47 protein-coding genes (1 of these 47 running past the window's edge) are annotated in these 57671 nt (G+C 33.8%); 20 read left to right on the top strand and 27 right to left on the bottom strand.

Annotated elements, in window-relative coordinates; all coding sequences use genetic code 11:
- On the top strand, positions 1-408 hold the end of the coding sequence (locus tag ACJJV4_RS10755; protein ID WP_405294263.1) for a discoidin domain-containing protein. Its footprint begins 1632 nt before the window's first position; the window shows 408 of its 2040 coding nt (coding positions 1633-2040); its start codon lies off the left edge, out of view; it ends in the stop codon at positions 406-408.
- Between the two features lie 74 nt (positions 409-482).
- On the opposite strand, the gene ACJJV4_RS10750 is transcribed toward ACJJV4_RS10755, so the two are convergent.
- The 5 genes from ACJJV4_RS10750 to ACJJV4_RS10730 all read right to left on the bottom strand — a co-directional run bounded on the left by ACJJV4_RS10750 (position 483) and on the right by ACJJV4_RS10730 (position 9981).
- Positions 483-1202 carry an NrtR DNA-binding winged helix domain-containing protein gene (locus ACJJV4_RS10750; protein WP_405294261.1) on the bottom strand — a complete coding sequence of 240 codons (720 nt, stop codon included), beginning with the start codon at positions 1200-1202 and terminating at the stop codon, positions 483-485.
- Positions 1203-1294: 92 nt separating this feature from the next.
- The gene (locus ACJJV4_RS10745; protein ID WP_405294259.1) at positions 1295-2140 is read right to left on the bottom strand and encodes an alpha/beta hydrolase family protein; all 846 of its coding nucleotides are present in this window, start codon (positions 2138-2140) and stop codon (positions 1295-1297) included.
- 3 nt (positions 2141-2143) lie between these two features.
- Positions 2144-4906: a PD-(D/E)XK nuclease family protein gene (locus ACJJV4_RS10740; RefSeq protein WP_405294257.1), complete on the bottom strand. Its 2763-nt coding sequence runs from the start codon at positions 4904-4906 to the stop codon at positions 2144-2146.
- Between the two features lie 78 nt (positions 4907-4984).
- Complete coding sequence (locus ACJJV4_RS10735) at positions 4985-6379, bottom strand: OmpA family protein (RefSeq protein WP_405294255.1); 1395 nt, start codon at positions 6377-6379, stop codon at positions 4985-4987.
- Positions 6380-6840: 461 nt separating this feature from the next.
- A complete protein-coding gene (locus ACJJV4_RS10730) occupies positions 6841-9981 on the bottom strand; it encodes a UvrD-helicase domain-containing protein (RefSeq protein WP_405294253.1) in 3141 nt (1046 codons plus the stop codon).
- 119 nt (positions 9982-10100) lie between these two features.
- On the opposite strand from ACJJV4_RS10730, the gene ACJJV4_RS10725 reads away from it, so the two are divergent.
- Positions 10101-10709: a superoxide dismutase gene (locus tag ACJJV4_RS10725; RefSeq protein ID WP_159018881.1), complete on the top strand. Its 609-nt coding sequence runs from the start codon at positions 10101-10103 to the stop codon at positions 10707-10709.
- A gap of 594 nt (positions 10710-11303) precedes the next feature.
- On the opposite strand, the gene ACJJV4_RS10720 is transcribed toward ACJJV4_RS10725, so the two are convergent.
- From ACJJV4_RS10720 to ACJJV4_RS10705, 4 genes are all read right to left on the bottom strand, one after another.
- Entirely contained in the window at positions 11304-13202 is a 1899-nt protein-coding gene (locus ACJJV4_RS10720; protein WP_405294250.1) for an amidophosphoribosyltransferase, read from the bottom strand.
- Positions 13203-13347: 145 nt separating this feature from the next.
- Positions 13348-14274 (bottom strand): PfkB family carbohydrate kinase, encoded by a 927-nt coding sequence (locus ACJJV4_RS10715; protein ID WP_405294248.1) that lies wholly within the window; start codon positions 14272-14274, stop codon positions 13348-13350.
- Positions 14275-14396: 122 nt separating this feature from the next.
- Positions 14397-15035 carry a viroplasmin family protein gene (locus ACJJV4_RS10710; RefSeq protein WP_405294246.1) on the bottom strand — a complete coding sequence of 213 codons (639 nt, stop codon included), beginning with the start codon at positions 15033-15035 and terminating at the stop codon, positions 14397-14399.
- A 51-nt stretch (positions 15036-15086) separates the two neighbouring features.
- On the bottom strand, positions 15087-15653 hold the full coding sequence (locus ACJJV4_RS10705; RefSeq protein ID WP_405294244.1) for a phosphoribosylglycinamide formyltransferase: 567 nt from the start codon (positions 15651-15653) through the stop codon (positions 15087-15089).
- A gap of 184 nt (positions 15654-15837) precedes the next feature.
- On the opposite strand from ACJJV4_RS10705, the gene ACJJV4_RS10700 reads away from it, so the two are divergent.
- The 5 genes from ACJJV4_RS10700 (at position 15838) to pyk (ending at position 20150) form a co-directional block, all read left to right on the top strand.
- Positions 15838-16071, top strand: coding sequence for an acyl carrier protein (locus ACJJV4_RS10700; protein WP_007647141.1), 234 nt, complete (start codon positions 15838-15840; stop codon positions 16069-16071).
- 23 nt (positions 16072-16094) lie between these two features.
- Positions 16095-17345, top strand: coding sequence for a beta-ketoacyl-ACP synthase II (fabF, locus tag ACJJV4_RS10695; RefSeq protein WP_405294241.1), 1251 nt, complete (start codon positions 16095-16097; stop codon positions 17343-17345).
- A 7-nt stretch (positions 17346-17352) separates the two neighbouring features.
- Positions 17353-18093: a ribonuclease III gene (gene rnc, locus ACJJV4_RS10690; protein ID WP_405294239.1), complete on the top strand. Its 741-nt coding sequence runs from the start codon at positions 17353-17355 to the stop codon at positions 18091-18093.
- Between the two features lie 129 nt (positions 18094-18222).
- Positions 18223-18708, top strand: coding sequence for an IPExxxVDY family protein (locus ACJJV4_RS10685; protein WP_405294237.1), 486 nt, complete (start codon positions 18223-18225; stop codon positions 18706-18708).
- Positions 18708-20150, top strand: coding sequence for a pyruvate kinase (gene pyk / locus ACJJV4_RS10680; protein ID WP_405294235.1), 1443 nt, complete (start codon positions 18708-18710; stop codon positions 20148-20150). Before ACJJV4_RS10685 ends, pyk begins: the two co-directional genes overlap by 1 nt.
- A gap of 84 nt (positions 20151-20234) precedes the next feature.
- Here pyk and ACJJV4_RS10675 read toward each other — a convergent pair whose 3' ends face one another.
- The 3 genes from ACJJV4_RS10675 to dinB form a co-directional block, all read right to left on the bottom strand.
- On the bottom strand, positions 20235-21575 hold the full coding sequence (locus ACJJV4_RS10675; RefSeq protein WP_405294233.1) for a hypothetical protein: 1341 nt from the start codon (positions 21573-21575) through the stop codon (positions 20235-20237).
- A gap of 15 nt (positions 21576-21590) precedes the next feature.
- Positions 21591-24017: a TonB-dependent receptor domain-containing protein gene (locus ACJJV4_RS10670; protein ID WP_405294231.1), complete on the bottom strand. Its 2427-nt coding sequence runs from the start codon at positions 24015-24017 to the stop codon at positions 21591-21593.
- A 277-nt stretch (positions 24018-24294) separates the two neighbouring features.
- Positions 24295-25392 carry a DNA polymerase IV gene (dinB, locus tag ACJJV4_RS10665; RefSeq protein WP_405294228.1) on the bottom strand — a complete coding sequence of 366 codons (1098 nt, stop codon included), beginning with the start codon at positions 25390-25392 and terminating at the stop codon, positions 24295-24297.
- Positions 25393-25474: 82 nt separating this feature from the next.
- Here dinB and ACJJV4_RS10660 point away from each other — a divergent pair, with 82 nt between their 5' ends.
- The 3 genes from ACJJV4_RS10660 (at position 25475) to ACJJV4_RS10650 (ending at position 27373) form a co-directional block, all read left to right on the top strand.
- Positions 25475-25948: a CYTH domain-containing protein gene (locus ACJJV4_RS10660; RefSeq protein WP_405294226.1), complete on the top strand. Its 474-nt coding sequence runs from the start codon at positions 25475-25477 to the stop codon at positions 25946-25948.
- A 16-nt stretch (positions 25949-25964) separates the two neighbouring features.
- Positions 25965-26501, top strand: coding sequence for a YciI family protein (locus ACJJV4_RS10655; protein ID WP_405294224.1), 537 nt, complete (start codon positions 25965-25967; stop codon positions 26499-26501).
- 242 nt (positions 26502-26743) lie between these two features.
- A complete protein-coding gene (locus tag ACJJV4_RS10650) occupies positions 26744-27373 on the top strand; it encodes an endonuclease/exonuclease/phosphatase family protein (RefSeq protein ID WP_405294222.1) in 630 nt (209 codons plus the stop codon).
- A gap of 18 nt (positions 27374-27391) precedes the next feature.
- Here ACJJV4_RS10650 and ACJJV4_RS10645 read toward each other — a convergent pair whose 3' ends face one another.
- Positions 27392-27739 carry an arsenate reductase family protein gene (locus tag ACJJV4_RS10645; RefSeq protein ID WP_405294220.1) on the bottom strand — a complete coding sequence of 116 codons (348 nt, stop codon included), beginning with the start codon at positions 27737-27739 and terminating at the stop codon, positions 27392-27394.
- Between the two features lie 133 nt (positions 27740-27872).
- On the opposite strand from ACJJV4_RS10645, the gene ACJJV4_RS10640 reads away from it, so the two are divergent.
- Entirely contained in the window at positions 27873-28337 is a 465-nt protein-coding gene (locus ACJJV4_RS10640; protein ID WP_405294218.1) for a DinB family protein, read from the top strand.
- Here ACJJV4_RS10640 and ACJJV4_RS10635 read toward each other — a convergent pair.
- A complete protein-coding gene (locus ACJJV4_RS10635; protein WP_405294216.1) occupies positions 28314-29039 on the bottom strand; it encodes a DUF3298 domain-containing protein in 726 nt (241 codons plus the stop codon). The genes ACJJV4_RS10640 and ACJJV4_RS10635 overlap by 24 nt on opposite strands.
- 188 nt (positions 29040-29227) lie before the next feature.
- On the bottom strand, positions 29228-30031 hold the full coding sequence (locus tag ACJJV4_RS10630) for a THC0290_0291 family protein (RefSeq protein ID WP_405294214.1): 804 nt from the start codon (positions 30029-30031) through the stop codon (positions 29228-29230).
- Between the two features lie 201 nt (positions 30032-30232).
- Here ACJJV4_RS10630 and gdhA point away from each other — a divergent pair, with 201 nt between their 5' ends.
- The 4 genes from gdhA to ACJJV4_RS10610 all read left to right on the top strand — a co-directional run bounded on the left by gdhA (position 30233) and on the right by ACJJV4_RS10610 (position 37281).
- Complete coding sequence (gene gdhA, locus ACJJV4_RS10625; RefSeq protein ID WP_405294212.1) at positions 30233-31576, top strand: NADP-specific glutamate dehydrogenase; 1344 nt, start codon at positions 30233-30235, stop codon at positions 31574-31576.
- 229 nt (positions 31577-31805) lie between these two features.
- Positions 31806-34151, top strand: coding sequence for a two-component regulator propeller domain-containing protein (locus ACJJV4_RS10620; RefSeq protein ID WP_405294210.1), 2346 nt, complete (start codon positions 31806-31808; stop codon positions 34149-34151).
- Positions 34151-34870, top strand: coding sequence for a DNA repair protein RecO (gene recO, locus ACJJV4_RS10615; protein ID WP_405294208.1), 720 nt, complete (start codon positions 34151-34153; stop codon positions 34868-34870). The genes ACJJV4_RS10620 and recO overlap by 1 nt, the downstream gene beginning before the upstream one ends.
- A 2-nt stretch (positions 34871-34872) precedes the next feature.
- On the top strand, positions 34873-37281 hold the full coding sequence (locus ACJJV4_RS10610; RefSeq protein WP_405294206.1) for a TonB-dependent receptor plug domain-containing protein: 2409 nt from the start codon (positions 34873-34875) through the stop codon (positions 37279-37281).
- A gap of 17 nt (positions 37282-37298) precedes the next feature.
- Here ACJJV4_RS10610 and ACJJV4_RS10605 read toward each other — a convergent pair whose 3' ends face one another.
- Complete coding sequence (locus ACJJV4_RS10605; RefSeq protein ID WP_405294204.1) at positions 37299-39770, bottom strand: T9SS type A sorting domain-containing protein; 2472 nt, start codon at positions 39768-39770, stop codon at positions 37299-37301.
- Positions 39771-40105: 335 nt separating this feature from the next.
- On the opposite strand from ACJJV4_RS10605, the gene ACJJV4_RS10600 reads away from it, so the two are divergent.
- Complete coding sequence (locus tag ACJJV4_RS10600; protein WP_405294202.1) at positions 40106-40534, top strand: regulatory protein RecX; 429 nt, start codon at positions 40106-40108, stop codon at positions 40532-40534.
- Positions 40535-40619: 85 nt separating this feature from the next.
- On the opposite strand, the gene ACJJV4_RS10595 is transcribed toward ACJJV4_RS10600, so the two are convergent.
- The 7 genes from ACJJV4_RS10595 to uvrC form a co-directional block, all read right to left on the bottom strand.
- Entirely contained in the window at positions 40620-41120 is a 501-nt protein-coding gene (locus tag ACJJV4_RS10595; RefSeq protein ID WP_405294200.1) for a DUF6646 family protein, read from the bottom strand.
- 61 nt (positions 41121-41181) lie between these two features.
- Positions 41182-42042 (bottom strand): cupin-like domain-containing protein, encoded by an 861-nt coding sequence (locus ACJJV4_RS10590; RefSeq protein ID WP_405294198.1) that lies wholly within the window; start codon positions 42040-42042, stop codon positions 41182-41184.
- Between the two features lie 228 nt (positions 42043-42270).
- A complete protein-coding gene (gene hppD / locus ACJJV4_RS10585) occupies positions 42271-43431 on the bottom strand; it encodes a 4-hydroxyphenylpyruvate dioxygenase (protein WP_405294196.1) in 1161 nt (386 codons plus the stop codon).
- A gap of 32 nt (positions 43432-43463) precedes the next feature.
- Positions 43464-43940 (bottom strand): CCC motif membrane protein, encoded by a 477-nt coding sequence (locus ACJJV4_RS10580; protein WP_405294194.1) that lies wholly within the window; start codon positions 43938-43940, stop codon positions 43464-43466.
- A 233-nt stretch (positions 43941-44173) separates the two neighbouring features.
- The gene (locus ACJJV4_RS10575; protein WP_405294192.1) at positions 44174-45343 is read right to left on the bottom strand and encodes a homogentisate 1,2-dioxygenase; all 1170 of its coding nucleotides are present in this window, start codon (positions 45341-45343) and stop codon (positions 44174-44176) included.
- A 233-nt stretch (positions 45344-45576) separates the two neighbouring features.
- Positions 45577-47805, bottom strand: coding sequence for a patatin-like phospholipase family protein (locus tag ACJJV4_RS10570; RefSeq protein ID WP_405295399.1), 2229 nt, complete (start codon positions 47803-47805; stop codon positions 45577-45579).
- Between the two features lie 36 nt (positions 47806-47841).
- Complete coding sequence (gene uvrC, locus ACJJV4_RS10565; protein WP_405294190.1) at positions 47842-49641, bottom strand: excinuclease ABC subunit UvrC; 1800 nt, start codon at positions 49639-49641, stop codon at positions 47842-47844.
- Between the two features lie 340 nt (positions 49642-49981).
- Between uvrC and ACJJV4_RS10560 the strand changes: the two genes are divergently transcribed.
- From ACJJV4_RS10560 to ACJJV4_RS10545, 4 genes are read left to right on the top strand one after another with little or no spacing between them, the layout of a single operon-like run.
- Positions 49982-50407, top strand: coding sequence for an ATP-dependent zinc protease (locus ACJJV4_RS10560; RefSeq protein ID WP_405294188.1), 426 nt, complete (start codon positions 49982-49984; stop codon positions 50405-50407).
- Positions 50404-51279, top strand: a complete 876-nt coding sequence (gene rimK, locus ACJJV4_RS10555; protein ID WP_405294186.1) for a 30S ribosomal protein S6--L-glutamate ligase — start codon at positions 50404-50406, stop codon at positions 51277-51279. Before ACJJV4_RS10560 ends, rimK begins: the two co-directional genes overlap by 4 nt.
- Complete coding sequence (locus tag ACJJV4_RS10550; RefSeq protein WP_405294184.1) at positions 51280-52254, top strand: succinylglutamate desuccinylase/aspartoacylase family protein; 975 nt, start codon at positions 51280-51282, stop codon at positions 52252-52254.
- Positions 52255-52282: 28 nt separating this feature from the next.
- Complete coding sequence (locus tag ACJJV4_RS10545; RefSeq protein ID WP_405294181.1) at positions 52283-52846, top strand: 5-formyltetrahydrofolate cyclo-ligase; 564 nt, start codon at positions 52283-52285, stop codon at positions 52844-52846.
- Between the two features lie 13 nt (positions 52847-52859).
- Here ACJJV4_RS10545 and ACJJV4_RS10540 read toward each other — a convergent pair whose 3' ends face one another.
- The 4 genes from ACJJV4_RS10540 to ACJJV4_RS10525 form a co-directional block, all read right to left on the bottom strand.
- Positions 52860-53480, bottom strand: coding sequence for a lipoprotein signal peptidase (locus tag ACJJV4_RS10540; RefSeq protein WP_405294179.1), 621 nt, complete (start codon positions 53478-53480; stop codon positions 52860-52862).
- Positions 53481-53589: 109 nt separating this feature from the next.
- Positions 53590-53967, bottom strand: coding sequence for a TraR/DksA family transcriptional regulator (locus ACJJV4_RS10535; RefSeq protein WP_405294177.1), 378 nt, complete (start codon positions 53965-53967; stop codon positions 53590-53592).
- A 4-nt stretch (positions 53968-53971) separates the two neighbouring features.
- A complete protein-coding gene (gene ileS / locus ACJJV4_RS10530; RefSeq protein WP_405294175.1) occupies positions 53972-57376 on the bottom strand; it encodes an isoleucine--tRNA ligase in 3405 nt (1134 codons plus the stop codon).
- A gap of 120 nt (positions 57377-57496) precedes the next feature.
- On the bottom strand, positions 57497-57658 hold the full coding sequence (locus ACJJV4_RS10525) for a T9SS type A sorting domain-containing protein (protein WP_405295397.1): 162 nt from the start codon (positions 57656-57658) through the stop codon (positions 57497-57499).
- Positions 57659-57671 lie beyond the last annotated feature (13 nt).

Genomic DNA, 57671 nt, shown 5'->3' with positions numbered 1-57671 from the left:
ACTGCTATGACAGTTGTAGAAACCGAGGCTACCATAGACTTAACTGGCTATTCAACAGGTGAAGATATTAGTTATGCTGTTAAATTTGCTTGGGCAGATGGAGGGTTTGGCGTAACTAAATATTTTAATTATACCGTTGGTGACGCTTGTACCTTAGGTATAGAGAATTTGGATGTGACTGCTTATAATATTTATCCTAATCCTACTCAAAATAGTTGGACTATTAAAGCTAAATCAGAAAACATGACAACTATTAAAGTCTTCGATGTTTTAGGGAAAAATGTAATATCAATTGCTCCAAATACAGCAGAAGCAACTATAAATGCCTCAAGTTTAAAAACGGGTTTATATTTTGCAATTATAAAAACAGCAAAAGGAACAAGTAGTTTGAAGCTAATAAAAAAATAGAGAAAAAGTAATTTAATTTTTGTTAGTTAAGTTTATAACAGGCTGAGTAATTATTTCTCAGCCTTTTTTTGTGTTCAATTTTTGAATAATGAGAAATTAAACCCTTTTTGTTCTAGTCGTTTATATTTTCTGTAATCAAATTTATATAAGAAAGCGCCTTTTTTGGAGCCTGATTTATCCTTTTCATTTAAAGGAATAAGCAATTTTAAAGACATTAATTTTTTTCTAAAATTTCGAGTATCTAGAGTTTTCTGAAATATAGCTTCGTATAAGTTTTGAAACTGTGGAATGGTAAATTTTTTAGGTAATAACTCAAATCCAATAGGATAAAACCTTGCTTTGCGGCGTAACCTATTTAGTGCATCTTCAATCATTAAATCATGATCTAAAACTAAATTAGGGAGTTTGTCAACCTCATACCAAATGGCATCATGTTTAGCAACCAGTTCCTTGTCGTAATCTTCAATACGCATTAATGCATAATGCGCTATAGAGATACAGCGAGCGCCTGGATCACGATCAATATTAGAGTAGGTTTTCAACTCTTCCATAAAGATGTTCTCTAAGCCTGTAATTTCTTTTAAAACGCGTCTAGCGGCTTCATTTGCTGCCTCGTTAGGTTTTACAAAACTTCCAATTAAAGATAAGGTACCTTTAAATGGTTCTACACGTCTTTCAAAAACCAATAATTTTAAAATACCTGCGTCAAAACCAAAAATAATACAATCCGTAGCCACGTATATACGGCGTTCAGGTGCATAGAAATCATTTAATGGTAAGTTATTGTTATCCATAAAAACAAATTTAAAAAATACGGTTAACTAAATACAACTTAAGAGCATATTTAAATCTTTTGGATGAGGTTAATTTTAATGGAGTTATAGTTCTATTTATTTTTTATAAATGAAACAGAGAAATCTATAGCTTCTTGAAGTTCTTTCGGTATAGTATTAACTTCCCAAGGGTGTCTGGCATTAAAAACGTGATCTGCATTTGTTATAATCTTGAGTTCACTTTTAGGGTTCCAAACATGAAGTTTATCTGCTTCATCAATAAGCACGCTTGTATCATTATCACCATGAATTATTAAGTGCGGTATTTTTAAGTTTGAAACCGCACGTTTAATATTTAATCTATCTGCGTTGGCAATAAAATTCTCGTAAAACTGATAGAAATGTGGCATTTGTTGTTTTGTTCGTCCGTTTAAAACATATTTCACGCCAGTATTTTTCCAATTTTCTAAACCACCAACAGTTGCTGTTCTTTTTTCATAATCACATACACCAGCTAAACTGATTACTGTGGTAACTCTTGCGTCTTCCTCGGCTTTAATTGAAACAATACCACCACCACGGCTATGTCCAATTAAAGATAAGCTGTTTATATCTACAATGGATTTTAATGATTTCTCGCATGAAACCCAATCCATAACTGAAGCCAAGTCGTCTAGTTCTTTCGTGTAATTGTTATTCCCGAAGGCTTCTAAATCTGGAAAGTCAATAGGTTGTTCTATAGTACCACCATTATGAGAGAAATTAAATTTTATAAAGAAAAATCCAGCTTTCGCGAAAGCGTCTGCCATTAAATTCCAGGCACCCCAATCTTTAAACCCTTTGTAGCCATGGCAAAAAATAATTATTGGGAGGTTTGTGTTTTCTGCTAAAAAACGAGTGTCGATTAAAATAGGTTTTTGGTGTTTTCCTTTTATAATGTAGTTTTCGGTTGAGATCATATATTAAACTTCCTTTTCAGTGAATGGTATATTGGGATTACAGATTTCTAAGATTAAGGTTTTCAATTCTATGTAAAAATCATCAAGCGTTTCTTGAGTAATTAACGCATCTTTTTTAGCGCCATTACCGGATTTATCCTTTTTAGAAAATTTTAAAAATCCGGCTTTTAAGTTTTTGAATGAAATAATACCAGCTTCTACAGGAAGTGTAATTTCGTTGGATAATAACATCATATAAGCATAAGTCAAAACCTGAAAACTTTTACTGTATTTGGTGTAATCTGTTGTGATATCTTCCCAGTTTACAATTTCAACTTTACCCGAGTCAACTCGACCAGTTTTATAATCTACAATTCTGGTAACACCGTTATACTCGTCTACACGATCGACTTTACCTGTCAATTTTACGGGAAAATCTAGTTCTGGAATTTCTATTAAAACGTTGTTGTTAGATTCTATGGTAATTATTTTTATGTTATTCCCGGCCTTTAAATCTTCAATTTCTAAATCCAAAAAATTTGAAACATAACGTTTTGCTATTTCATAAATAATAAGATTTTTTCCTTTGGTAATGTCACCTTCTTTGAATTCATTTTTAAAATGAAAGGTAACTTTTTCGTTAATTTGGCTTTTAAGTTTTTTAACAATGTCAACCGATAGGTATGAGTTTACTAATGGTTTGTAAAAATCTTCGAGTGTGTTGTGCACAACAGTTCCTAGAGTGTTAGCGGCAACAGTTTCTTCTACTTCGTCGTGCTCTTTTATTTTTAGAATTTTATGGTAGTAAAAGTCTATGGGGTTTCTAATGTAGTTGGTAAGGGAGGAAGGTGAAAATCCTTTAGCAGCTATTTCCTTTAATCTTGTTTGTGAGTCTTCGGTTTTTTCCACTACCTTTAATTCGGGTATAATTACAGGTACATGTGGCGCTATAATTTCATGGTGTATGCTGTGGATGTTTTCAAGTTCTAGTTGCGTTATAAAACGACTTTTCTCTCCGCCAGTTAGTACATCAGCTTCAGTGTTATAAAGTATATATACGTTTTTTGCACGCTGTAAAAGTCTATAAAAGTGATACGTGTATACGGCGTCTTTCTCTTTATACGTGGGTAGTTTGTTTTCTATTTTTACATCAAAAGGAATAAACGAATTATTACTTTTTCCTGACGGTAATATACCTTCGTTAACGGATGAAATAATTACGGTTTCAAAATCTAAAACTCGCGATTCTAGCATACCCATAATTTGAAGGCCTTGTAGAGGTTCTCCTTGAAAATCTAACGTTTCCGAACTTAATAACTCTTTATAAACACCAAACAGTGTCGAGATATCTTTAATATGGTTGTATTGAGTATTTAATAAAGCTAGCGCATTGAACAGCTCGTTAAACCGGAATAAATATTCTAAAGAAAGTAAATTGGCGTCCTTATTTTTGTCTAAAAACGTTTTTATTTTTGAAATGATGTGACCACAATTTTTTAGCGCCAAATCTATAGAGGTATTCCAGTTTGAAAATAATAAATCTAGTATATCTTCAGAGTGTTTACCTATTTCTTTTAAACGATTTAAAGTAAGATATACTAAGTTATTGCTATCTATAGTTTCTGTTATTTTGGCTGCATAATCGATGTCGTCAATATAAAATAAGGGACGAACAAATTGATGAGATAAAACCTTAACAATATCTTTAAAATAAAAGGCGTTACCCGAAGTTTTATGAATATGGAACAAGTTTTCGAAAAGCGATGCTAATGGAATGGATTTTAACGGAAATCCCATAGTAATATTTAGAGCTTCTACCGACTGTGGTATAGAATTTAGTACTGGAATTAATAGGTTCTCGTCACCTAAAATAACAGCTGTGCTTTGTAGTGATTTTGTTTCGGCTTCTATATTTTTTAGGAGTGTACCAATGTATTTGGCTTGCCCTATATTTTTTGGAACACCGTATATATTGATATTTTTTTCTTTGGAATAGTTGTCAGTGACCCACTCAAAGGGATGGTTTTCGAAATGTTTCCAGTTTTTTTTGTGAAGCCTTGTAAAGAGTGCAGCGTCATGCTTTGGGTTGTTTATAAAAATGCTATCAATATCCCAATAAACCTTCGCTAAGCCACTTTTTAAAAATTGTTGAATAATGTTCTCCTCAGCTGTATTCAAAGCGTTGAAACCTAAGAAAACGTGTTGTTTATCGGTAAGGTTATTTATATATGTGTCGCAATTTTCTTCGGCCTTTCTATAAATTAAGCCTTGGTAGCCAATGTTTTTATTTAAAAGTTCTTTTGTGAAGTGTTTGTAATAAGTGTAAAGCTTATTCCAAAATTGTAAATATTTTTTAACAAACTCGGTTTGGTTTGCTTCAACAGACCAATGTGTTAATTCTTGAATGTCGCTTAAGTAGTTAAAAATATTTTCCTGAGGAATTAGATAGCGATCAATTTCATTAAAATCTTGAAGTAATATTTGGGCCCATTTAGAAAAGGATTCAAAAGTATCTTGATTTTCTTTTTTTGTAAGTGCTAAATAACTGTTGTAAAATTCAAAAAGTAATTCTGTGTTCGATGTGGTTTTAAGTCCGGATAGATCTTCAACAAATTCTTCGATACTAATAATGTCTGGAACAAATATCGTGTCTTCAATAACATGGACTAGTTGATGTTTTAAAAAGAGACCGGCTCTTTTACTAGGTAAAACAAAAGTGACTTTAGAAAGATTGTAGTTGTTCTTTTTTAAATCGTTTAAAACATCAAAAATGAAGGTTGTTATCATTTTATAAAAATAAAAAACGCTTCGGATATCCGAAGCGTTTTTTGTAAACTTATTTTATTTAAAGTTAACTCAATCTAATTACTTAGCTAAGTTAATTTCAACACGTCTGTTGTTTGCTCTACCAGCTCTAGTTTTGTTAGAGTCGATTGGTTTAGCTTCACCATAACCAAGTGCAGATAATCTAAATGCATTGATACCGTTTTCAATTAAGTATTCTTTTACAGAATTAGCTCTAGAATCAGATAATCTTTGGTTAAGTTTTTCGCTACCAACACTATCAGTGTGCCCTTCAACTGTAAATTTAGAAGTTGGGTATTCTTTTAAGATATTGATGATATCACCTAATACAGCAGCAGATTGTGCTTTGATAGAAGATTTACCAGTATCAAATAAGATAGTTTTAGCATACTCATTTAATTGTTTTTGAACAGCTGCAGTAACTTCTGGGCAACCAGCGTTTGCAACAGTACCTTTTACTTCTGGACATTTGTCATCTTTGTCTAAAACACCGTCACCATCAGTATCAGCGTAAGGACATCCTTTGTTAGCTGCAGGACCTGCAACATCTGGACATTTATCATCAGCATCAGTTACACCGTCACCGTCAGCATCAGGACAACCAGCTAAAGATTTTAAACCTGCAACAGTTGGGCAGTTATCATCTTTATCAGCTACACCATCACCGTCAGAATCAGGACAACCGTTAAATTCAGCAGTACCAGCTTCGTTTGGACAAGTATCTTTGCTATCTTCGATTCCGTCACCATCAGTATCAGGACAACCGTTGAAAGCTTCTAAACCAGCAACATCTGGACAAGCATCATCTTTGTCAAATATACCATCACCGTCAGTATCAGTTCCACCAAATTTGATAGAAATACCAGCAGTATGTTGGAAGTGAGTATCTAAGTAATCTTCAAACGCATGTTTGTAAGAAGTTTGTAATGTTAAACCAATGTTATCGTTAAACCAAACGTTTAAACCTAAAGTACCATTTAAAGTACCAGCACCAACTTCATCAATCCAAGTGTAACCACCACCAAGTCCTACGAAAGGATCAATTGTAGTTCCATCTAAAAAGTTGTATTTAATTGTACCATCAACACCGTAGTATGATAAATCATCAACGTTATTTTCTACATCTGGGTTTGAGCTAATATCTCCCCATTTTTCGATTTTATTTAAAGACCCTGTTACTCCAAAAGAGAAACCATCGCTTAAATATTTCGATACAGAAATAGTTGATAAAGAAGGTAAAATGTTCCAGTGGTCAGAAGCGTTACCGAATTCGTCTCCAAAAGAGTCACTCGCGAAACCGCCTCCAGCAAAAAGACTACCATCTCCAGAAGGATAAGCATCTACTGCGTTTACACCAATGGTTATTTGCCATGGATTGTTTTTGTCTTGCGCATTAACGTTGCTATAACCAAGTACAAGCAACATAGCGAACAATAATCTGCTAAGATTTTTCATATTCAAAATTTTAAATTTTAAGTGTTAATTGTGAACAAAAGTAAGTTGTTATATCTTATTAACAAAGACAAATATATAAAAAATACATACAGTAGTGTAATTCGTCGGTACTACGGCCGTATTTTGCTTTAAATTTAACAAATTTGTATAGCGGGCAATTGCTGTATTAACATTGTCTCACCTTGTTTTTTGGTTAAATATTATGTTTTATTTATAAATGTGAACTTTTTTTTAAAGTATTCTAAAAAAAGCCAAAAAAAGCAATAAAATTTACTTTTTTTCAGCAAAACGAGATAGTTTGGGGTTATTTAAAATTCCGAAAATCAATTAAATATGTCGTTTTTTAAGTTTTTATAAGTATTAATTAACAAGAAGACGTAGAGAAACGTTTTGTTATTGGAAATTATTAGGTTTTAATAATTTAACATTATTTGACAACAAATAAAATTAACATTTACCAATTAAATAGTTAAAGATTTTACTTCAATTCCTTCATTTATATATATCAGAAATTTCTCTTTAACTAAAAAATGCATGCTTGTTAAAACATCTTGATAAACTTGTAATTGCTGCGCATGTTTTTTGTCTTCAACTCCTGTTTTATAATCCAGAATAGTTGCGTGGTTATTTGGGCTTATTATTATGCGGTCTGGCCTTAAAATAACACCTTCTTTAGTTATAATATCACGCTCATTATATATACTGTTTTCCTTTGCGAAAAATGTTTTTAGTTTTGGGTGGTTTACTATTTGAAAAACGAGTTGTTTTAATTCCTTAGCTTGTGTGGGGTTTATAGTTGAGGCTGAAACAAAATCTTGAATTACTACTTCCACATCGTCTAGCGTTTCAATATGCGACATAATATCATGAATTAAATTTCCTTTTTCAATGGCTTCTTCTTGCGTGGTATCCCATAAAAAACCAGACTTTGTTACAACTTTTATATTATGATGCTCTTTAGAGGTTGAAATAAACTCGTGCTGAATATTGGTTTCTTTCGATAAACTTGTTTCTTGAGATGTTTTTTGAATATTACCGAAGCTATAGGTTAACTCCGTATCGCTCCAAAGGTTTTTATATTGTAAATAGTTAATTAACAGTCCAGAGTATTTTTTAGATTTTGCTTCTTCCTTTAAGTCACTATCATTTTTAGATATAATATAAAGTTGTTCCACTGGGCGTGTAAGCGCAACATATAGTAGGTTTATATTATCTAATTCTTGTTCTGCCTTATGGTTTTCAAATATATGCTGACCTTGTTCCCCAAAAAACTCAAAATCTTTATTGAAATTTAAAAGAGTATGGGAAAATCCATTGTATTTTTCTTTATCGACCTCTAACCATTCTTTAGGTTCTATTTCTTTATAGATGTCTAAATCGGCATAAGGAAAAATCACCACAGGAAACTCCAAACCTTTAGATTTGTGGATGGTCATTATTTGCACTGCATCTTGCCCTTTCGGGGAAATAATACTTAGGTTTTCTTTTTTCTTGTCGAAATATTCTAAAAAAGCAGGAATATCAGATCCCTTTTTCTGAGAAAAATCTAGAACAATATCTAAATAAAATTGAACATAGGCGTTAGAGGTTTTAACTAAATTAAAGTTTCTAACTATGGTTTCGGCTAAATCGTAAAGTGGTAATTGTAATAAGGTATCCCCACTTATAAAAATATTGAATTCTTCAAAGCTTTTAAATAATTCTGAAACGCTTAATTTAATGTGTTGCGAGAAAAAATCATGTTTATCTTTAACTTTAAAAAGTTTTGCTAAAAAGGTTAAAACTTCAATTTTAATTTCATCATTTTTAGGTTGTGTTAAATAGCCCATAACGGCATTAACGAAAACAACTTCGGGTGCATTGTTGATTAATAATGTTTCCGATGAAATGATAGGGATATTTTGCTGGCTTAAATAATTGGCAACAGCAACCCCTTCTTTTTTCTTCCTAACTAGAATGCAAATATCTTCTAATTTATAACCGTTTTCTAGGCAGTTTTTAATGTTTTCGAGTACCTTTTCTGGGAACATAACATCTTTGTCGTCTTCTTTTTCAAAATCCAAAAAGGAAAGTTCTACATAACCAGTTTGGTCTTTTTTTATGTTTTGATTTGCATTTTCGTATAAGTCTTTATAATCTTCTTTTTTAAAAATTTCAGTAGAAATAAATTTAAAAAAGCTATTATTGAAACCAACAATTTCTTTAAAGCTTCGGTAATTATCTGGTAAATTATCAACGAATTGCTCTATTGGGAACGGGTGACTCTTTTTATTGAATAAATCTATAAACTGTTCTGCTTTTCCACCACGCCAACGATAAATAGCTTGTTTAGCATCACCGACGAGCATAGTGGTTCCGTTTTCTGAAGCCACAGAGTTTTCCAGTAGCGGAATTAAATTACTCCATTGGCTTTCCGATGTGTCCTGAAACTCATCAATAAAATAATGATTAAATTTTTCTCCAATACGTTCGTAGATAAACGGTGTAGGTTGGTTTTTTATTTCTTTGCTTATAATGCTGTTAAATTCAGAAATAAGCATTTTATTTTGGTCCTCTTTCAGTAAGGTAAGTTCGGAATTTATGGCATTTAAAACCGATAGAGGTGTAATGTTTTTATAAAACGCATTGAGGAATTTATGATTAAATATGGCTTGTTTGGTTTCATTAAAAACAAAAAATATTTCGGGTTGTAAACCATCAATAGTTCCAGCTGTTTCTGCAGTAACACGTTTGGGATATAAGGTACCGTTTTCTATGTTTTCTTGCCATTTACTTCCAAAGGCAACATTAAAGTTTTTGTTAGCTAGTTTTTCAAAATGTTTTGGGAGATAGGCTCCGGAAAAATCTTTAAACTCTAAGCCTACCGAGTCAATCTGTGTTAAAAGCTGTTGTGCTTCTTTAGCAATTAATTCTTCTTCTTTTAGAATGTCTTTTTTTAGCTTGCTTTTTAAAATTTTAAAATCGTCTAAAGTTTTGTCTTTTATTTTTTCAAAAAACGGAATATCGTTCTCGTTAACAAGCAATTTTGCAATTTTATTAAAATCGAAGGCTACATCGTAACTTTTATCGTCGTCTGCTTTTTCTATTGCAAAATCTACTAATACTTTAGTAAGTACGGTATCGGTTCCTGCTTTAGAAATTAAGCTATCCACGGCTTCACGTAAAAGGGATTCTTGATCCAATTCTACTTCAAAATTTAAGGGTAGTTTTAAATCGTGAGCAAAAGTTCTAATAAGTTTGTGTGTAAATCCGTCTATGGTAGAAATATCGAAGGCCGCGTAGTTGTGTATAATGCTTTCGAGTAATGTAATAGCTTTGTTATGCAGTTGTTCTGGGTGTAAATTTAATTCGTCGCAAATGGATAAAAACATTGGGTTTTCTAACGTCAAGATGTCTTTGTCCGAAAATTGTTTTAAGGTGTCTATAATTCTACCTTTCATTTCTGCAACTGCCTTATTTGTAAAGGTAATTGCTAAAATATTCTTAAATAAATAAGGTTTGTTCGAGCTAAATAGAATCTTTAAATAAGCTTTTACTAGGGTAAAGGTTTTTCCGCTGCCCGCTGAGGCATTGTAAATAGTAAAAGGTTGGTTGTTTTGCATGAATTTAAATTTGCATACAAGATAAAAACTATCGATGAGTTGATAACAATTTATTATTTTTAATTGACCTGATTTATATGTAAATTTGAATTAAATTAAATATTAATTAAATAAAAATTATGGCTTTTGAATTACCAGAATTAGGGTACGCTTACGACGCTTTAGAACCACATATGGATGCACGTACTATGGAAATACACCATACAAAGCACCACCAAGGATATACAAACAATTTGAATAACGCTATTGCTGGAACTGATTTAGAAGGAAAATCTATCGAGGATATTCTTGCAAACTTAGATATGGATAATGGCGCTGTTAGAAATAATGGAGGTGGGTTTTTTAACCACTCTTTATTTTGGAGCGTAATGAACCCAGAAGGAAAAGGATATTTATCAGGAGAATTAAAAGATGCTATTGAAGCAGCTTATGGGTCTGTAGACGATTTTAAAGATGCTTTTGCTAAAGCAGCAGCAACTCGTTTTGGATCTGGATGGGCATGGTTATGTGTACATAAAGGAGGTAAAGTAGAAATTTGTTCTACACCAAACCAAGACAACCCATTAATGCCAGGAGTAACTTGCGGAGGAACACCAATTTTAGGATTAGATGTTTGGGAACACGCATATTACTTAAACTACCAAAACCGTCGTCCAGATTACATTAAAGCATTTTTTAGTGTAATTAACTGGAATGAAGTTGAAAAACGTTATGCTGAAGCAAAGTAAGTAGATAATATTAAATATTTTAAAAGCCGCTTCTGTTTAACAGAAGCGGCTTTTTTATTATAATAGTTTTTGTGAATTTAGAGTCTAGGTTAAATGGTTTGGAATATAGGTTAACAACCTGGGTATGGTATCGAAGAGTTGAAGAAAACTGAGAAAAGCTTAACTAAGAAAATATTTCGGGAAACATGAGATTTTATAAAATGAAAAAGGTGAACAGATGTTCACCTTTTTGCCCCAAATCTACCATGAACTTAACCTACTTATGTTATGGTGAGACAAATATATGTTTGTAAGTCAGTTTGTTAAAATTTTTTAGTTAAACGACTGATATCTTGGTTTAAGCGGAGTATTAATTATTTGTTGAGTTTAATTGACGTTTAATAAAGAAAAACGAAAGTATTGCGCATAAAAAAAGGCGAACAGAAGTTCACCTTTTTTTGCCCCAAATCTACCATGAACTTAACCTACTTATGTTATGGTGATACTAAGTTATGTGTATTTACTTTAAACTTGCTATATATTAGATGAAATGCGTTTTTTTAAGATGAAATGTGTTTTTCTTAATTAAAGCGTTGAAAAATAACAATTTCAAAATTAATATGCACGTTCATTATTACCTTCATAAAAATTGATAAAAGCACGGTTAACCACTCTGTTTCCTCCGTTGGTTGGGTAGTTGCCTGTAAAATACCAATCTCCTAAATGGTCCGGACAAGCTTTGTGTAAACTCTCTACCGATTGGAAAATAACTTTAACTTCCGCTTTAATACTTTCATCACTTAATAATTCTGAAATTTTATCAGAAATTTGCTCATCTGTAAATGGATCGTAAACTTCCTTAACAAAGTTTTGTACGTGCTTATCTTTTAATTCAGTTTGCTCGATACATTTTTTGTAAACATCATCAATAATATGATACATGTTGTTGTCTTTCAATAATGCTAATGCTGCTTGAAATGCAACTAAACTTTCTAAGTTGGCCATATCGATTCCGTAGCAATCTGGATAACGAATTTGTGGTGCAGAGGATACCACTATTATCTTTTTAGGATTTAAGCGATCAAGCATTTTTAAAATACTTTTCTTTAATGTTGTGCCTCTTACAATACTATCGTCAATAATCACTAAGTTATCGGTAGGTTTAATAACGCCATAAGTAACATCGTAAACGTGTGCTACTAAATCGTCACGGCTACTATCTTCTGTAATAAACGTTCTTAGTTTTACATCTTTAATTGCTATTTTTTCAACACGAGCACGTTCCGATAAGATTTCTGTTACTTTTTCTGCTGAAATTGAACGTTGGCCATTTAAAATCGCGTCTGTTTTTTTCTGGTTAATATAGTCTTCCGCAGTTTCAATCATACCAAAAAATGATGTTTCGGCAGTATTTGGAATAAAAGAGAATACCGTGTTTTTTGTATCGTTATTGATGGCTTTTAAAACCTTTGGCATAAGTAATCGACCAAGCATTTTACGCTCTTGGTAAATTTCAGCATCACTTCCTCGTGAGAAGTATATGCGTTCAAAAGAACAAGATTTACGTTCTAAGGGTTCTAATATTTGTTTTAATCTAACTTCTCCAGATTTTTTAGTAATAATAGCTTGCCCTGGTTCTAATTCCTTAACATCTTCAAATTTTACATTAAAAACCGTTTGAATTACCGGACGTTCTGAAGCTACAACAACAATTTCATCATCTTTGTAATAGTATGCAGGTCTAATTCCTGCAGGGTCACGTAAAACAAAGGCGTCACCATGACCAATTAATCCAGCCATAGCATAGCCACCATCCCAGCTTTTTGCAGCACGTTTTAAAATTTTTCCAACTTTTAAACGCTCAGCAATTAACGGAGAGGCTTGTTGCTTATTATAACCTTCTTTTTTTAAATCGCGGTATATTTTGCTAACAGCATCATCAAGAAAATGACCAATTTTTTCCATTATAGTAATGGTATCGGTGTATTCTTTTGGATGTTGCCCTAAATCTATTAAGCTACTAAATAATTCTTTAACATTTGTCATATTAAAGTTTCCTGCCATAATAAGGTTACGGTGCATCCAGTTGTTTTGTCTTAGAAAAGGGTGTACGCTCTCAACACTGTTTTTTCCAAAAGTACCATAACGTACATGTCCAAGTAAAACCTCACCAATATATGGAATGTTCTTTTTTTGCGCAGCTACATCATCCATATATTCTGGATGCTCTTTGAACTCCTTATTAACGCGGTCGTTAATTTGTGCAAAAATATCCTGAATAGGTTGCTGTGCTATAGAGCGTACTCTACTAATATAACGTTCCCCTGGTTTTGTATCTAATTTTATACTTGCAAGACCAGCACCGTCCTGACCACGATTGTGCTGCTTCTCCATCATTAAATACATTTTGTTTACGCCATAAAATGCGCTACCGTATTTTTCTTTATAAAATTCTAACGGTTTTAATAGTCTAATAACTGCTATTCCACATTCGTGTTTTAGGGCATCACTCATAGTCTAAATTATTTTATGCTTTGCGGTGTTTCTTTTTTTGTTTTCCTTGATTTTTAAAGGAATTATATTTTTATGATAGTCTTGAGGTTAATTTTCAAGAAAACATATTCAATTAAAAACGCGCCCAAATTGTGGGCGCGTTAGTTTATGTTAATTCTATTTCAAATTGCGTTAAATGTTTAAACTGCATCAGTCGTTGTTGCACTTCACTGTGCGACAAGTTTTCCATGCGCTCTGTGCCAAACTTCTCGACACAAAAGGATGCTAGAGCAGAACCGTAAACAACTGCATTTTTCATGTTCTCGAAAGATACATCGCCAGTTTTTGCTAAGTATCCAGCAAAGCCACCTGCAAAGGTGTCTCCTGCGCCAGTTGGGTCGAATACTTCGGCTAGAGGTAAAGCTGGTGCGTAAAACATTTGTTCATTATGGAACAGTAGTGCGCCGTGCTCTCCTTTTTTAATAACAACATATTTTGGTCCCATTTCATGAATTTTTTTAGCAGCAACTACTAACGAATATTCGCCGGTTAATTGTCTTGCTTCTTCATCGTTTATGGTAATCACATCAATGCGCTTTATAACGTTTTTTAAATCTTCTAAAGCGATATCCATCCAGAAATTCATAGTATCTAAAACTACTAATTTTGGTTTAACCGTCATTTGATCTAAAACACTAGATTGGACGAGTGGATGTAAGTTTCCTAACATAACCACTTCGGCATCTTTATAATCTTCTGGTACAACTGGGTTAAAATCTTCTAAAGTATTTAGCTCTGTTATTAACGTGTCGCGAGAATTCATATCGTTATGATATTTTCCACTCCAAAAAAACGTTTTACCTTCTTTAACAATTTCAATACCTGAAATGTCGATATTTTTGCTAGAAAGTAAGTCTAAATATTTTTGTTCAAAATCGCCACCAACAATAGAAACAATGGCAGAATCTACATCGAAATTAGATGCAGAAAGACCTATATAAGTACCTGCTCCACCTAAAATTTTATCGGTTTTACCGAATGGCGTTTCAATAGCATCATAAGCTACTGTGCCAACTATTACTAATTTACCCATGAAAGTTCTTGATAATTTTCTGCAAATATAGGTTATTTATATCCTTTATCCTTATTATTTTTCATGTTCAATTTTGAATAAAAATTATCTAGATTGATGTTTTGTAAGAAGAGGAATTCCGTTTATTTACGTCCAAAATCGGCAGGTATTTCACCCCAAGCTTTGGTTTCCCATTTTACAATTACGGTTTTGTAACTGTTGTTTTTAAGCCAGTCTATGGCGCGATCTACTAAATCAAAAACGGGTTTGTTTTTTTCGTTGCGCTCTAATTTGGTGTTGCATATTTTTTTACGAACCCAACTCATAGCTGTTCGTGAGTCTGTATATAATATAAGGTCGCTGTTGTTTTTTTTAAGAATAGCTAAGCCGTGAACCAAAGCTAAAAATTCTCCTAAGTTATTGGTGCCTTCTGGAAAAGGGCCTTGTATAAAGAGCTGTCTTTTTGTTTTAGTATCTACGCCGCGGTACTCCATAATACCAGGGTTTCCACTAGAAGCGGCATCAACCGAAATAGAATTATAATTGGGTTGCCCTATTTTTTTTAATTGTTCGGGTGTTAATTCACTTTTAAAACCTTTGCTTTTTCCAATATAATCGAAGTAATTACCTTCTAAAGCTGCTTCTGCCGCTTCTAAGCTTGTGAAAGATTTGTATTGTGCGCCATCAAAATTGGTTATTTGAGCTTTGCAGTCGTTCCATTTTTTAAAAACGCCGGTCTTTTTACCTTTCCAAACCGTGTAAAATTTCTTTTTTTTCGACATACTTTGGCATTTCCCACGAAAGTGGTAGTTTTTTAAAATTGAGTTTTATTATTATTTTGATAGTATGTCGTTAACAACCTTTGGGAAGTGCTCCATTTCTAATTGGTGTATTTTAGCAGCAACATCATCGGCGGTATCTGTTTCAGTCACATTACATTTTGCTTGAAAAATAATGGCGCCTTCATCGTAATGCTCATTTACATAATGTATAGTAATACCAGTTTCCTTTTCTTTATTTTCTACTATAGCATGATGTACATGCATACCATACATGCCTTTTCCTCCATAATTTGGTAATAGGGCAGGGTGAACATTAATGACTTTATTAGGGAAAGCTTCTAAAATATTGTCCGGAAACTTCCATAAATATCCAGCTAATACTATTAAATCTGGTTTAGCGGACTTTAATAGGTTTAAAACGTCTTCTGTCTCAGATATGGCTGTTTTGTTGAATGAAAGCGCACTCACCTTAAGCTTTTTTGCGCGATCCAAAACTTTGGCATGAGGATTGTTAGTTAGTACCTGAATAACAGAAGCATTTTCTCTGTTGTGAAAAAACTTAATTAGATTTTCAGCATTAGTACCACTCCCGGACGCAAAAATTACAATTCGTTTCATTTACAGACATTGTGTTTAATAATTATTCAAACAAAAAAAAGAATAAATATTAACAATTAGAAGGTAAAAGAGAAATACTTAAAACTATTTTTAGTAAATTACACACACATTTTTAAAGTAAAGGTGTGTTTTAAAAATAAAGTTTTTTATTTTTGCCAACTAATAAAATTAAAAATTTAAAATTATGTCAGACATTGCATCAAGAGTAAAAGCTATTATCGTTGATAAATTAGGAGTAGACGAAAATGAAGTTGTAACTGAAGCTAGCTTCACAAACGATTTAGGAGCGGACTCTTTAGACACTGTAGAATTAATAATGGAATTCGAAAAAGAATTTGATATCCAAATTCCAGATGATCAAGCTGAGAACATTGCAACAGTAGGTCAAGCTATCTCTTATATAGAAGCAGCTAAATAAGTAAAAAACAATCAAAATACTTTATGGAATTAAAGCGAGTTGTAGTCACAGGATTGGGAGCTTTAACACCAATAGGCAATACCAAAGATGAATTTTGGGAAGGCTTAATTAGTGGAAAAAGCGGGGCTGCGCCTATAACATATTATGATACCGAGAAGTTTAAAACTAAATTCGCTTGCGAATTAAAAAACTTTAACGTTACCGACTTTATAGACAGAAAAGAGTCTCGACGAATGGATAAGTTTGCACAATACGCTATGGTAGCGGCAGACGAAGCTATTGAAGATGCTAAACTAAATCTAGATCAAGTCGATAAGTTGCGTGTTGGTGTTATATGGGGAGCAGGTATTGGTGGATTAGAAACCTTTCAGAATGAAGTTTTAAACTTTGCTGCTGGAGATGGAACACCGAGATTTAACCCATTCTTTATTCCTAAAATGATTGCTGATATTGCACCTGGTAATATCTCTATAAAACATGGTTTTATGGGGCCTAATTACACAACGGTTTCTGCATGCGCATCTTCTGCAAATGCTATATTCGATGCTCTAAACTCTATACGTTTAGGTCATACCGATGTAGTTGTAACAGGAGGAAGTGAAGCAGCAGTAACTATAGCAGGTATGGGTGGTTTTAATGCCATGCATGCACTATCTACTAGAAATGAAAGCCCAGAAACAGCATCGCGTCCATTTGATGGAACAAGAGATGGTTTTGTTTTAGGTGAAGGTGCAGGAGCACTAGTTCTTGAAGAATATGAGCATGCAAAAGCAAGAGGAGCTAAAATATATGCAGAATGTATTGGAGGAGGTTTATCTTCTGATGCCTACCATATGACGGCGCCTCACCCAGAAGGTATTGGTGTTATTGCAGTAATGAAGAATTGTTTAAAAAATGCAGGCCTAAAGCCGGAAGATGTTGACCATATTAATACACATGGTACATCTACACCTTTAGGAGATGTTGCAGAACTTAAAGCAATTTCAGAAGTATTTGGAAGTCACGCTAAAAACATAAATATTAATTCAACAAAATCTATGACTGGTCACCTTTTAGGTGCAGCAGGTGCTATTGAAGCAATTTCGGTTATTTTGGCAATGGAAAACGGTATAATACCGCCAACCATTAACCATACAACAGTAGACGAAAACATAGACCCAGAATTAAATTTAACCTTAAACAAGGCACAAAAGCGAGACATAAAAGTAGGAATGAGTAATACATTTGGATTTGGCGGTCATAACGCCTGTGTAGTATTCAAAAAATTAGATTAAATCCCGAATGAAATACATTCGTAACATATTAAATTCCCGTTTTAAACGTAGCGGGAATTTTTTTATGGAAATAAATGAAATTCTTGGTTTTAAACCTAAGGATATTAAATATTTTAGAAAGGCTTTTACTCATCGTTCTATGAACATAAAAGATAGCGAAGGAAATGCTATTAATTATGAGCGCTTAGAGTTTTTGGGAGACGCCATGTTAAGTGCCGTAATCGCATCTCATTTATATCTAGAAGTTCCTAGTGGAGATGAAGGGTATTTAACGAAAATGCGCTCTAAGGTAGTGAGTAGAGAGCATTTAAATGAATTGGGTAAAGATTTAGGGTTAATTAACTTGGTTGAAAGTAAAATTCCTAAAGGTCAGTTTGGAGATAATATTCACGGAAATTTATTTGAAGCCTTGGTAGGGGCTATTTTTTTAGATAGAGGTTATAAATATTGTGAAAAGTTTATCTATAATCGGGTTATTCTACCCTACGTTGATATTACAACGCTAGAAGGAAAAGTAATAAGTTATAAAAGTTTACTTATTGAATGGTGCCAAAAAGAAAAGAAAACTTTTGGGTATAATGTTTATGAGGATACTGGTAATGATGATGTTAGGCATTTTTCAGTTAAACTGAGTATCGACGATAAAGTTGTTGCGAAAGCAAGAGCAACTTCAAAGAAGAAAGCAGAAGAGAAAGCCTCCAAACGCGCTTTTTTTGTGTTTCAGAATAAAATTTCAAAAACAGTTTAGCGAAACTTTAGCTTAACTACAAAAAACAATTAACTATAACGTTTGAGTGTGGATTCTGACTAAGATTCGTTAAAACATGTAATTAGTAATTGTTATAAATACTATATTTACAAATATTAATAGGAAGGTATGGCTGTTCATAAACTGATACTTGATGATGTTTTTGACGATGTGACGTACACATTAGTAGCAATGCATTGCACGCTTGAGGACTACAGATTGGCTTTTCTTCTTAATAAACATTTAAAGATCAGGCTTGCCAGAAGACCTAAGGATTTAGATTTTAATAAGGGAAAATCTAACTATTCTATATTTGAATGGAAAGATGAAAAGCAACTAACCACTTGGAGCTTAGTTTCTAACACTTGTAAAACCGATAGTTTTCAGGAAATTAGTTATGATTCTTTATTTGATAATCAAGAAAAAATAACAAAAACAACTCATTTAATACCAGAATATAAGCGTGTTAACTACTTTTTAAAAATAGAAAACGAGTTCAGTTCGAGTAAGGAAAAATATATTTTAGATTCTATATTAAGAATTTCTCAAATTGCAACAGCTTATAGTATTGATACAATTCAATTAAAATCAAAAGACAATTTAATTTTTAGCTAATGGCAACAAGAAAAAAAACCAAAATAGTAGCAACTCTAGGACCCGCTACAAGCACAAAAGAAGTATTAAAAGGCATGCTTGAGGAAGGTGTTAATGTATTTAGAATTAACTTTTCTCATGCCGATTATAAAGATGTGGCCGAGCGTATCACCATGATTCGTGAGTTGAACGAAGAGTTTGGTTTTACTGCCGCTATTTTAGCAGATTTACAGGGTCCGAAACTTCGTGTAGGAGTTATGGAAGAAGATGTTGTTGTAAATCCGGGTGATGAAATTATTTTTGCTACAGGCGAACGTTTTGTTGGAAATAAGGAACGTGTTTACATGACTTATGATAGATTTCCACAAGATGCAAAACCAGGAGAGCGTATTCTTTTAGATGATGGGAAATTACTTTTTACAGTAGTTTCTACAAATGGAAAAAACGAGGTTTTAGCTAAAGTTGTTCAAGGCGGACCATTAAAATCTAAAAAAGGTGTAAACTTACCTAATACAAATATATCTCAGCCTGCACTTACAGAAAAAGATATCGAAGATGCTATTTTTGCCATTGGGCAAGATGTAGATTGGATGGCATTATCTTTCGTGCGTCATGCTGAAGATTTAATGCAATTACGTGATTTAATTGCGGAACACGGAACTCATAAAATTCCAATTATTGCTAAAATAGAAAAGCCAGAGGCTGTAGAGAATATCGATAAAATTGTTACACATTGTGATGGTATTATGGTAGCTCGTGGTGATCTAGGTGTTGAAGTTCCTGCTGAAGAAGTTCCGTTAATCCAAAAACAATTGGTTTTACGTGCTAAAAAAGCTAGAATTCCGGTAATTATTGCGACGCAAATGATGGAAACTATGATTGATAGTTTAACACCAACAAGAGCTGAAGTAAATGATGTTGCCAATTCTGTTATGGATGGTGCTGATGCTGTAATGCTTTCCGGTGAAACTTCAGTTGGTAAATATCCTGTAGAAGTAATTAGACAAATGAGTAACATTTTAAAGAATGTTGAAGATTCTGATTTAATTCAAGTACCGCAATTACCTCCACATATTAGAACGAACAGATATATTACTAAATCGATTTGTTATCATGCTGCTCTTATGGCAAACGAAATTGATGCAAGTGCTATTTCTACGTTAACAAATAGTGGTTATACGGCGTTTCAAATTTCGGCTTGGAGACCTTCATGTCATATTTTAGTGTTTACTTCAAATAAACGAATCTTAACGCGTTTAAGTTTACTATGGGGTGTTCGTGCTTTCTATTACGATAAGTTTGTTAGCACCGATGAAACTATCGAAGATGTTAATGCTATAGCTTGTAAGCAAGGTTATTTAGAAGTAGGAGATATGTTAGTTAGTTTAGCTGCTATGCCAATACAAGATAAAGGAATGGTTAATACTTTAAGAATTTCAGAAATTACAACGTGTAGTCTTTAGAAAATTAAATTTTATAAATTAAAAAAGGGCCAATAGATTTAAATCTATTGGCCCTTTTTTATTTGCAATAAGTTTGTTTGTCTATTAGAACGCACCTATAAAATGACTTCCTTCTACATTAACTAATTCGGCCCCTTTTGTTACAACACCGGTTTCTGTCTCTATAACATAAATGTTACCATTTTGTCCTACAGGGGCTTGAGTTACATATATATCCGTTCCATCTACCACAAAACCTTGGTATTGGAATAAGTAGAAATCTTCATGATATGGGATATCTTCAATTTTTTGAGCTGTTTTAGCATTTAAATCTACAAGAGCAAAAAAGCCTTGTGCACCAGCAACACCTTCCGCAGAACCATCATGACGGTAAGCTAATACAGCTTTTCCGTTAGAAGCAGGTCTCCAAGCAAGAATGTAAGCACCTTCGATACCTAAAGCTTCATCTAAATTAAAATCATAAGAATCGTCATAAGTGTTATCTGCATTAATTTTTAAAATATGAGAACCTTCTGGATCACTTTGGTTAGCTTGATAAACACTTCCGTTATAAAGAAAAGCATTTATACTACGGTATCCATTTGTATTTCCGTGCCCTACAGAAGATGAAATTACTGTTGGATTTAATAATGATGGGTAATCTAACACGATGGTTTTCGACCCTAATATTTCATAATCGCTATCACTTTCTGTTGTAGCAGGATTAACCTTGCTTAAGCGCGCTCCAATGTATAATTTATTTCCGGCCGCATTTAGAGTTGGCATATCAATTCTAGAAATGTAGTAACCTAAAGCTTCTTCTTCAGCAGATAAAGCGATAACATGCTCTTGAAAATTGTTTATTAAAGAGTTCTCTAAATCTAAGGTTACAACGCCAATAGTAGCGTTAGTTCTGGTATAGTTACCATCGGCATCTGCTTCATGTTCTGTAGAAACATAAACGGCTGCACCGGTTTGATCGCCATCGAATAATTTAATCCATCTAGGAGCAGTTCCAACATAAGGTGCAATACTAATCTCTGTACCTGTTTGTGTAAAGGTTTGTCCTCCCTCAACTAAATATTTAGTATAGTTTCCGCCAGTATCACCAGCGTAACTAATATTAAAAATTGTATTTCCATCTTCAGATGCTTGTAAGCGTGCCGTTCTGTTTGAAGGCGCAATAAATCCGTTTTCAAAAGCTTCAATAGAAACGCTTGGGTCTTTGGCATCTTCACTACTAACAGAATATATTAAAGTACCGCCATTACCATCTCCAGGCTCTTCACCCATTCTAGCGGCCGCAACAGTTATCCATCTGCTTCCATCCTCATTGGTTTCTTCTATAACTTCTTTTGGAGCATCATCATCACTACAACTAAAGGCTAGTAATAAAACACTAAATAATAATGCTAAGGTTTTAAGGTTTAAAATTTGTTTTTTCATGTTATTAGAGTTGATTTAAAATTTATTGATTGTATAATTGAGTTTAAAATAAAAAGCACGCCCTGGTTTTTGTACTGATAGGTTGTCGTAAACAGGCTCATCAAAAATGTTTTTAACATCGAAGCTCATTACTAATTTTTTATTAGGAAAGGCATAGGTAATTCCAAAGTCTTGAACTAATTGTTCGGGTACTTTAAAGAAGTCGTCACCAACCGTGTTTGAGCCTTGAGAAACTAAATATGAAAATTCGTCTGTAAAATGAACAGAGTAGAATAGGTTTAGCATCGATTTTTTTTGAATGAGCTCTTTGAATGAGTAGCGTAAACTACCGTTCATGGTAAAGAATGGCGTGTTTGGAATATTGAATTCTGTGCCGGATGCTGTTTCACTGGTTAAATCGAATCGTGAGATATTATAGTTAAATACTAAATTTTTATTGTAAGTATAATTAAGCTGAGCATCTATACCTTTAGATTTTGCATTACCTTGATTAACGTATAGAATTAATTCATCATCTATGTTTAGAGAGGTTTCAATAGGTAAGCCAATTCTATCGGTTATATCTCTTATAAATGCATTAGTAGAAATTGTAAAGGTGTGTTTATTTATGTTGAAATTACCAAGCCTAAAACCTAAATTAAAGTTTCTGCTTATTTCAGGATTTAAACTTGGGTTTGCAATAACATTATCACCATCGTTACCAAAAACTTCAGTTTCGTTTGGTAATCTTATGGCTTTTTCGGCCGATGTTAATATGGTAACTTCTGGTGTAATTGTGTAAGAGGCTGCAAACCCGTAACCTTCATGATTATTATTTGCACTTACAATTTCATCAACAACACTATCGTTACCGGCATTGTCGGTTACAATAGCAGGATCGATACTCAAGGTTTTTTGGTTGTAATATTTTCCAAATATGCTTGTTTTAAGTTTGTTATTGATAGCAGATAGTTCGTAGGTTAGAGCGTAAATATTCTTGTATAAATCTCTAGTGCCCATAAAGGTATTTTCTAAAACGGTTCTTAAGGCATCACTATCTTCTCTTTCAATACTACTGTAAGCATGGTTGAATAATACTTTGTGATGTGGATTTATAGCATAGGATAACCCAGTTCTAACCGAGGCTACATCTCTTTTAATTTTGGACAATGTTGGACCACCTTCTTGTTGTGATCCCCAGGTATATTCATATTCATTTCCTCTAAAATCTATGGCTCTTTCACCATTCCAGCTATAGGCTGCAGCAACGGTATCGTTTACAGTTCGGTTTCTTTTACCGTATAAAGCATTAATATTTATATCAAAACCTTCTATAAAGAGGTCTTTCTTCTTATAAATTAAATTACCTAACAAAGCGTTAGATTCTAAAAATCTGTCTTTGTAAGGTGTAATGGTCATAAATGCACCATGTTGTACTTCTTTATAATCATCTGAACTTGTCATGCCAATAAAAAATTGATCGGCCCATTTTACGTTTGTAAACCCTATTTGTGCCATGCCTCCAGTAGATCTATAAGCATCGTTAAATCGTCTTGCTGTAATTGGGGTTTGTACTCCGCCTATGCCGGTAACAACAACGCTTCGCCCAGAAACTTTATAATCGTTGTCAGAATAATTATGAAACAGAGATGCCTTAACTGTAAAGCCAGATTTATCAAACCTATACAAGCCATTAACATTATTTTGAAATGTATTAAATGAGCCGTAAGAAGCCGAAGCGTTTAGGTAGGTTTTGGTAGAATTATGAAGTACAATGTTAATAGCCCCGCCTAAGGCATCATCGGCCAAATGTCCAGGAACAACACCTTTATAGACTTCAATGTTTTTAATCATGGATGCAGGAATACTATTTAAACTGTATGATGAGCCATACATGCTAATTGGAACACCATCAATAAATATTCTTACAGCACTACCCGATAAACCATTTAAGCTATATTCTACGTTTGAGCCTAAACCACCATTTTGACGGATTTTAACACCAACAGAAGTGTTAAGCATGTCGTTGGTTTGAATGTTTCTAATGCTAGCTTCTTTGGTTTCAATAACATTTACAGCAAAACCTTTATCTTCAATTTGTCTTTTTATCGTTTTTCCTGCAATTTGTATTTCTTTTAAATCTTGGTGTGAAGCAAATACTAAAGAAGCATTTACTGTTTTTTCAGAACTGTTTATGGTAATATCTATTGTTTTAACCTGTGCGTTTAGAGAATGAAATTGAAGTGTGTATAATCCATGAGGGATGTTATTAAAGTAATAATCCCCATTAATGTCCGAATTTGCTTCCTTTTGAAAGTTAGATCCTTTTAAGATAATATAAGCACCTAAAACGGGGTCGTTATTATCAAAATTAACTTTGCCATAAAGATCTCCGGTCTGACTAAAAACAATAGAGCTAAAGAAAAGCAGTAATAAAGTTGAAGTTTTTTGTGCTAATGGCATGAGTGATTTTTTTACAAAATTACTCTTATTTATATTCAGTCCAAATAAAAATAGTTGTTTTGATGATAATTTAATGCATCGCTATATTTGCTTGTAATTTGTAAGAAAAAATATGTTCCTATTAGGAATATTTAAGTTTTTGCTTGTTATTTTTAATTATTCTAAATAGTAACTTGTGCTTTATTTGTAGATTTAGAGCTACGAATATGGCTGAAATGAGCTAGGAATTCTAGCGGAAAGATAAATTTTTGTTCTATTTAATGAAATTGAAGGGTTTTTAAAACCCGAATTTAAGTTGTGCACTAACACTTTTAGGTTCTGGAACTTTTTTAGTTTCTGTATTTAAATTGGAGAGCGAAATACCAAGTAACCTAACTGAATTACTCATTTTTTCTTGATATAATAAATCTTTAGCCGTTTCTAAAATAATATTTTTATCACTTACAAAGTAGGGTAGTGTTTTGCTACGTGTTTGTAAACTAAAATCACTATATTTTATTTTTAAAGTTACCGTTTTGCCAGCAACGTTACTTTTTAACAAGCGTTTAGTAACTTCTTCTGCAATTTGTTTAAGTTTTTCCATCATAAAAACTTCAGATGATAGATTTTCACTAAAAGTACGCTCGGCGGCCAAACTTTTTCTAATACGGTTTGGTTTTACTTCACTGGTATGTATACCGCGAACAACGTTATAATAATAGCTGCCCGATTTACCAAAGTGCTCCTCTAGAAACTCTATAGATTTCTGTTTTAAATCTATGCCGGTAAAAATGCCTTTTTGATACATTTTTTCTGCGGTAACCTTTCCTACGCCATAAAATTTTCTAATATCTAGCATTTCTAAAAAAGAAATAACCTCTTCTGGATTTACAGTTTTTTGTCCGTTAGGTTTATTATAATCGCTGGCAATTTTGGCTATAAACTTATTAATAGAAATTCCAGCAGAAGCCGTTAATCCAACCTCATTAAATATGCGGTTTCTAATTTCTTCGGCAATCATGGAAGCACTTGGGTTCCCTTTTTTGTTTTGTGTAACATCGAGGTAAGCTTCGTCTAAAGATAGTGGTTCAACCAAATCGGTATAATCAAGAAAAATTTTTCTAATTTTTTTAGAGATTTCGGTGTAGCGTTCAAAATCGGTTTTCACAAAAATTAATTCTGGACATAGTTTAATTGCTAAATTTCCAGACATGGCGCTTTTTACTCCAAACTTTCGGGCTTCGTAACTTGCTGCGCTAATTACGCCACGCCTGCCACCACCACCAACAGCAATGGCTTTACCAATTAAATCAGGATTATCCAATTGCGCAACAGAGGCATAAAAGGCATCCATATCGACATGAATAATTTTTCTTATTGGTAAATCGCTTAACATAGTGTAAATTTATCAATTCATATTTAAGGGCAATTCTTAAACTTAATATTTTTAAAATATTTTCGCTTTCGCGGAATTTTCTATGATAGAAATAGAACGTAAATTTTTAGTAAAATCTGAAGCTTTTAAAGAAGAAGCTTTTAAGCAAACCCGTATCTCTCAGGGATTTTTAAATACAGATAAAGCGCGCACGGTTAGAATTAGGCTTAAAGGCGAGCAGGGTTTTATAACCATAAAAGGAGCATCTTCTAAAAGTGGATTATCTCGTTTTGAATGGGAAAAGGAAATCCCAAAGCAAGAAGCCGAGGCTTTGTTAGGTTTATGTGAACCTTCAATTATCGATAAAACCCGTTATGAAGTGAAAATGGGCCAACACATTTATGAAGTCGATGAGTTTTATGGCGATAATTCTGGGTTAATTGTTGCAGAAATAGAACTAAATAGTGAAACTGAAACGTATATAAAACCCGAGTGGTTGGGTAAAGAAGTTACCGGAGATGTAAAATATTACAATTCGCAATTAAGTAAGCAGCCTTTTAAATCTTGGATTAAATAACTTTATATTATTTGTTATGAAAAAATTAATACTACCATTTTTATGCATCTTTCTGTTAGTATCGTGTAAAAATGAGACAAAGCAAGGAGATTCTAATAGCAATGAACTTGGAACAGCGGTAAAAGATACTGTTATTGTTGAAGTCCCTAAAGTACCAATCGAAAAAACAATTAAAGAAATAAAAGAGGCATTAACAGCTAAGGGTTTTAAAACCTTTGAATATGTTGATGAAACTACTAAAGATACCATATTGATGCAGCAATATTTTATGGCCTTTTTGAAAAGGAGTGCTATTAAAATGCAAAATGAAGAAGAAAGTGAGCGTTTACAGAAGTTGCATATGGAACATTTATCAAAAATGCACGAATTAGGCTATGCTGATATTTCGGGGCCTTTTGGTGACGACGGAGATATTAGTGGTGTAACCATATATAATGTGCCAACGTTGAAAATGGCAGATAGTTTAGCAAAATCCGATCCGATGGTACAAGCAGGGCGTTTAGAAATTGAAATACATCCATGGTGGGCAGCAAAAGGCATTGGTTTAAGATAATACTTAAGGTTTTAAGTATAGGTGTATTTATAGTAAACGTATTATGCGTTTTTGCTTTATTGGTACTTCATTTTTTTATAAAAGATGGGGAGTTTAAGTTTGCTTATTGGTTCTATTTGTTTCCTTTACCCATAATAATTACTATAGTTTTGGTTTTTTCTGTTTTTCTTGGAAAACGTAGAAAATATAATCTTATTCTTGCTGGTATATTATTGATTATTTGGGTATTCAAGAGCTTTACCGTGAGTTTTCTTGAGGATGAAAAGGATACAGATATTGAAGTTGTTTTTTGGAATGCTTCTAGGGACGATGGTTTTAAGTCAGCTTTTATAGAAAATGGACACATTCCAGATATTATGGTTTTAAGTGAACCAAAAAAACGTAGTTTCGATAAAATAAAAGAAAAATATCCGCAATATTACTTCTATAAATCTAATGCCGAAATTGAGATTTTTTCAAAAACACCACTTCACATTGAAGAGGAAAAGAGTTCTAAATATAGTTCTACAATAGTTAAGTTTCGTTCTGCAGGTATTCAGTTTTATGCTGTAGATATGCAAGGTAGTTTTGATGTGCCTAAAGCATGGGAGTTTAAGTTTGCTTATGATATTATTGAAAACAGGAATAACACCATTATAGTTGGCGATTTTAATGCGCCTTATGAGTCTGTGTTTTTGAGTAATTTAGAAAAAAACTATACTCACTTCTTTTCAAAAAAAGGGAACGGTTTTAGAGAAACATGGCCATGGAATTTTCCGTTGTTATCTATAGATCATATATGGGTTTCTAAAGATTTAACTATTGTAAATTCTGCAAAAATAGCGACAAGAGATTCCGATCATAGTATGATTAAAACTGTGATTAGAAAATAATTTATTTCAAATTAAAATTTAAAGATTCCCTTTAGCAGATTCTACCATTTTCTTAGAGTTTCCTATAAAAATGGTGTCACCATTTATTATAACAGGTCTACTTAAAAATGTATAATGTTCTAAAATGTAATGCTTGTAATCACGCTCTGTTAAGTCTTGGTTTTTTAAATCCATTTCTTTGTAAAGTTTAGCACGTTTGCTAAATAGAGACTCGTAACTTCCAGACAGCGCTTGCATTTCTTCTACTTGAGTCACGGTTATAGGCTCTGTTTTAATATCCTGAAGTATATAATCTGCAGGAATATTAAGCTCTTTTAAAATTCTAATACAGGTGCTACATGTTTTTAAATAATATACTTTTTTCATGGCTTTTTGTTTAGAGCAAAATAACGTTAATTTTAAGTTTTATGCCAATTCAATCGAGAGTTTATTAGGGAATAATCTTTAATTTTCTAGACTTTTTTTGGTTTTAAGAGTATATTTATGCAAAAATTAAAATATGCAATTTACATTCAGCGTCTTAGCTAATATTCGTGCTATGGCACAAAAACATATTGAAAATAATACTTTGGAGGATTTAAATAAAATTCCAGAGGGGTTCAATAATAATATTATTTGGAATATAGCTCACATGGTAGTTACTACGCAAGTCTTAGCTTATAAGCTTTCTGGTTTGCCAATGGTGGTTAGTGATGAAATGATTGGTAAATATAAAAAAGATAGTAAACCTGAAGGTGATGTTACTCAGGCCGAGGTTGATGAGATTAAAGATTTATTAATTTCTACGATTACGAAGTTAGAAGCAGATTATAAAGCAGGTGTTTTTAAAAATTATACGGAGTATACCGTATCTACTACAGGAAATACATTAAGAAGTATTGATGATGTGTTACCGTTTGATTTGGTTCACGAAGGGATGCATTACGGTTATATTCTTGCATTATCTCGTGCTATTAAAGGCTAAGTAACTCTCAATTTCATTAAAAGGAATTTCGAATTCTATAATACCTGTTGAATATGGGGCGATTTCGTATGCGTTATAAAGTAGAACGATGCCTTCGTCGTTATACCCCATATTTTCAGGCAATTCAAATGCTTCTAATTCTGGCTCAAAAATATCTTTATCTTTTGTAGCTTCTTTAAAGTAAGGTAGCGCGATTTCTTTAAAGGCTTCAGTGTTGTTTATAAGGTTTTTATTCGGAATTATTTTTCCGGTAGCTGCATCAAAGTTTAAGAAAGAAACTTTGAGCATACCATGTGCACCACCTGTATTGATGTACGATGTTAGTGCTAAGCTGATTATTTCTATAGAGGTAAACATAATTTCACCATCAATTTGAGCCTCCCATGCTTGCGAGGTTTCAGGAAAATCAATTTGAAAAGTTTCAAATTCCTCATTAAAGTTTTTAACACTCTCTTCTATCGATTTCGCATTAATAGTGTTTGGCTCGCCAAGGTGTAAATTGGCTATAACCTGTTTTTCTATTTCAGAATTAATGACACTAGAAACTACTTGGTTACCTATTGCTTTGGGTATATTAACTTCAACAATACTGTTGTTTTCTGTAGTAATGTTTATATCTTCAAAAGTGGTGTTTACATCATCTTTACAGCTGAAAAATAAAGTGAAAAAACAAATTATAAGTATAGCATTTATTTTAAGCATGGGTTCTGTTATTTAGCATCATTAAAGATAATTATTGCATTTGAATACACCGAATTAAAAAGTATTAATATTTATAAAAACATATTAGAAATTATTTTCATAAATCCATTAAGTTTAGATAATGGCTTAAATTGAAAAAGGCCCATATTCTATTTAAATATGAGCCTTTATGTATGTTTTGAGTTTTATTAATCTAAGTAATAAATATATCCAACGTTAAACCACACGAGCCAATCGTTATTCTTGTTATAATCCAATTGGTGGTCAAGTCCGTCAACCCAGTCACTAAAGTAATATTGCCATCTTAAATCAATCATTAAATCCGAAACACGATCTAACTTATATCGCATTCCAACACTTGTTACGGTAGACCATGTACTACCTGGTGTAGCATCTACAGAACCAGGTTCCCATAGTGAATAAAAATTACCAGCATCGGTTACGTCTCCAATTGCTGTAGGGTCTGGATTAGCATAGCTTGTACTAACGCTTGGTGTAAATGCTGTATAGTGAATCCCTAAACTGACAAAAGGAGCCACTCTAGGTTGAAAAGATTGAAAAGCACGAATACTTAGCGGGTAAAATTCAAGTTGCGTCCCAATATCAAAATTTTCGGCAACACCTATATGTCCTCTAAGTTTATTGGCATCTGCACTATTTCTATTAGCGTCAACCCATTTTCCAACATGTTCTAAATTACTTTTATTATAAGATATTTCATTTCTTAGTTTAAAATGATCGTTAAAATAAGAATCTGTTGTGTAGCAATTACAGTCGGCTCTATATGAAAAATTTAGATAGTGTACGATACCAATACCAAAACCTGAATTTTCAAAATTTGTACTAGAGTTATCTCTTTGGCCGTAATCTGAACGAAATTGAACAGGGCCAGCTATAACGCCTATTTCATGGGAGAATCCCAATTGGGAAAATGCTGTTTGATAGGTAACAAACACGCAAATAAAACAAGCTAAACGCTTTAAGTTAAGCATAATTAGGATACTGTTTTTGAGGCATTAATAAAAGCAAATATAGAAAATCTCATGGAACTAGCAAATGTTTATACCATGCTCACTGGTGGAACGAAATATTATATTGCGAAATTTTAAAAAATTATGCTATATTTTTACAGATAACGTATATTTGCACTCGATAATTGTATATTATATAATTTTTAATACATTTTATAATAAATGAAAAATAATATTAAAGCATTTTTAGACCTAGTAAAGGAACGAAATGGTAATGAACCAGAATTTTTACAAGCAGTAGAAGAAGTTGCGGAAACAGTAATTCCGTACATTGTTAAACACGATATATATTACGGAAAAAATATTTTATTAAGGATGGTTGAGCCCGAACGTGTTATTACGTTTAGAGTTTGTTGGGTAGATGATGCCGGTGAAATTCAAGTAAATAGAGGGTATAGAATTCAAATGAATTCAGCTATTGGACCTTATAAAGGAGGGTTGCGTTTTCATCCAACGGTAAACATGAGTATTTTAAAGTTTTTAGCATTCGAGCAAGTCTTTAAAAATAGTTTAACCACGTTGCCAATGGGTGGCGGAAAAGGCGGAAGTGATTTTGATCCTAAGGGCAAGAGTGATAACGAAATTATGCGTTTTTGCCATGCTTTCATGGGAGAATTGTTTAGACATATTGGCCCAAATACAGATGTTCCTGCTGGAGATATTGGTGTAGGTTCACGAGAAATTGGCTTTTTATTTGGTATGTACAAAAAACTTAGAAATGAGTTTACGGGCGTATTAACAGGAAAAGGCATGTCTTGGGGCGGTTCTTTAATTAGACCAGAAGCTACAGGATATGGCAATGTATATTTTGCACAGAAAATGCTAGAAACCAAAAAAGATAGTTTTGATGGTAAAAGTGTTGTAATATCTGGCTCAGGTAATGTGGCGCAGTATGCAGCGGAAAAAGTTTTACAGTTAGGCGGCAAAGTACTTACACTTTCTGATTCTTCGGGGTATATATACGATGAAGAAGGCATTGATGAAGAAAAATTAGCTTTTGTAATGAATTTGAAGAATGTAAAACGTGGTAGAATAAGTGAGTACTTAGAAAGCTACCCTAATGCATCTTTTGTAAAAGGAAAAACACCTTGGGGTGTTAAATGTGATATTGCATTACCATGTGCCACGCAGAACGAATTAAATGAAGACGATGCAAAAACCTTAGTAAGTAATGGTTGTATTTGTGTTAGTGAAGGAGCAAATATGCCATCAACTAAAGAGGCAATAGCTGTATTTCACAATGCTAAAATATTATTTGCACCAGGAAAAGCTTCAAATGCTGGAGGGGTAGCAACCTCAGGATTAGAAATGACACAGAATTCTTTGCGTTTTAAATGGACAAGAGAAGAGGTAGATACTAAACTAAAAGATATCATGTCTGATATTCATAAATCATGTTTAGAGTTTGGTGAAGATGAAGATGGTTATGTAGACTATGTTCGTGGAGCAAATATTGCCGGCTTTGTAAAAGTAGCCGATGCCATGTTAGCACAAGGTGTAGTATAAAACTATAAAAAGCAACTTTTAATATAAAGCCTTCTGTTTATTCAGAAGGCTTTTTTATTTTAGTGAAGAATATAAAAGATTCACGGGTATAATATATTTTTTTCAAGCAAAACTCGTTAGTTATAAATATATTTGAATCGAAAAGCATTCCAATTAGTTTTTACTTAGAATTCAATAAGAAATAAGAATTTTAAACGAAATGTTTTTAATTCATTTTGATACAAAAAAGATGTTTAAGAAATTTATTATTTTTCTAATTTATATTGTTCCTCTATTGCAGTTTGCACAAGATTTTTCAAACCTTTGGCAAGGTTACTTTTCATACAACCAGGTCAATGAGGTTGTTAGGGGGAATAATAAAATATACGCAGCTTCAGATAATGCTATTTTTAGTTTTGATAATCAAACAAAAGTATTAGAAGAAATTACAACTATAAATGGTTTGTCTGGTGAAACTATTTCAACCATATACTATAGTGAAGCTTATGAGTTGTTGGTTGTTGGATATGAAAATGGATTACTTGAAATTGTCTTTGACGAAGACGATGATATTTTAACAGTTGTAGATATTGTAAATAAATCTACAATTTTAGACGGAGATAAAGTAATAAATCATATTCAAGCTAATGAAAAATATGTCTATTTATCTACTGGATATGGTATTTCTGTTTTTGATTTGGAGCGCTTAGAATTTGGAGATACTTACTTTATCGGTGATGGAGGAATACAAATAGAAGTAAGTCAAACTGCTCTTTTTGGTGATTATATTTATGCAGCATGTCGTGATGGTGGTGGATTAAAAAAAGCACCAATCGCGAGCCCTAACCTAATAGATTATAATAATTGGGAACAGGTTAGTACAGGTGAGTTTTTATCTGTACAAGCTAATGAAAATAAATTATACGCCATAAATACAAGTAAAAGATTATACGAGGTTAATAATAATGTTTTAACCAGTTTAAAAGTGTTTGCTGATACACCGCTTAAAACGAGTAGTTTAGATGAGAAGTTGATAATAACTACAAGTAATGATGTTTTTGTTTACGATGTAGATTTTACGTTACTCGCTCAAGCTTCAGATACCGCAGATTTTAATACAAATTTTAATGCCGCCACAATTGATTCTGATAATATTTATGTTGGAACTTCAAGTTTTGGGATTTTAGCCACTTCTATTGTAAATCCAATCGATTTTGAAGAAATTCATCCAGATGGTCCATTGCTAAACAAACCATTTTCAATACAAGCAGAGCCTAACGGCGTGTGGGTTACTTTTGGCGAATATACCTTGGAATATAATCCTTACCCATTAAATGCACGAGGTGTCAGTCATTTAAATAAAGAAACCTGGATAAATACTGATTATAGCAATGTATTTGGTGCAAAATCTTTGAATGCCATTTCTGTAAATCCATTAAATAATAAACAAGTTTTTGTAAGTTCTTTTTTTAGTGGTTTATTGGAGTTTAATGATGATGAACCTACGGTTTTGTATAATCAAACCAATAGTGGTTTAGAGTCTCTAGTATCAGGAAACCCTAGTTATGTTGATATACGAGTTGGTCAATCTATATTTGATAATATAGGATTACTTTGGTCAATTACAAGTAGGGTTGATAAACCACTAAAATCTTATAATCCAGATAATAACCAATGGGTTTCATATAGTTTTGAGTCGTTAATTGAAGATGCACTAAATGATAATTTAGGGTTCAGCGATTTAATTATAGATAACAATAATACCAAATGGATAGCAAGTTACTCAAAAGGTGTTATTGGGTTTAATGAAAATAATGGGAGCCCACTGTTGAAGAATTTAGATGAACTAAATGGTAATTTACCTATTAATTCTGTTAGAGCTCTAGCTGTAGATAATCGAAATCAATTATGGATTGGTACAGATAAAGGGTTAAGAGTTTTATACAACACGTCAAATTTTTTTACAGACGACAATGTTAGCACTTCAGAGATTATAATTTTAGAAGATGGTGTAGCGAAAGAACTTCTTTCTGAGCAATATGTTACAGATATTAAGGTAGATGGCTCTAACAACAAATGGATTTCTACTATTGATGCTGGTGTGTTTTATTTATCATCAGACGGTCAAGAAACAATTTATCATTTTACAACCGATAATTCTCCGCTACCATCAAATGCGGTAACAAATATATCTATTGAAGAAACCAATAGTATAATTTATTTTGGAACAGATAAAGGTTTAGTGTCTTTTAAATCTGGTGGGTCTTCCTCATCAGATGATTTGGAAACCGTTTATGCTTATCCAAATCCAGTTCGACCAAATTTTGATATCGTAGAAAAAAAGGTGAAAATAAAAAACATTTCAGATAATGTAAATATTAAAATCACTGATATCGAAGGGAATTTAGTTGCCGAGGCACAATCGCGAATTAATCTAAGGTATAATAATTATAACTTAGAAATAGATGGAGGAACGGTGTTTTGGAATGGAAAAAATATGGCGAATAATATTGTAGCTTCCGGCGTGTATTTAATTATGATTTCCGATTTAGATACCTTCGAAACAAAGGTTGTAAAATTAATGGTAGTTAGATAATGCTAGTTAAAACCAACGCCATTGTACTCTCTAAACTTAAATACAGAGACAACGATTTAATTATTAAATGCTACACCAAAGAACTCGGTGTTGTTAGTTTTTTGCTTCGTGGTGTTTTAAAAAGTAAAAAAGGAAGTGCTAAAATAGCGTACTTTCAATTGTTGTCTCAATTACATATTAGCGTTAATTACAAGGAGAGTCGTTCTTTGCAGAGCTTAAGTGAAGTGCATTTAAACCATTTGTATAGTAGTTTACATACACATGTTTTAAAAAGTGCCATAGTGATGTTTTTATCTGAAGTTTTAAGTAGTGCCTTACGCGAAGAAGAACAAAATGAAGCGCTTTTTAGCTACCTAGAGACCACCTTGTTGTGGTTAGATGAGCAAACCGATTATGCTAATTTTCATTTATTATTTTTAGTAAATTTAACCAAGTATTTAGGTTTTTATCCAGATAGTATGGATAGAGAATTAGATCATTTTAATTTAGTCGAAGGTAAATTTCAAGTGAGACAAGATATTCGAAACACTATTACTGGTGAAGATTTAAATCTTTTAAAAGAACTATTAGAAACACCATTTGATAGCTTGCAAAATGTGAAAATAAACGGAAGGCAAAGGCAATCGTTTTTAAATATGATTTTGCTATATTTTGAACTACATTTGGGGAGTTTTAAAACACCAAAATCCTTAAAAATTTTTAATCAAGTTTTTAGCTAAACATGAGAGTTTTCTGCAGCATATTTTTCTTATTATTTACGTTTCTAGCTTTGGCTCAAAACGTAAAAGTGCTTAATAAAACAACGCAAGAACCCGTTTTTGGTGTTGCCATTTATAATATTGATAAATCTAAATCTGAGATTACAAATTTTAGAGGAGAAGCATCTTTAGATGAGTTTGGTGAAGCCGAAGTTATTTACTTTAAACATTTGTCTCATATTTTAAAACAAACTACTAAACGAGATATTGGTGCTAGAAACAAAATATACTTAGAATCTAATACCGAAGGGCTTCAAGAAATTGTAATATCGGCCTCAAAATTCGAACAGAACAAAAGGGACATTCCTCAAAAAATAGTAAGTTTAAATACTGAAAACATAGCGTTTACTAATCCGCAAACGAGTGCCGATTTATTAGAAACTACCGGCCAGGTTTATGTGCAAAAAAGCCAAATGGGAGGAGGTAGCCCAATGATTCGAGGATTTTCAACTAATAGACTGCTTATAACCGTAGATGGTGTGCGCATGAATAATGCCATTTTTAGAGGTGGAAATCTTCAAAACGTAATAGCAATCGATCCGTTTTCAATACAAAATACCGAGGTAACACTTGGTGCGGGCTCAGTAATTTACGGTAGTGATGCCGTCGGTGGTGTTATGAGTTTTTATACGCAAACACCACAATTATCGTATACTGATTCACTTTTAGTAAAGGCCAATGCTGTTGTAAGGTATGCTTCGGCAAGTAAGGAAAAAACGGGGCATTTCGATATTAATTTGGGTTATAAAAACTGGGGTTTTGTTACTAGCGCTAGTTATACAGATTTTGGCGATTTAAAAATGGGAAAAAATGGACCAGACGATTATTTAAGACCTGAATATGTTGTAACTACTGCCGATGGTGATATTATTCAAGAAAACAGCAACCCCTTGTTACAGAAATATTCTGGTTACAATCAGTTAAACATTATGCAAAAAGTGCGGTATGAGCCTTTGGAAAATTTAAGTTTCGATTTGGGTTTGTTTTATACCACATCATCCAATATTCCAAGATACGATCGTTTAATTAGATATCGTAGCGGTACATTACGTTCGGCAGAATGGAATTACGGGCCGCAAAATTGGTTTATGTCTAATTTGCAGGTAACAAAATTAAGTAGTAACTCCAATCTTTACGATAAAATTAAAGCCACCTTAGCTTATCAAAATTTTGAAGAAAGCAGAATGGATCGCGATTATCAGTCGTCTATAAGAAGTATTCGTGAAGAAGCTGTAGATGCTTATTCTTTTAATTTAGATTTAGAAAAAACATTTAACTCTAAAACTCAGTTTTTTTATGGTTTTGAGTACGTTTACAACAAGGTGTCATCGTATGGAGAAGATACCAATATCGAGACAAACATCACCGAGCCAACAGTGTCCCGTTACCCAAATGGAGCGACATGGCAATCTGCTGCAGTTTACTCTAGTATAAAATATAAGCCTAATACTAAGTTTGTGTTTCAGTCTGGGTTACGCTTCAATCATATTGTGTCTAAGGCCGATTTTACCGAGAACAATGTTTATCTAAATTTACCATTTGCAGTCTCTAATAACGAAGCTGGCGCACTTACGGGCACAGCTGGAATAAGTTGGTCTCCAAACAAAATTATGCAATGGAAAGTAAATGCATCATCCGCTTTTAGAGCACCAAATATTGACGATATTGGCAAGGTTTTCGATTCCGAACCAGGGTCTGTAGTTGTGCCTAACGATAATTTGAAGCCCGAATATGCTTATGGTGGAGAAGTAGGATTAAAACTGAATTTTGACGATACTTTTATTTTAGACCTAAACACGTATTACACCTATTTGAATAATGCCTTGGTGCGTCGGGATTATAGCCTAAATGGCGAAACAGAAATTATGTACGATGGCGAATTAAGTAACGTTCAAGCCATTCAAAATGCATCCAAAGCTTGGATTTATGGTTTTGAAGTTGGGTTGAAATATCATATATCAAAGCGGCTAAAACTAACCTCTCAGTATAACATTATTGGTGGTACAGAAGAAGACGAAGGGATTGAAGTTCCAATTAGACATGTAGCACCTTATTTTGGGAATACACATTTTATATGGGCGAAAAACAAGTTAAAAATTGATGCATTTGCGAATTATAATAGCGAATTGTCTTTTAATCAATTAGCGCCTTCTGAAATTGAAAAAGATTATATATATGCCTTAGATACTAACGGAAACCCGTATTCTCCAGCTTGGTATACTCTTAATTTAAGATCACAATATCAATTGTGCAAAAGCACATCGGTTTCGGCAAGTGTAGAAAACATTACCAACCAACGTTACAAAACCTACTCTTCAGGCATTGCAGCGGCTGGATTAAATGTTATTTTAGCATTAAAGTATAGCTTGTAAACATCGAGTAAAGCTCTTTATCTTTTTATGGCTTTTTTAGTAATTACTTCGCCTGTAGAAAGTTCTACCTGAGCAAGATAAATTGCGGTATTTATATTGGAAAGACTGAAGGTTTCCGAGCTATTTGCACCTTTAAATTGATAAAGTTTTCTACCAAACAAATCGTAAATAACAATAGAACTTATAGTAGAACTCGTTCCTGTTTTAAATGTAACACGGTTGCTATCGCGTTGAATAATTTGTAATGTGCTTTCGTTATTTATTATGGCATCGGTAGTTAAGGTGCTATCTGCTTTAAATACAACTTCAAAACGATTTTGGAATTCTCCAGTTTCAGAAGTGAAGTTATAATCGCCTTCAGATAAGTTGTGATAGATATTCAGTAAATTATCCTTTAAATAAACGGTGTTATTATTTAAAAAATCACCTTGTAATTTATCGATAGATAAAACATATGGTATGTTGTTATTAATATAATTATTGAATCCAATATGTATAACTTCTTCTTCGTTTATACTTTCTACTGCTTTACCTTGTATAGCAAACTTTTTATTCGATCCATCGATAGTAGAGTATAATGCAGCACCACTATTTTCTGGGTATTTAGTGGCATCATAGGTTAATCCATCATCTTCGTTAGTTGCTCCGTTTATATAGCTAATTAAAATCTGATTGTAAATACCAACATCCGATGTTAAATTAATCCATAATTTATCGGCAATAGCGGTGTTTTTAGATGATACACCTTTAAAAAACAAACTATTTGCTGTTACATCGGTTACACGCATGGCATTGTTAAATGTAACAGTAGCTGTTGCTATGTCTCCAGAGGTAGAAATAGGTGTTACACCATCCGAAAAAACAACAAAAAAGCCTTGGCCTGAAGGAATTGCTCTATGTCCGCTTGGCGTTAATACAACTGCAGAAGTTCCATCGCCACCTGTAGTTTCACCAGAGGCGTTTATAATAGAAAAATCATCATTCGAGAAATTAAGCGGTTCGTTTCCGTTTGCTACGGAAGAAGGTGGCGTGTTCTGAGACCATAAAAATATGGCGCCATTTAAATAGCCTGGCCCTGCTATCGAGGTAGAGATATTACTGTTGGTGGCCAAAAATAAATCTGCATCAATAGCCGATGGGTATGGATTACCAACAAAGTTCCAGTTATTATCATTGGGTTCCGAGTCATTTCTGTGAATAGGTACGGTTATTACACCGTTATTAAAATCGCCCTCAAAGGTATAACTAAATTGGTATGGAGGAGCACCCGGACCAGAAAAGCCAGAAGGGTCGTGCATAGATGCGTAGCCAATACCTGGCTGCATAACAGTAGTTCCGTATACACGTTCCCAATCGTCGCCATTATCGTCAAAATCATCTTGGCCGGTTACTGTTGCATTGTTATTATTAGTTTCTGCAGTAGCATCCAAAAAGTTTTCCGCCTTAAATAGATAGCGTCTATAAACGTTAGATTCAAATAAACCATTAGCAATGGTTTCTCCAAGTACAGGAGAACTCCAATATGTGTATTCGTACCAGTTGTTTGATGGTGCAGTCATTTTTGTAACTTCAATTGTGCCGTTGTTAGTAATTATACTCAAATCTTCATTTTGAACAAAAGCACCTTGAGAAGCCACATATATGGATGCTGTTGCTTCTACAGTTAAGTCGTTTTCAACTTCCACAAAAGTGGCGTCTCCAATAGTTAAAGTATTTCCAGAACTAACGATTAAACTGCAAGCTTGAAAACTACCTTCAATACTAGTGTTATAGTCTGCATTAATAACGACTTCGGTAGTTAGGTCTGCTGTGCCACTCCAAGTTCCGTTCCATGTTACAGTAGATCCACAAGGTGAACACGAGAAAGTACAACTGCTAAAAGTTATCCGGCTATTGGAAAGGTTCCAGTTCGCATTGTTAGATACTTCAGATAAAATAAGTGCAGGGTCAGATTCTACGGAACAGTCATACTCTGCATTGTCTGTATTTCCAATAGCTACGGCATTTGCACCATTAGTTAAACCAGGAGGTAGAGCAGATGTGTTAGAGCTGGTTGAATTAGACCAACTCGATGAATTAAAATTAACCGCATAAATAAAAGCAGGACTGGCATCAGTACCTTGATATGCTAATATTTGATCTCCATTTGTATTTAATGAAAATGAACTAAATGTTGTCAATGAGCCTGTGGAGGGTGACCATCCACTAATGTTTTCAATTGTAACCAAGGTTCCGCAAGGCAAATCTGTGTTTGCAGTCCAGGTTATTGTTCCCTCGTTAGCTCTAAAACTACCGGACGTCATCCAACCATTATCAGTAAACTTAATAGTTGTGGTATTTAATATATCGGTTAGTAATACAAAAGTAAATGCGTCAGGGTTATCAGAGTTAAATGCGGTAATTGCAATATCGCCAGCACTTAATGTTGTTTGTCCAAAGCCAAAATCAAAGGCTAAAAGCATTAGTATTAAAAAGAATAGCTTTTTCAAAATTCTTAGGGATTAAAAGTTCTATTTTTATTACTATTTAGGTAGTTTTGGTTACGCTAAAATAAGCAATAATTTAATAAACAGTTTTTAAATTCAGACGTATCGACTAGTTTTTTAAGTCGGTTGGTAAATGTCTGTAGATAAGCTGTTTTGTTATTTTTTCAGTAATTACCTTTTTAAATATATTTTAGTCACTTGTTTTTTACAATTTTTAAAACCTATGTTGAGGTTATTAAAACAAGGGTAAAATACAATTTTATTTAATCTAATTGTTATTTTTGCTACTTATGCAGCGTTCTACAAAATCTTATACTTTACAAGAAGCTACCAAAAAAATGGAGCATTATTGCGCGTATCAAGAGCGTTGCCATCAAGAGGTTAGGCAAAAACTAACCAGCATGAATATGATTCCTGAAATTATAGATATCGTCACCGTGCATCTTATCGAAAACAACTATCTCAACGAAGAACGATTTGCCAAAGCCTTTGCGCGCGGAAAGTTTCGTATTAAGCGTTGGGGTAGAGTGCGCATATCCATGGAACTCAAGAAAAAAGACGTTAGTAAAGTTAATATAAATGAAGCACTTTTAGAAATTGAAAATGAGGATTATGTCGAGATTTTCAATGAGTTAGCCGAGAAAAAAGTAGAAATACTAAAAGAGCGTGACGTTTATAAGAAGCGGAAAAAATTTGTAGACTATTTTCTGTATCGCGGTTGGGAGTCTTATTTAGTTTACGAAAAAGCCCACGAAATCATTAAATAAAAGCATAAAAAAAAGCTGATAGAAATAATTTTCTATCAGCTTTTTTTATAAAAGTGATCCTCAAAAAAGTAAGGAAAACTAAATATTATAAGTTAAATACCATACCTAAATTAACCGTAAATTGGTTGTGTAAAGTTTCCGCAGCAGTTAAATCACCAGACTTATACTTTGCAAACGGAGCGTTAAACTCTGTGTAAACACCAAAACCATCAGAGAAAAAGTAGCGTGCACCTAAATGACCACCAAAGTTCTTAAGTCCAAGGCTTAAACCAGGATACACATCAAAGTTATCATCGATATTAATTACGTTACCAAGGTTAGCATTAAAACGCGCTCTTAAATCAAAACGAGTATCAAAGGCATCATCAAGAATTACATCATCAACACCTAAAAGGTAAGAAGAAGATAAACCGATAGAAATGTTTTCGCCAACGCCAAAATCGTAGCTTAAATTAAGTCCTGTACCGTTTTCTTGTAAGTTAGCACCTACTTGAAATTTGTTGTCGCCTTTACCCATAAATGCTTGCGAGTTTGCAAACGATACGCTAAGTACAACTAATACTAATACTAATAAATTTTTATTCATGATCTGAGTTTTATTTGAGTCGGCAAAGATATTACAACTTTTTTAAAATCAAAGGTTTAATTTACAAATGCTTGTTTGTACGCAGTATAGCTTGGTCATTTTTCCAATCAATCCACTTTTGCCCTTTAATCCTACGCATTAAATTATCGTAATTCCGCATAATAAATACATTGTAAATTGCTTTACCAAAGTGTTTTGGGTTTCTAGCAATAGCGCGTAAACTCATAGAAAAACCAGGCGTAATATAGCGCATATAGTGCCAATAACCTTCGGGCATATAAAGTACTTCGCCATGGTTAAGTTCGGTTTTAAAACCTGTGGCTTTTTTTAATGCTGGCCATTTTTCAAAATCAGGATTATTAAAATCAATATCCTCGCGAGTAATTAGGGCGTGCGGCACTTTGTATAAAAATTTGTTCTGGTTTTGGTCAAATAAAATGCACTGCTTTTTACCCTCAAAATGAAAGTGAAAAATATTAGCCAAATCAATATCGTAATGCATAAACGTATGCGAGTTTTCTCCACCAAAAAACAACATCGGTATACCTTTCATTAAACGCAAACCAAAATCTGGAAATGTAAAATCTTTCTGTAAAGCAGGAATTTCTTTTAAAGCATTCCATAAAAATATCCTGAATTTAGTGGGCTCACGCTTTAGCAAGTCTATATAATCGGCAAGTTTCATTTTAGCATGTGGCTCATTAAAACCATCCTTAAAATCTACAGGTCTATCGTCGTAAAGTGGTACGGTAATATCGCCGCCAACTTGTTTCATGTACTCTAAATTCCATTTGGAATACGCTGGCCAGTCATCAATAAAATGCTCAATAACCACAGGCTTTTGCGGTGTAAAGTAGTGTTTTATAAAATCCGATTTCGTAATGTGTTTTACGCGCGGAATATCCTGTAAGTTCAACGTCAAAGCTTGTTTGTTTTCGGGTTCAAAGTTAAGAAAACGTTACCGATTTAAAAATACTAATTTGGGCGTTACCCAAAAGGGTCGGGCTATCACTACTCGCTCCTCCTAAGGTCGGGAGCTCAAACAGGCCGTTCTATCCCTAACGCAAAAGAAAAACCCACCTGTTTTTTTACAACTAGGCGGGTTTTTAATATATATAAGCTAACAACCGTTTAAACAGTAAGGTGAAAATTATAGCGTTCCTCTTTTGGCTTGCTCACGCTCAATAGACTCAAAAAGTGCTTTAAAATTACCTGCGCCAAAGCCTTTAGCGCCCATGCGCTGTATAATTTCGAAAAACAACGTTGGTCTGTCTTCAACAGGTTTTGTGAAAATTTGTAGCAAATAGCCTTCCTCATCAGCATCAATCATGATACCTAATTTTTTTAAAGCTTCTATGTCTTCACGAAGTTCATGGCTATAAGTTTCCAATCTTCCAGGAACAGCTCTGTAGTATTCCTCAGGTGGAATCGATAAAAATTCGACTCCATTGGCCTTTAATTGGCTTACCGTTTTTATAATATCATCCGTGGCAACGGCAATATGTTGCACGCCTGCACCTTCGTAAAAATCTAGATATTCCTCTATTTGAGAACGTTTTTTACCTTCTGCAGGCTCGTTTATCGGGAATTTTATACGGCCATTGCCGTTACTCATTACCTTGCTCATTAATGCCGAATATTCGGTATGGATTTGCTTATCATCAAACGATAAAAAGTTTACAAAACCCATAACATCTTCGTAAAACTTAACCCAAGTATCCATTTGGTTCCAGCCTACATTGCCCACCATATGGTCTATATATTTAAGCCCAGCTGGTTTTGGATTATAATCAGAGTCCCAAGTTTTAAATCCTGGTAAAAAAGCGCCTGTGTAGTTTTTACGTTCTACAAACATGTGCACGGTTTCTCCGTAAGTATAAATTCCGGAGCGCACAACTTCACCATACTCATCGGTTTCAACGGTTGGCTCCATGTAAGATTTTGCTCCTCTACTTGTAGTTTCTTCGAAAGCTTTTCGAGCATCTTCAACCCAAAGAGCTACAACTTTAACGCCGTCGCCATGTTTTACAATATGCTCGTTTATTTTAGATTTACTGTTTAACGGCGTGGTTAAAACCAGTTTAATTTTATCTTGTTTAAGTACGTAGCTTACAGAATCTTTAGATCCAGTTTCTAAGCCTTTATAAGCATACGATTGAAAACCGAATGCTGTTTTGTAAAAATGCGCTGCTTGCTTGGCGTTACCAACGTAGAATTCTACATAATCGGTACCAAGAAGTGGTAAAAAATCTTGTGCACCTTCAAATATTTTTTCTAGCCCGTAGTTAACTGATTTTATATCTTTACTCATGATATCTTATTTATTAGTTGTGGATTTATTCTTTATTCGCCGTTTTCTATTGGTTCTGCGAGGTCTTCAACTTCTATGCTGTCTAAAGTCGTTTCAGATTCGTAATATTCGGTATCACTAAAAATACTGTCGTTTTCATATTCGTAGGTTTCTTCAATGTTGTAGTTATCGAAGTTTTTAAATTCATCGAAAACTCCTGTAGACCACATGGTGCCGTAGAATATAAGTGCGCCTATAAACATAAGCACTATAATACCATTAAAAACAATGGCTATTATGTTTAAAACGCGTGCTGTAGAGACATTACTGCGGGTCTGTTGTGTGTAGGCTTCTGGATTGTTGCCAAATTCTTTTAAACTTCTATTAGCACTTACTAAGCCAATAACGGCTATTATTAAAGGTATAATGGCAAAAACACCATAACAACAACAGCCTGCAAACCCTAATACTAAGGCTACAATGCCCAATACTAGGGAACTTGGATCGGCTGGTAATTTACTGTAATTCATAGTAATGTATCCATGATAAAACTTCTGGTTTAGAAGGTGCTCAAACTGGAGATTTGAGTGTTTTTGGGTTAAGCCTTATGTTGGCGGTTTGGTTAGCCCTGATTGCAGCGGCATCCTTTTTACAAATCTTGAAATGTACTATACTTTGCGTTTGCTAAATTTTAATGACAGTAACATCTCTTAAATATTTTCAAAATAGCTTTGTAAAAAGATATAGCGGAAAGCAGGATGAGCTACTTATTATTTTCTTCTAACCAAGATTTATAATAGTTTTCGTCGGCAATTTTTATGGCTTCTTCGGTTAGCATTAGTGGTTTAAAAGTATCTACCATTACAGCGAGTTCGTTGGTTTCTGTTTTACCTATGCTGCGTTCGGTGGCTCCTGGGTGAGGACCGTGTGGAATACCTGCAGGATGTAGAGAAATATGACCTTGATCGATGTCGTTACGGCTCATAAAATCACCATCTACATAATACAAAACTTCATCGGAATCGATATTGCTATGGTTGTATGGTGCCGGAATAGATTGCGGATGGTAGTCGTAAAGCCGTGGCACAAAACTGCATACTACAAAGGCATCGGTCTCGAAGGTTTGGTGTACTGGTGGCGGTTGGTGTATGCGACCGGTTATGGGCTCGAAATCGAGAATGGAAAAGGCGTACGGATAGTTGTAACCGTCGTAACCCACAACATCAAAGGGGTGCGAGGCGTAAACCATTTCTATAATATCATCTTGTTTTTTTACTTTTATTAAAAAATCGCCATTTTCGTTATGGGTTTCTAATTCTGCCGGACGGCGAATATCACGTTCGCAAAATGGAGCGTGTTCCAAAAGTTGCCCAAACCAATTGCGGTAACGTTTTGGTGTGTAAATTGGGCGACGCGATTCTACTATAAAAAGCCTATTGTCTTCGGTGTCGAAATCTATTTTATAAATAATGCCACGTGGAATTAAAAGGTAATCGCCGTATTTAAAATTGAGATTTCCTAAGTGTGTGCGCAGTTTCCCGGTGCCCTTGTGTATAAATATGAGCTCGTCGGCATCGGTGTTTTTGTAAAAATAATTTTGTGTAGATTGTTTTGGAGCGGCCAAAATAATAGCGCAATCGCTATTTATTAAAACGGTTTTGCGGCTTTCTAAATAATCGTGTTCTGGTTTTACTTGAAAACCTTTTAATCTATACGATTTTATATTGTTTTTTAAAGCAATTTTTGGTGCTACACTATATTGGTTTTTTATGGCTTTTACTTGTGTTGGCCGTTGCTCGTGGTAGCTATTGGTTGCCATACCATCGAAACCAATGGTACCAAATAATTGCTCGGCATACAAACTGCCGTCTGGCTTTCTAAATTGTGTGTGTCTTTTAGGAGGAATGTTTCCTAGTTTATGATAAATAGGCATACTTTTTAGAATTATAAGTTAATAATTAATGGTTGTAAAGCGTATAGCGTTACACTTTAAAAAGTGATTTAAAGATACAATATTGCCTGCTTATTCAGGATTTCTCTTGATAAGAAAATTAAGGTGCTGAAGTAAATTTGCCCAAAACAGTGTCATATTACCACAAATATCGTAAATTTTTGAATTATATATTGATATATGAAATTTATTTTGAATAAATCGTAATTGGTGTGCTAAAACCAGAAGCCTAAGTTAAAGAACCAAATACTTTGGCCTAACTCTGGCGCATAACTGTATTTTACTTGTAATGGCCCAATTAAGGTTTCGATTGCGTAGCCTAAGCCATAACCTCTATTGTCGGGAAGGGAGAACCACTCGCCAGAGTCGAAAATATCATCATCTATGTTAGCCCAGTTGGCTTCGAGTGTGATGTGGTGTTTTTTAAAAATTTCGTAGTCGGCACTAGCAAATGCTTTTACATAGCTATTCCCCGTAAGGGAAATAAAATCGTGACCAATAAATGGTATAAAGTTGTTTATAAGGTTGTTGCCGTAGCCACCTAGTGCAAAGTCTAAGGTTTTGGTAGATTTGTTTCCGGTTTTAAAGCCGCCGCTTGTCTTTAAGTTAAATGCTAAATTATGCGATGCACTAAAGGCGTAACCCATTTCTGCTTTGGCAATCGAGAAATTATCGAAATTCTTGTTGAAGTTAGAGGCAAACAAATACATGTGTAAGTCGCCATTAAAGTAGACGCCTTTTTTAGGGAAGTATTTATTATCGTAGGTGTCTAATTTTAAGTTCCCAAACACACTTAAGTAATCTGTTTTTTCGAATACATACTCCTCGTCTGGGCTATCGGTTAAAAAGGTTTCCGAGCTAAGTTCTAAACGTTTGTGCTCTGCGCCTATACTGAAAGCAAAATCTTTCCTAAAAAGGGTTTGTAGGTAAAACTGGTTGGTTTGGTCGTCTAGTTCTACGCCTATTTTATTTAATCCTGTAGCGTCTATTTCACTATCTTCTAGCAGTAAATTTGCGCTTATGTTTTTGTTAAATGTGTTAAAGCTAGAACGTAACCCTACACTCCAGTAAAAACCTTTATCTATTAAATAATCGAAATTGTAGCGTACGTTATCGCCTAGAATAAAATCGAAAGAGGCAATATCATTTTTAAATAGCAGGCGTTTTTTTGTGATATTTACTAAAAGGGCGCTTTTGTATAAATCATCAAAATGAATACCTAGTTTTAAAAAGGTGGTGTTTTTAGTTTCGGTTAAATATGTTTCTAAATCGTAAGTTTCCGAAGCTCCGGTATGGTTTAATTTATATTGAAAAGAATCGAAATTATTGGTGGCGACCAAATTGTTAACACCTTTTATAAAGTCTGTATAGCTTATTTTTTCATTAGGTTTTAGTTTCAACTTTCCTAAAACATAGGCGCGCGTGTAATTATTTAGGCCTTTTACCGATAAGTTATTTATAATGATACTGTCGGGTACTTTTTCTTTAAGGTTCTGTACTTTTTTTCGAAGCGGTAAAGCTTTAAAAGCTTCTAGGTTTTGTATTGCGGCTACTTTTCCGCTTTCAATAATTTCTCGACCTTCATTAAAAGACACTACATTGTACTTTTTAATATTAGGTTTAATATAAATATCGGTGAGCGTCCTCTTTAATTTCATGTCGCTTACTGTTCTGTAATTATTAATTTGCAGTAAAACATCAGGGGCCGAGGTAAGCTCATTACGGTTTAGTAGATCGTCTTGTACATCTACACCAATAATTTTATCCATGCCTTTTGCGCGTAACTCTCCAATAGGGTAGTTGTTAATTACACCGCCATCAATAAGTACGTTATCGTCAATGATAACGGGTTGGTAAAGCGATGGAAGCGCACTACTAGCCATTATGCATTGTGTTAAATCACCACTTTGTAAAACAACTTGCTTACCGGTTTCTACGTTTGTGCCAATGCAAAAAAACGGAATAGGTAATTTACTAAAATCGTTCGTTTTGTTAATGGATAGCGTTAAGGTTGAAAATAAATTATAGGTGTTTTGGCCACGAGAAAGTGCCGACGGTAATTTAATTTTAAAATTATCGAAGGGTAATTTTACAGCGTATCTCTCGGCATTGTCGCGTTCGGAAAATGTCTTGGAAGCCCTCGGTAAATCGTCACTAATAAGTTTGTCGAAATCTACTTCGTGAAAAATAGAATCGAGTTGATTACCTGAGTAGCCCGAAGCGTAAAGGCCTCCAATTATTGCGCCCATACTGGTGCCGGCAATATAATCTACCTTTATGCCTAAACTATCAATTACTTTTAAAACCCCAATGTGCGCGAGTCCTTTTGCGCCACCACCACTTAATACCAAACCTACTTTTGGAGTGTTTTTTTCTTTATTGTGTTGCGCTTTCGCGGAAAAGCCAATGAACAGAATAAGAAGTAATATTGTGGTTTTTTTTATCAATGGTTTTATTTTAACTTTTATGTGATTATGGATTTAACTTTCTTTGTCATGGTAAAAAGTATAAATTTTTGAAGCTCGCGATACGCCAACTACATCTTCCAGTTCGTCTAATTTGGCATTTCCTATGCGTTTTGCCGATTTAAAATGTTTTAATAATTCTACAATAGTTTTATCACCAATACCAGGAATGGTTTCTAGCTCGGTGTTCAAGGCCGATTTACTGCGTTTATTACGGTGATGCTCTATACCAAAACGGTGGGCCTCATTTCTTAAAAATTGTATCACTTTTAAGGTTTCACTTTTTTTATCTAAATATAATGGAATTGGATCATCTGGATAAAATAATTCTTCTAAACGTTTTGCAATACCAATCACCGTAATGGCATGTCTTAAGCCTAAGGCATCTATGCTTTTTAATGCAGATGAGAGTTGGCCTTTTCCACCGTCTATAATTATAAGTTGCGGTAAGGGCTGTTCTTCTTCTACTAAACGTTTGTAACGGCGATAAACCACTTCTTCCATGGAAGCAAAATCGTCTGGGCCAACTACAGTTTTTATATTAAAATGACGGTAATCTTTTTTACTTGGCTTACCGTCTTTAAATACCACGCATGCTGCCACAGGGTTTGTGCCTTGTATATTGGAGTTATCGAAACATTCAATGTGGCGAGGTTCTTCAGAAAGACGTAAATCGGCTTTCATTTGTGCCATAATCCGATTGGCATGCCTATCTGGATCTACTATTTTTATTTGTTTAAAACGTTCCATTCGGAAATACTTAGCATTCCGAAGGGATAGATCTAAAATATGTTTTTTATCGCCTAATTGAGGTACTGTAACTTTTAAGTTTTCTCCTAGATTAACTTTAAACGGTACGTAAATTTCTTTAGAATTAGAGTTGAAGCGTTGCCTTATTTCGGTAATGGCGAGCTCTAGTAATTCCTGGTCGGTTTCGTCTAGTTTCTTTTTAATTTCTAAAGTATGCGAGCGAATTATAGAACCGTATGATAGTTGTAAAAAATTGATGTAACCAAAACCCTCGTCGCTCATTATAGAAAAAACATCAACATTGCTGATTTTTGGATTTACAATTGTCGATTTGGCTTGGTAATTTTCTAAAACCTGGATTTTTTCCTTCATTTTATGCGCTTCTTCAAACTGCATATTATCTGCTAGATCACGCATTTGCTGTTTAAATTGCTGTAAGGAGTCTTTAAAATTACCTTTTAAAATTTCTTTTATGGCCTTTATGTTTTCATTGTAATGCGCTTCTGTTTCTCTATTTTCACAGGCACCTTTGCAGTTCCCTAAATGGTATTCTAAACAAACTTTGTATTTACCGGAGTTTACCTTTTCTTGAGATAAATTATAATTACAAGTACGTAAACTATAAAGTCCTTTTATTAAATCTAAAAGTGTGTAAACGGTTTTGCCGCTGGTGTATGGTCCAAAATAATCGCTACCATCTTTAAAAACCCGGCGAGTAGAAAACACGCGTGGGAAACGTTCGTTTTTTATACAAATCCATGGGTACGATTTATCGTCTTTTAATAAAACATTGTATCGCGGCTTGTATTTTTTTATCAAGTTGTTTTCCAACAAAAGCGCATCGGTTTCTGTATCGACTACAATGTGCTTTATGTTGGCTATTTTTTTTACTAATACTCGAGTTTTACCGTTATCGTGGGTTTTAGTGAAATAAGAGGTTACTCTTTTCTTTAGGTTTTTGGCTTTACCAACATAAATTATAGTGTCATCTTTATCAAAATATTGATAAACACCAGGTTGGTTTGGTAAAGTTTTTAATTGTATATCTAAATTAGGGGTATCCATTGTTTCAAAGGTAATTATTTTATTGATGTTTTTTAGGTAGTGAACTCACGAATTTATAAGAATAGATGTTATAACTTATGCGTATTAAATTGTAGATTGAAATTATTTTTTAAAAATGTTTTTTGAATGGACTAATTGTATACTTTCGCCACTTTTAAAAATGACTTCTATTTTACTAGAAGTGTTTTGTTTAGCAAATGAAATAGGTGTTGGCGGATTTTACCGCGTTAGGGATTGAGGCCTTGTTGGAGCTCTTTTTGTGTGGTTGCACTTATGCAACACAAAAAAGCGACTGCCGAAAGCCCGACCCTTGTGGTAACGCCCAAATTGAAATATTAAAATGAGTAAAAAAATTTTAGGTAGAACCGATGTTTTTGATTTTCCAGCATTAGGTTTGTTTAATATTGATGTAAAAATGGATAGCGGGGCTTACACGTCGGCAATACATTGTACGGAAATAATTGAGGAAAATAATGTGTTAAAATGCGGTTTTAGTAGTGATGTACATCAAAATTTTGGTGATACGGAGATTGTGTTTACCGAATTTACACGAACTAATGTGAAAAGTAGTAACGGTTTTAAGGAAAATAGATATAAAGTAAAATCTGAGGTGGTAATCTTTGGTAAAACGTACAAGATTAACTTAACTTTAAGCACGAGAAGCGATATGAAATATCCGGTATTGATTGGAAGACAGTTTTTAAAGCAAAAATTTTTGATTGATGTGGATTTGGAAAAGGTTTCTTTTAAAATGAAAAAACAATGAACATAGTAATTTTATCGCGTAATGCGCAATTGTATTCGACCGAACGTTTGGTGGAAGAAGGAGAAAAAAGAGGTCATAGAGTAGAGGTTATAGATCCTTTAAAATGCGACATTATTATTGAAAAAGAACGACCAACTATTTTTTATAAAGATCGATATTTGGATTATGTTGATGCTATTATTCCTAGAATTGGAACATCGGTTACATTCTTTGGGTGTGCTGTAGTGCGCCAGTTTGAAATGATGGGTGTTTTTACTACCGTAACATCCGACGCTATTATACGTTCGCGCGATAAATTGCGTAGTTTTCAACGTTTATCTAAAGCAGGAATTGGTATGCCTAAAACGGTATTTACTAATTATTCTCGTGATGTAGAGCGTGTTATTAAACATGTTGGAGGAACACCTGTTATTATAAAATTATTGGAAGGAACTCAGGGTTTAGGTGTGGTTTTAGCCGAAACTAAAAATGCTGCAGAATCTGTTCTAGAGGCTTTTAATGGTTTGCAAGCTCGTGCTTTGGTACAAGAATATATTGCTGAGGCTAAAGGTGCAGATTTGCGTGCTTTGGTTGTAGATGGCCAAGTAGTTGGTGCTATGAAACGCCAAGGTAAAGAGGGTGAGTTTAGATCTAATTTGCACCGCGGTGGATCTGCAGAGATTGTTAAGCTTAATCACGATGAGTTAAAGGTAGCTATGAATGCGGCTACGGCATTAAAGTTGCCAGTATGCGGAGTAGATATGCTGCAATCGGAGCGAGGGCCATTACTTTTAGAAGTGAATTCTACACCTGGTTTAGAAGGTATTGAAGCTGCTACAGGAAGAAATATTGCTAAAAATATTATTGTTTATATTGAAAAAAACACAAAATAAATGCCAGAATTAAGCAACAACATATTAACTATTTTAGGAGAAGATATAGGTCCGGGAGAGAGCAGAGAGGTTAATTTTGATGTCGCTAATTTGCATACCTCTACACCTGTAAATGTGCCGGTTATAATTTCACGTGCTAAAAAACCTGGGCCAATTGTACTTTTTACAGCTGGAATTCATGGCGATGAGGTAAATGGAGTTGAAATTGTAAGGCAACTTATTGCTAAGGGTATTAATAAACCTAAAATAGGAACCATAATTTGTATTCCGGTTATTAATGTTTTTGGTTTTATAAATTTAAAACGAGAATTCCCCGATGGGCGAGATTTAAATCGTGTATTTCCAGGGAGCCCAACAGGGTCTTTAGCAGCTCGTGTTGCGTTTAAGTTAGTTGATAGAATTTTACCACATGTCGATATTATTTTAGATTTCCATACCGGAGGCTCTGGTCGATTTAATGCGCCACAGTTGCGTTATACAAAAGAAGATGTTGAGCTTAATAACTTAGCAAAAGCGTTTGGAGCGCCTTTTGTTTTATATTCTAAAAATTTATCAAAATCGTTTAGAACAACTTGCTATAAGTTAGGAAAGCCTTTATTGCTTTTTGAAGGTGGTAAATCTAATCATATTGATGAAGCTGTTACGAGTGCTGGAGTTAATGGGTCTAAGCGTGTTTTGAAATATTTAGGCATGCTTGGTGTTAATTTTAAATCGACTACACCTAAAAAAAGCACTATTTTTATTGATGATAGTAAATGGCAGCGTGCAAAATATTCGGGCATGTTTAAGCCAGACGTAGCCATAGGGTCGTATGTTGAACGGCGAGAGGTGCTCGGGAATATTACCGATCCGTATGGTAAATTTGAGTATTTAGTGAAAGCACCAAATTCCGGGTATATTATTAATGTAAACGAATCGCCAATTGTGTATCAAGGTGATGCCTTATTTCATATTTCTACGTCTTTGAAGCACTAACTTTTAAGTTTTCAAAACCTGATTTGGTATGACTAAAAACGAATTGCGAAAAACATATAAAAACCTTCGAAACGATTTATCTTTAGATGAAATTGAAGATTTTAGCTTAGCTATTGCTAATCAGCTTTTAGCTTTACCCGTTTGGGAGTATTCTTTTTACCATGTCTTTTTAGCTATTGAAGAACATAAAGAGGTGAATACTGATTTTATTCTAAATATTTTATCGGGAAAAGATAAAAACATTTTAATTTCTAAAAGTGATTTTAAAACGGGTGATATGCAGCATTTTTTGTTAACCGATAACATGGTTATTAAAAAGAATAGCTATAATATTCCTGAACCTGTTGATGGTATCGAGATTTTAGATGATAAGGTTGAAGTTGTCTTTATTCCTCTTTTGGCTTTTGATAAATTTGGGAATCGCGTAGGTTACGGAAAGGGTTTTTACGATAGGTTTTTAGCGAAATGTAAGCCCGAAACCATTAAAATAGGCTTGTCTTTTTTTGAGGCTTCCGCCGAAATTACCGATGTTTTTGAAAGTGATGTACGCCTAAATTATTGCGTAACACCTAATAGTGTTTACGAGTTTTAGTCGCGTAATTAACTTAGTTTTTGCTAAAAGCTTTCTTATTAAAAACAATTAACATTATAAAACCTGTACTTATAGCCATATCGGCTACGTTAAAAACGGGTTCGAAAAAGTTAAACCGTTGTCCACCGTATAAGGGTAGCCATTGTGGTAAATCGACTTGAAATAGAGGGAAATAAAGCATATCTACTACTTTACCATGTAATAAGTTATCGTACCCGCCTGCTTCTGGTAAAAATGTAGCTACCTGGTTCATACTGCTTTCAAATAACACACCATAAAATACAGAATCTATAATATTGCCTAAGGCACCAGCAAATATTAATGCAATAGCCGTTATTAATATGTTTGAGCTCTGTTTTTTAGTGGCATCAATTAGCCAATAACCAATACCGAAAATGGCAAAAATTCTAAATAGGGTTAAGGCTATTTTCGCACTTCTATCATCAATAAAAGAAATAAAATCACTAATTTTTGTGCCCCAAGCCATACCATCGTTTTCTATAAAATAGATTTTAAACCAATTAAACACCTCAACATTATCATGAAGTGCAAAATGTGTTTTAATATATACCTTACTAATCTGGTCGATTAATAATAGTATAACGATAAGTAGGATTGATTTTTTTAAAGACATTAGTGTTATTAATTAAATTGCCACCTTTTACAGGAAGGGCAGAAAGCATATAAATGAAAAACGTCTCATAAAAGCATGAGACGTTTCAAATATAAAATTTTAATTGCGATTATTGCATGTTTTTAGCCTCGATACTTAATGTAGCGTGTGGCACAAGCTCTAAACGTTTTTTGTTTATTAATTTTCCTGTAACACGACAAATACCATAAGTTTTGTTTTCAATACGTATAAGAGCGTTTTTTAAATCGCGTATAAATTTTTCTTGACGTATAGCCAATTGCGAGTTAGATTCCTTACTCATTACTGCACTACCTTCGTCGAAGGCTTTAAACGTTGGCGATGTGTCTTCTGTACCATTATTATGGTCGTTCATATACGCGCTTTGTATTAGTGCTAAGTCGTGTTGAGCTTTTTTAATCTTATCGGCTATTAGCACTTTAAATTCTGCTAAATCAGCATCCGAATATCTTACAGTATTTTCTGCCATAGTTTTAGTTTTTTTGGATATATAATCTGGTATTTACTTCATCAAAAGCAATTTCTATACCATCTTCTAATTTATCAATAATTTTTAATTCGTTTGTTAAAGTTTCCGACTTAATATACGCAAGGTTTGCTTCTACGGCTTTTACGATATGCTCATCTTTTTGAAAAGTAACATCTATACGGTCTGTTACTTCAAAACCAGAGTCTTTTCGTAAATTTTGTATGCGGTTTATTAACTCTCTTGCAATTCCCTCTTTGCGTAACTCTTCAGAAATTGTTACATCTAAAGCGACCGTTAAAGCCCCATCGTTTGCAACTAACCATCCTTCAATATCTTGAGATGTTATTTCAACATCTGTACGTTCTAAGGTAATATTTTTTCCATTAACTTCGACTTCCAAAATACCATTTTGCTCAATGTCTTTTATGTCGCTAGCAGTGAAGTTATTAACTAATTGCGCAACAGCCTTCATGTCTTTGCCAAAACGTGGTCCAAGAACTTTAAAGTTTGGTTTTATTTGTTTTACCAAAATATCCGAAGCGTCTTCTAAAACTTCAATTTCTTTTACATTAACCTCAGATTTTATAAGGTCTGCAACCGCTAAAATTTCATTTTTTTGAGATTCACTATCAATAGGAATCATTATTTTTTGTAATGGTTGTCTTACTTTTATTTTTTCTTTAGCACGTAATGAAAGTACTAACGATGAAATAATTTGAGCGCTTTCCATTTTGTTTTCTAAAGACTTATCAACAAAACTCTCGTTGAATACTGGGAAATTTGATAAGTGTACACTCTCAAAAGATTCTTTTTGGGTTACTGAATTTAAATCTAAATACAATTTATCCATAAAGAATGGTGCAATTGGTGCTCCTAATTTCGCAATAGTTTCCATACAGGTGTAAAGTGTTTGATATGCCGAAATTTTATCTTTTTGGTAATCACCTTTCCAGTAGCGTCTTCTGCTTAAACGTACAAACCAGTTACTTACATAGTCTTGTGTGAAATCTGAAATAGCTCTAGCTGCTTTTGTTGGCTCGTAATCAGCATAAAAAGCATCCACTTTCTGAATTAATGTATGTAATTCTGAAAGAATCCATCGGTCTATTTCTGGACGTTCGTTTAATGGGATATCGGCTTCGCTATAGTTGAAATTATCAAGATTTGCATAGAGTTGAAAGAAAGAATAGGTGTTGTAAAGTGTTCCGAAGAATTTACGTTTTACTTCTTCTATACCTTCTAAGTCAAATTTTAAATTATCCCAAGGATTTGCATTAGCAATCATATACCAACGTGTTGCATCGGCACCATATTTTCCTAAAGTTTCAAACGGATCTACTGCATTGCCTAAACGTTTAGACATTTTTTGTCCGTTTTTGTCTAGCACTAAGCCGTTCGATACTACGTTTTTATAGGCCACAGAATCGAAAACCATACTTCCGATAGCGTGTAATGTGTAAAACCATCCACGTGTTTGATCGACACCTTCTGCAATAAAATCGGCTGGGAACGATTTGTTTCCGTCAATTTTTTCTTTGTTTTCAAAAGGATAATGCCATTGTGCGTAAGGCATAGATCCAGAATCGAACCATACATCAATTAAATCGCTTTCGCGTTTCATAGGTTGTCCGCTTGCAGAAACTAATACAATTTCATCTACAATGTTTTTGTGTAAATCAATTTTAGCATAGTTTTCTTCAGAGTTATTTCCGACTTCAAAATCTTCAAAAATAGCTTTTTCTAAAACTCCAGCTGAAACTGCTTTTGTCATTTCATTTTTAAGCTCTTCTACAGAACCTATGCAAAGTTCTTCTTTACCGTCTTCCGTTCTCCAAATTGGTAATGGAATTCCCCAATAACGAGAACGAGATAGGTTCCAGTCGTTTGCATTTGCTATCCAGTTACCAAAACGGCCTTCTCCGGTAGATTTTGGTTTCCAGTTTATACTAGTGTTTAACTCGTGCATACGGCCTTTTACATCCGTAATTTTAATAAACCAAGAGTCTAATGGGTAGTAAAGAATTGGTTTATCCGTTCTCCAGCAATGTGGGTAGCTGTGTTTATATTTTTCAACCTTAAAGGCTTTATTTTCTTCTTTTAATTTTATGGCTAGTTCAACGTCTATAGAACGCTCTGGTGCTTCACCATCGTTGTAATATTCGTTTTTAACATACTTACCACCAAACTCTTTCATTTCTGGTCTAAATCGACCTTGTAAATCTACAAGTGGGACTAAATTGTCGTTTTCATCTTTTACTAAAAGTGGCGGGATTTCCGGCGTTGCTTGTTTTGCAACTAAAGCATCGTCTGCACCAAAGGTTGGAGCGGTGTGTACTATTCCTGTTCCATCTTCAGTGGTTACAAAATCTCCGGCTATTACTCTAAATGCGTTTTCGGGATTGTCGTTTGGTAGGGCATATGGTAATAATTGTTCGTATTTTATACCAACAAGATCGTTTCCTTTAAATTCTTTTACAACGAAATAAGGAATCTTTTTATCTCCATCTTTATATTCTAAAAGTGCCGATTTTTCTTCTACTCTTTTGAACTTTCCGTCAAATTGTTTGTTAACCAAGGGTTTTGCCAAAACAACATTCATAGGTTTGAATGTGTATTGGTTATAAGTTTCAACTAAAACATAATCTATTTTTGGACCAACGGTTAATGCGGTATTACTCGGCAATGTCCAAGGTGTTGTTGTCCATGCAATAAAATGGATGTCACCTTCATTTTGTAAAAAATCTGGCAGGGTGCTTTCTATAGCTTTAAATTGGGCAACTATAGTGGTGTCTGTAACGTCTTGGTAAGCGCCAGGTTGATTAACTTCGTGGGAGCTTAAACCTGTTCCCGCTTTTGGTGAATAAGGCTGGATTGTATAACCTTTATACATTAAATTTTTAGTGTATATTTCCTTTAATAACCACCAAACGGTTTCCATGTATTTTGGTTCGTAAGTAATGTATGGATCGTCCATATCTACCCAATAACCCATTTTTTGAGTCAGGTCGTTCCAAACATCTGTATAACGCATTACTGCTTTTCTACAAGCAGCATTATAATCTTCTACAGAAATGGTTTTACCAATATCTTCTTTGGTTATGCCTAATTCTTTTTCTACGCCTAATTCAATAGGTAAACCGTGGGTGTCCCAGCCAGCTTTACGCTTAACTTGGTAACCTTTCATGGTTTTGTATCTCGGAAAAATATCTTTAATAGCACGTGCTAAAACATGGTGTACACCAGGTAATCCGTTTGCCGAAGGTGGACCTTCAAAAAACACAAAAGGCTTGTTGCCCTCCCTAGTTGCTACACTTTTTTCAAATATGTTGTTTTCTTGCCAATAGTTTAAGATCTGGTCTGCAACGTTTGGTAAGTCAAGTCCTTTGTATTCAGGAAATTTAGCGCTCATTTATCATCAATTCTTGTAAGGTTGCGAATTTAAGGAATTATACTTAAAACATTAATTTTTTAAAATAAAAAAAGACCACATAGGTTGTGGTCTTTTAAAATATGTATTTGAAATTAACAATTAGTTAATAACAATTTTTTTAGTAAGTACCTCATTGGCTTGTGTTCTTAAGCAAACAACATAAGTTCCTGTTGCTAAATTGTTAAATTTAATACCATTATTTAATTCTGTAGAGGATACGTTTTGTTGTTCTAAAACGGTTTGACCTCTCATGTTAACCAAAGCAAGCTTAGTA

The organism is Algibacter sp. Ld11 (assembly GCF_045066735.1).
Classification (GTDB): Bacteria; Bacteroidota; Bacteroidia; order Flavobacteriales; family Flavobacteriaceae; genus Algibacter.
This window is presented reverse-complemented; position numbering and strand designations above follow the sequence as displayed.

Coding starts and splice junctions, on each gene's coding strand:
- ACJJV4_RS10735 (WP_405294255.1), bottom strand. CDS start 6,379: ATGAAAAATCTTAGCAGATTATTGTTCGCTATGTTGCTTGTACTTGGT.
- ACJJV4_RS10710 (WP_405294246.1), bottom strand. CDS start 15,035: ATGTCGAAAAAAAAGAAATTTTACACGGTTTGGAAAGGTAAAAAGACC.
- uvrC (WP_405294190.1), bottom strand. CDS start 49,641: ATGGATACCCCTAATTTAGATATACAATTAAAAACTTTACCAAACCAA.
- ACJJV4_RS10535 (WP_405294177.1), bottom strand. CDS start 53,967: ATGGCAGAAAATACTGTAAGATATTCGGATGCTGATTTAGCAGAATTT.
- ACJJV4_RS10675 (WP_405294233.1), bottom strand. CDS start 21,575: ATGAAAAAACAAATTTTAAACCTTAAAACCTTAGCATTATTATTTAGT.
- ACJJV4_RS10720 (WP_405294250.1), bottom strand. CDS start 13,202: ATGAGTGATGCCCTAAAACACGAATGTGGAATAGCAGTTATTAGACTA.
- ACJJV4_RS10745 (WP_405294259.1), bottom strand. CDS start 2,140: ATGATCTCAACCGAAAACTACATTATAAAAGGAAAACACCAAAAACCT.
- ACJJV4_RS10600 (WP_405294202.1), top strand. CDS start 40,106: ATGGAGCATTATTGCGCGTATCAAGAGCGTTGCCATCAAGAGGTTAGG.
- ACJJV4_RS10640 (WP_405294218.1), top strand. CDS start 27,873: ATGCAATTTACATTCAGCGTCTTAGCTAATATTCGTGCTATGGCACAA.
- hppD (WP_405294196.1), bottom strand. CDS start 43,431: ATGAGTAAAGATATAAAATCAGTTAACTACGGGCTAGAAAAAATATTT.
- ACJJV4_RS10740 (WP_405294257.1), bottom strand. CDS start 4,906: ATGATAACAACCTTCATTTTTGATGTTTTAAACGATTTAAAAAAGAAC.
- dinB (WP_405294228.1), bottom strand. CDS start 25,392: ATGTTAAGCGATTTACCAATAAGAAAAATTATTCATGTCGATATGGAT.
- ACJJV4_RS10575 (WP_405294192.1), bottom strand. CDS start 45,343: ATGCCTATTTATCATAAACTAGGAAACATTCCTCCTAAAAGACACACA.
- ACJJV4_RS10750 (WP_405294261.1), bottom strand. CDS start 1,202: ATGGATAACAATAACTTACCATTAAATGATTTCTATGCACCTGAACGC.
- rimK (WP_405294186.1), top strand. CDS start 50,404: ATGAACATAGTAATTTTATCGCGTAATGCGCAATTGTATTCGACCGAA.
- ACJJV4_RS10610 (WP_405294206.1), top strand. CDS start 34,873: ATGAGAGTTTTCTGCAGCATATTTTTCTTATTATTTACGTTTCTAGCT.
- ACJJV4_RS10550 (WP_405294184.1), top strand. CDS start 51,280: ATGCCAGAATTAAGCAACAACATATTAACTATTTTAGGAGAAGATATA.
- ACJJV4_RS10545 (WP_405294181.1), top strand. CDS start 52,283: ATGACTAAAAACGAATTGCGAAAAACATATAAAAACCTTCGAAACGAT.
- ACJJV4_RS10645 (WP_405294220.1), bottom strand. CDS start 27,739: ATGAAAAAAGTATATTATTTAAAAACATGTAGCACCTGTATTAGAATT.
- ACJJV4_RS10620 (WP_405294210.1), top strand. CDS start 31,806: ATGTTTAAGAAATTTATTATTTTTCTAATTTATATTGTTCCTCTATTG.
- ACJJV4_RS10655 (WP_405294224.1), top strand. CDS start 25,965: ATGAAAAAATTAATACTACCATTTTTATGCATCTTTCTGTTAGTATCG.
- ACJJV4_RS10715 (WP_405294248.1), bottom strand. CDS start 14,274: ATGGGTAAATTAGTAATAGTTGGCACAGTAGCTTATGATGCTATTGAA.
- pyk (WP_405294235.1), top strand. CDS start 18,708: ATGGCAACAAGAAAAAAAACCAAAATAGTAGCAACTCTAGGACCCGCT.
- ACJJV4_RS10705 (WP_405294244.1), bottom strand. CDS start 15,653: ATGAAACGAATTGTAATTTTTGCGTCCGGGAGTGGTACTAATGCTGAA.
- recO (WP_405294208.1), top strand. CDS start 34,151: ATGCTAGTTAAAACCAACGCCATTGTACTCTCTAAACTTAAATACAGA.
- ileS (WP_405294175.1), bottom strand. CDS start 57,376: ATGAGCGCTAAATTTCCTGAATACAAAGGACTTGACTTACCAAACGTT.
- ACJJV4_RS10540 (WP_405294179.1), bottom strand. CDS start 53,480: ATGTCTTTAAAAAAATCAATCCTACTTATCGTTATACTATTATTAATC.
- fabF (WP_405294241.1), top strand. CDS start 16,095: ATGGAATTAAAGCGAGTTGTAGTCACAGGATTGGGAGCTTTAACACCA.
- gdhA (WP_405294212.1), top strand. CDS start 30,233: ATGAAAAATAATATTAAAGCATTTTTAGACCTAGTAAAGGAACGAAAT.
- ACJJV4_RS10580 (WP_405294194.1), bottom strand. CDS start 43,940: ATGAATTACAGTAAATTACCAGCCGATCCAAGTTCCCTAGTATTGGGC.
- ACJJV4_RS10700 (WP_007647141.1), top strand. CDS start 15,838: ATGTCAGACATTGCATCAAGAGTAAAAGCTATTATCGTTGATAAATTA.
- ACJJV4_RS10670 (WP_405294231.1), bottom strand. CDS start 24,017: ATGCCATTAGCACAAAAAACTTCAACTTTATTACTGCTTTTCTTTAGC.
- rnc (WP_405294239.1), top strand. CDS start 17,353: ATGAAATACATTCGTAACATATTAAATTCCCGTTTTAAACGTAGCGGG.
- ACJJV4_RS10685 (WP_405294237.1), top strand. CDS start 18,223: ATGGCTGTTCATAAACTGATACTTGATGATGTTTTTGACGATGTGACG.
- ACJJV4_RS10660 (WP_405294226.1), top strand. CDS start 25,475: ATGATAGAAATAGAACGTAAATTTTTAGTAAAATCTGAAGCTTTTAAA.
- ACJJV4_RS10725 (WP_159018881.1), top strand. CDS start 10,101: ATGGCTTTTGAATTACCAGAATTAGGGTACGCTTACGACGCTTTAGAA.
- ACJJV4_RS10730 (WP_405294253.1), bottom strand. CDS start 9,981: ATGCAAAACAACCAACCTTTTACTATTTACAATGCCTCAGCGGGCAGC.
- ACJJV4_RS10630 (WP_405294214.1), bottom strand. CDS start 30,031: ATGCTTAACTTAAAGCGTTTAGCTTGTTTTATTTGCGTGTTTGTTACC.
- ACJJV4_RS10635 (WP_405294216.1), bottom strand. CDS start 29,039: ATGCTTAAAATAAATGCTATACTTATAATTTGTTTTTTCACTTTATTT.
- ACJJV4_RS10560 (WP_405294188.1), top strand. CDS start 49,982: ATGAGTAAAAAAATTTTAGGTAGAACCGATGTTTTTGATTTTCCAGCA.
- ACJJV4_RS10595 (WP_405294200.1), bottom strand. CDS start 41,120: ATGAATAAAAATTTATTAGTATTAGTATTAGTTGTACTTAGCGTATCG.